Source organism: Bradyrhizobium sp. UFLA05-112 (assembly GCF_053572325.1).
In genome coordinates, this window is record NZ_JBANBK010000032.1 from 1 (window position 1) to 56871 (window position 56871).

Sequence of the window (56871 nt, forward strand, 5' to 3'; positions counted from 1 at the left end):
TTCAGCAACCTCAGTCTGGCCTCAGACCCGGTCGCTATCCACTCCCCATGGAATCTTCGCTGCGCTCGCAATGACGATGTGGAGACGGTGTACTTGCACAACGCAAGGAAAAAGGCCGGGATCGCTCCCGGCCTTCGTCGTTCTCGGATGGCGTGGGCTGGTACGCCTTACTTCACTTCCGCGCGCTTGGGCGGGGAGGCCGGCCACGACTTGATCAGCGTGTCATAGTCGACCGTTTCGCCCTTCGGCTTCTCGTTGGCGAGCTTGCGCTGGGGCGCGATGGTGCCGTCCTTCTCGGCCTTCGCGAACCAGTACTCGGCCGACTCCTTCTTGTGGAGCTTCGGACCGCAGGCGCCCTGCACGCCGGACTTCTCGATGCGTTCCATGACGGCGTCCTGGGCAGCAGCGAGCGAGTCCATCGCGGCCTGCGCGGTCTTGGCACCCGACGACGCGTCGCCGATGTTCTGCCACCAGAGCTGCGCGAGCTTCGGATAGTCAGGCACGTTGTTGCCGGTCGGGGTCCACTGCACGCGCGCGGGCGAGCGGTAGAACTCGATCAGGCCGCCGAGCTTCGGCGCACGCTCGGTGAACGACTTGTCCCAGATGTCGGATTCACGGATGAAGGTGAGACCGACATGGCTCTTCTTCAGCGACACCGACTTGGAGACGATGAACTGGAGATAGAGCCAGGCCGCCTTGCGGCGGTCAGCCGGGGTCGACTTCAACAGCGTGAGCGAGCCCGCGTCCTGGTAGCCGAGCTTCATGCCTTCCTTCCAGTACGAGCCGTGCGGCGAGGGAGCCATACGCCACTTCGGCGTACCGTCCGCGTTCATCACGGCGATGCCCGGCTTCACCATGTCGGCGGTGAAGGCGGTGTACCAGAAGATCTGCTGCGCAATGTTACCCTGCGCCGGGACCGGACCCGACTCGGAGAAGGTCATGCCTTGCGCCTGCGGCGGGGCATACTTCTTCAGCCACTCGAGATACTTCGAGATGGCGTAGACCGAGGCCGGGCCGTTGGTGTCGCCACCACGATCGACGCTGGAGCCGACCGGACGGCAGCCTTCCATGCGGATGCCCCATTCGTCGACCGGCAGACCGTTCGGAATGCCCTTGTCACCATTGCCGGCCATCGAGAGCCAGGCGTCGGTGAAACGCCATCCGAGCGACGGGTCCTTCTTGCCATAGTCCATATGGCCGTAGACCTTGACGCCGTTGATCTCCTTGATGTCGTTGGTGAAGAACTCGGCGATGTCCTCATAGGCGGACCAGTTCACGGGCACGCCGAGCTCGTAGCCATACTTGGCCTTGAACTTGGCCTTGTAGTCGGGGTTGGTGAACCAGTCGTAGCGGAACCAGTAGAGGTTCGCGAACTGCTGGTCGGGAAGCTGATAGAGCTTTCCATCCGGCGCGGTGCCGAAAGACTTGCCGATGAAGTCGTTGACGTCGAGCATCGGGTCGGTGACGTCCTTGCCCTCGCCGGTCATGTAATCCGACAGCACGATGGTCTGGCCGTAGCGGAAGTGCGTGCCGATCAGGTCGGAGTCGTTGATCCAGCCGTCGTACACGTTCTTGCCGGACTGCATCTGCGTCTGCAGCTTCTCGACGACGTCACCTTCCTGGATGATGTCGTGCTTGAGCTTGATGCCGGTGAGCTCGGTGAACGCCTTGGCGAGCGTCTGCGACTCGTATTCGTGAGTCGTGATCGTCTCCGAGACGACGTTGATTTCCATGCCCTTGAAGGGTTCGGCGGCCTTGGCGAACCACTCAAGCTCCTTCTTCTGGTCGTCCTTCGACAGGGTCGAGGGCTGGAATTCCGCGATCCACTTCTGGATCGTGGCGTCATCGGCGGCGCGAACCGGCGCCGAGGTCGCGAATGCAGCCGCAATGATAGCTGCGGCACTGGATACCGTCAGAAAGCTAATCTTGGTCAATGGACCTTTCCTTCTCCTAAACTGTCGCATGTTGTTCCTCCGTTGCAGCGACAAACTCTAACAGGCCCGGGTTGACCCCGGATCTGGTCTTCTTCGCGAGCTTCAGACCGTGCGGAATATGAGCGCGGCCGTGACAAGCGAAATTCCTGATGCGAGCCACAGGCTCGACAGTTCAAACCCCTCCTCGCCGATCGGCAGCGTGCCGATCGTGTCGGTGCCGACGAGGCCGATCCACGCGAGATGGATGACGGCGGCCGCAATCAGCGAGATGAAAAGGCGATCGCCGCGCGTGGTCGGAATGCGCAGGACGCCCACGCGCTCCGCCTCGGGATAGACCGCAGCAAGATATGTCATTACCGCGAGCGTGCAGGCGAGCGCGCCGAAGAAGATCGCGGTCGGTATCGTCCAGGCCATCCATGCGATGGATTCCATGGTCGCCTCCTTAAACCCGGCCCAGCGCGAAGCCGCGCGCGATATAGTTGCGGACGAACCAGATCACGAGCGCGCCCGGAATGATGGTGAGCACGCCAGCGGCAGCGAGCAGCCCCCAGTCCATGCCGGCCGCGGACACCGTGCGGGTCATGATCGCCGCGATGGGCTTGGCCTGCACCGAGGTCAGCGTGCGCGCGAGCAGGAGCTCGACCCACGAGAACATGAAGCAGAAGAAGGCGGCGACGCCGATGCCACTTGCGATCAGCGGGATCAGGATCTTGACGAAGAAGCGCGGGAAGGAATAGCCGTCGAGGAACGCGGTCTCGTCGATTTCGCGCGGCACGCCGGAGACGAAGCCTTCGAGGATCCACACCGCGAGCGGCACGTTGAAGATGCAGTGCGCGAGCGCCACCGCCCACGGCGTATCGAACAGCCCGATCGCCGAATAGAGGTTGAAGAACGGCAGCGCATAGACTGCGGCGGGCGCCATGCGGTTCGACAACAGCCAGAAGAACAGGTGCTTGTCGCCGAGGAACCGATAGCGCGAGAAGGCGTAGGCCGCCGGGAGCGCCACGGTGATCGAGATGAGAGTGTTGAGAACGACGTATTCCAGCGAGTTGATGTAGCCTGAATACCAGCTCTCGTCGGTGAAGATGCGCTTGTAATGCTGCAGCGTCGGCGCATGCGGCCACAGCGTCATCGTCGAGACGATCTCGCTGTTGGTCTTGAAGCTCATGTTGACGAGCCAGTAGATCGGCAACAGCAGGAAGATCAGGAACAGCGCCATGATGACGCGTCGGCCGGGGATCGAGTGCATCAGGCCACTCCTTCCTTGGGCTGAAGCGCATGCGCGGGCTGGAGCGCGCCGGCGGGCTTGAGCTCCGCCGCGGGCTCTTTCTCGGCCTGCGTCTTGCGCTCGACGCCGGCATTGGTCATCACGGTGTAGAACACCCAGCAGACGATCAGGATGATCAGATTGTAGACCAGCGACAGGGCCGCGGCCTTGCCGAGGTCGAACTGGCCGAGCGCGATCTTGACGAGCTCGATCGAGACGAAGGTCGTGGAGTTGCCCGGACCGCCGCCGGTGACGACGAACGGCTCGGTGTAGATCATGAAGCTGTCCATGAAGCGCAGCAGCACCGCGATCAGCAGCACGCGATTCATCTTCGGGAGCTGGATCGCGGTGAACACTGCCCAGCGCGAGGCACCGTCGATCTGCGCCGCCTGGTAATAGGCATCGGGAATCGACTTCAGGCCGGCGTAGCACAGAAGCGCAACCAGGCTGGTCCAGTGCCAGACGTCCATCACGATGACGGTCAGCCAGGCATCGATCTCGTTCGACACGTAGTTGTAGTTGATGCCGAGACTGTTGAGCGTGTAGCCGAGCAGGCCGATGTCGGGACGGCCGAAAATCTGCCAGATCGTTCCGACCACGTTCCACGGAATCAACAGCGGCAACGCGAGGATCACGAGGCAGGCGGCCACCGTCCAGCCCTCCCGCGGCATCGACAGCGCAATGACGATGCCGAGCGGCACCTCGATGGCGAGGATGACGAGCGAGAAGAACAGGTTGCGGCCGAGCGAAGCCAGGAAGCGGCCGCCCAGATCGGTCGAGGGGTCGAGCAGCTCCTTGAACCAGCCGACGCCGTTCCAGAAGAACTGGTTGTTGCCGAAGGTGTCCTGCATCGAATAGTTCACCACCGTCATCAGCGGAATCACCGCGGAAAAGGCGACGACCAGGAACACCGGCAGAACCAGGAACCAGGCTTTTTGATTGATGGTCTTGTCCATCAGACGGCTCCCTCTACCAGAAGGCTGTCCGCATAGACGTGGACATGCGACGGGTCGAACTTCAGCCCGGCGGAGCCGTCGGAGCTGGTGAAGCCGCCCGGCGCGCGGGCAGCGAGCTTGGCATCGCCGACGCGCACGCGGGCGAAGCGAATGCGACCGAGATCGTCGATCCGGTCGATCTTCGAGGTGAGCAGCCCCGGCGCCGGCGCGACCACGTCGACGAATTCCGGACGCACGCCGATCTCGATCTTGGCCCCCGTGGGCAGATTGTCGTAGCTGCGGTTGAGCGCGATGACGTGGCCGTCGATCCGCGCCTCGCGGCCCCTCACCTCCGCCGGCAGGATGTTCATGCCGGGCGAGCCGATGAAGTAGCCGACGAAGGTATGCGCGGGCTTGTCGAACAGCTCGGCCGGCGTGCCGCTCTGCACCACGCGGCCGTCATGCATCACGACCACCGTGTCGGCGAAGGTCAGCGCCTCGGTCTGATCGTGGGTGACGTAGATCATCGTGAGGTCGAGCTCGCGATGCAGCGCCTTCAGCTTCGAGCGGAGCTGCCACTTCAGCTCGGGATCGATCACCGTCAGCGGCTCGTCGAACAGTACGGCGGCAACGTCGTTGCGCACGAGGCCCCGGCCGAGCGAGATCTTCTGCTTGGCGTCGGCCGTGAGCCGCGTCGCCTTGCGGTTCAGATACGGCTCGAGATCGAGCAGGCGGCCGATCTGGGTCACGCGCTTGTCGATATCGGCCTTCGGCACGCCGCGGTTCTTCAGCGGAAAGGCCAGGTTCTCCCCCACCGTCATGGTGTCGTAGATCACCGGAAACTGGAACACCTGGGCGATGTTGCGCTTCTGGGTTGACAGCGGTGTGATGTCCTTGCCGTCGAACAGGATTTTTCCGCGCGAGGGCGTGATGATGCCTGAGATGACGTTGAGCAGCGTGGTCTTGCCGCAGCCAGAAGGCCCGAGCAGCGCATAGGCGCCGCCCTGCCGCCAGGTCATGGTCACCGGCTTCAGCGCAAAGCTCTCGGGGGCGGCATCATTGCCGCCGTAGGAATGCGCGAGATCGACGAGGTCAATGCGGGCCATGGCGCACCTCCCTCACGTATTTATGGAGCTGGGCGCGGCGACCAGGCGGTCGGCCGCGTCGAACACGAAGACATCCTGCGGATCGAGCACGGCGTCGAGCGTCTGGCCGGGCTCGAACTCGTGCACGCCGTGCAACACCGCAACCCAGTTCGATCCGTCGCGGGTCAAATGCACGAAACTCTCCGAACCGGTGATCTCGGTCACCGTCACTGTGGCGTGGAAGGCGTGGCGATCGGCCTGGCCATTGGCGATCCCGAGCTGGTGGGCGCGAAAGCCGACGCGATAGGGTCCGTCGGCGAGCCCGGCGTAAAGGCCGGAGGCCGGCGCCGAGCTGCCGCCGGCATAAGCGACCTGCCCGTTCTTCTTCTCGATACCGACCAGATTGAGCGGCGGGTCCGAAAATACCTGCGCAACGCGGAGCGTCTGCGGACGGCGGTAGACGTTGGAGGTCTCGCCCATCTGGAGCGCGCGGCCCTCCCACATGCAGACGGTGTTGCCACCGAGCAGCAGCGCTTCGGACGGCTCGGTCGTCGCATAGACGAAGATCGCGCCGGAGGCCTCGAAGATGCGCGGCAGCTCGGCGCGCAGCTCCTCGCGGAGCTTGTAGTCGAGATTGGCGAGAGGCTCGTCGAGCAGCACGAGATCGGCGCCCTTCACCAGCGCACGCGCGATCGCGGTGCGCTGCTGCTGGCCGCCGGAAAGCTGAAGAGGCGTGCGCTTCAGGAACGGCTCGAGCCGCAGCAACTTTGCGGCCTCCGCGACACGCTTCTCGATCTCCTCGCGCGGCTTGCCCTGGACACGCAGCGGCGAGGCAATGTTCTCGTAGACCGTGAGCGAGGGGTAGTTGATGAACTGCTGGTAGACCATCGCGACCGAGCGCTGGCGCACGTCGATGCCGGTGACGTCCTTGCCGTTGACCAGCACCCTGCCCGTGGTTGGCTTGTCGAGGCCCGCGAGCAGCCGCATGATCGAGGTCTTGCCCGACAGCGTCGGCCCGAGCAGCACGTTGAGCGTGCCGCCGTCGAGCATCAGCGAGACGTCGCGGATGTGCGGAACGCCGTCCACAGAACGGCTGACGTGATCCAGTGTGACGGTCATGAGCGTCCTCCTGCTTCGAGCAGGGGACTTTGCGGCACGGCATGGCTGGCGATCCAGTCGTCAAGTGCCGCGATCTGATCGGCACTTAGTCGCAGGCCAAGCTTGGAGCGCCGCCAGACGATATCCTCGGCGGTCACCGCCCATTCGTTGTTCATGAGATAGCGCACCTCACGTTCCGTCAGCGTGGCGCCGAAGGACTGGCCGAGATCGGCCAGCGACTTGGCATCGCCCAGGAGCTTGATGGCACGGGTTCCATAGGCCCGCGCCAGACGGCGGGCATGCTCGACGGAGAGGAACGGATAGCCGTGCTGGAGGTCCGCGATCAGGGCATCGACGGCCGACACGTCCATGTCGCCACCGGGCAGCGGCCATTTGCCGGTCCAGCCCTCGCGCGCCTTGGCGCTGCGCAAATAGGGCGCGAGACGCTCGAGCGCCTCTTCGGCGAGACGGCGGTAGGTCGTGATCTTGCCGCCATAGATCGAGAGCAGCGGCGCGCCACCGGGCGTGTCGAGCTCGAACACATAGTCACGGGTCGCGGCCTTCGCCTCGCTGGCACCGTCGTCATAGAGCGGGCGGACGCCGGAATAGGTCCAGACGACGTCCTCGGGCTTCACGGCCATCGCGAGATATTCGCTCGCGGCGGTGCAGAGGTATTGGATCTCTTCGGCCGTCGCCTTCACCTTGGCGGGATCGCCGTCATAGTCGCGATCGGTGGTACCGATCAGCGTGAAATCATCCTGGTAGGGAATGACGAAGATGATCCGGCCATCCGCATTCTGGAACATGTAGGCGCGGTCGTGGTCGTAGAGCTTTTTGACCACGATGTGCGAGCCCTGCACCAGGCGGACTTTTGCCTTGGCGTTCACTCCGGCGCCGCGGCCGAGCACGTCCTCGACCCAGGGACCGCCGGCATTGACCAGCGCGCGGGCGCGGATTGTCGAGCGCGCGCCGGTGATGGTGTCGACCATGCCGACGGTCCAGACGCCGTCGGACTGACGGATTTCGGTGGCACGGGTGCGGGTGCGGATCTCCGCCCCCTTGTCGGCGGCATCGCGCGCGTTGAGCACGACGAGGCGGGCGTCGTCGACGAAGCAGTCGGAATATTCGAAGGCGCGTGGATAGCGGTTCGGAATCAGGGGACGGCCGACTTCATCCTTGGTCAGATCAACCGAACGGGTCGCCGGCAACAGGTGACGGCCGCCAATATGGTCGTAGAGGAAAAGGCCAAGGCGAAGCAGCCAGGCCGGGCGCAGGCCGGCGTGATGCGGCAAAACGAAACGCAAGGGACGAATGATGTGGGGTGCGACGCCCCAGAGGATCTCGCGCTCGATCAGCGCCTCGCGGACCAGGCGGAACTCGTAATATTCGAGATAGCGCAGGCCGCCATGCACGAGCTTGGTCGACCAGGACGACGTCCCGCTCGCCAGGTCATTCATTTCACACAGGAAAACCGTGTTGCCTCGGCCGACCGCATCGCGCGCGATGCCGCAACCGTTAACACCGCCTCCAATGATGGCGAGGTCGAAAATACGCTCCAACAGACGCATCCCCCGGCGACCGCCCGTTCGCTTGGGCGATTTTGCTTTCGGTTTCGATTAGATCAGAACCAAAAACGAAAGCAAGACGAAAGAAAGCGAAGATGGAACTTTTTTCGTGGGCAATTGGGGGGTTTTTGGTGGGCAATTGGATGAAAGGGTAGGCACTCGCGCGCACCCTCTGGAAGGCGGCTCACATGGAGCGCAACCGAATGTGGGCCGAGGCTGCGGCGATTACCTCAGCCGCACCACCGGCGTGGCTTCTGGCGCGGAATCCTGTGTTGGTTCCGCCGCCGCGTCGTCGTCGGGCGAGCCTTTCGGCATTGCCTCGACCACCTCGATGCCCTTGCTGTGGCAGATGGTGGCGAGGCGCTCGGGCAATTCCTGGTCGGTGACGAAGGTCTGGATCTGGCTGATATGGGCGATGCGCACCGGCGCGCTGCGCCTCAGCTTCGTGGAGTCGGCGACCAGCATGACGCTGCGCGCATTGGCAATGATAGCCTGCGCCACCTGCACCTCGCGATAGTCGAAGTCGAGCAGCGCGCCTTCTTCATCGATCGCGGACGCACCGATGATGGCATAGTCGACCTTGAATTGGCCGATGAGTTGCGTCGCGGTCGAGCCGACCACCGCGCCGTCGGCGCGCCGCACCGTGCCGCCGGCGACCACCACCTCGATGCGGGGATGGCGATAGAGCAGCATCGCGACGTTGAGATTGTTGGTGATGACGAGCAGGTCCTCGTGCGAGGTCAGCGCGCTTGCGACCTCTTCCGTCGTGGTGCCGATGTTGATGAAGAGCGAGCAGCCGTTCGGAATCAGCGAGGCGGCCGCGGCGCCGATTGCCTTCTTCTCGTCGGCGGCGACGAAGCGCCGCGCTTCATAGGCGAGGTTCTCGACGCCAGAGGCGATGATGGCGCCACCATGGATGCGGGTCAGCGAGCGGCGCTCACAGAGATCGTTGAGATCTTTCCGGATGGTCTGCGCCGAAACCTCGAAACGGCGCGCGAGCTCCTCGACCATCACCCGGCCCGAAGCGCGGGCGATGTTGAGGATTTCGGCTTGGCGATGGGTTAGTCCGGTCACGGCAGCCACCTCAGATCAGAGTTTTGCATGGTGCGGCGGTTCGCCGCCGCGGTCAACGAGAGAGCGGAGCAAGGTTAACGGCGGCGCGAGCGCCTCTCCCCTGCCCTCACCACTTCATGGCGGCCGCGACCAGCTTCATCAGGGTGTCATCATCGTAAGCAAAGGCCGAGGCGACGGCGCCGGCAGCGACCAGATCGTCGTGACTGAGCGAGGTCCGCATTCCGATCGTTGGTATGCCCGCGGCCGAGGCCGATTGAATTCCGGAACGGGAATCCTCGAACGCGATCGAGGCATGGGCAGCAGCGCCGGCGAAGCGCAGCCCTTCCAGATAAGGCAGCGGATGCGGCTTGCCGTGCGGCAGTTCGTCGCCGATCACGATCGCCTTGAAACGATCCATGATGCCGAGACCCGACAGCAGCATCTCCGCATTCAGCCGCGGCGCGTTGGTGACGGCGACCATCGGAATGCCCGTCGCGTCCGCCTTGTCGAGCAGCGCCATGAGACCCGGCACGGGTTTGATCTGCCCGGCCACCAGCGTGCGGAAGATGTGCTCCTTCTCGTCCATGATGGCTGCGCGGGCTTCGAGGGATTCGCGCGGCAGGAACCGCTCGCCGATCGAGGCATTGGAGAAGCCCTGCAACTCCTTCGAAAAACGGGCGTGATCGAACACATGACCGCGCGGGCCGAAGATCCGGTTGAACGCCTCGCGATGCAGCGCGTCGGTATCGGCGAGCGTGCCGTCGATGTCGAACAGCAGCGCATGGCCCGTGGCTTGCGACATTTCAAATGATTCCTTTTCGTCGGGACGCACCAATAGCCGAGAAAAACTCGTTCGTCATTCCGGGGCGCGGCGTAAGGCGCGGGCCCGGTATCCATTCATCAGCAGTCTGCAGCGGCTCAATGGATTCTCAGATGCGCAATTGCGCCTCATAGCTCGCGCTTCGCGGGCCCCGGAATGACAAAAGTGGGTGCTCGACAAAATCGAGCGTGACTGCAACACTACCTGCAAGAGCAAAAGGAGCAAACGATGACCATCAATCGGCGCGAACTGGCCGTCTCGGCCCTTGTACTGACAGCAGTCGGCGCGGCCCCCGCGCTCGCCGCCTCGGTTGACGAAGAGGCGGTCGCGAAAAAAGTCGAGGCTTTTCGTCTTGCCCAGATCGCAGCGGATCCCAAGGCGCTCGGCGCGCTCTGCTGGGACGATCTCAGCTACAGCCATTCCAGCGGCAAGGTCGAGGACAAGGCGACCTTCATCGCCAACGCCACCGATGGAAAGTCGAAATTCCTGTCGATCGAGTACAAGGACCCGACCATCAAGGTGGTCGGCCCCGCCGCGATCGTGCGTTTCCACTGGATCGCCGAGCAGGAGATGGTGGCTGATGGGAAAAAAGTGCCGACCAACCTTCACATCCTGATGAACTGGCAGAAGCAGGGCGACGACTGGAAGCTGCTGTCGCGCGCCGCGACGAAGCTTTAGCGCGAAACTTTCACCGATACGTCATTCCGGGGATACGTCATTCCGGGGCGCGCCGTGAGGCGCGAACCCGGAATCCATTCATCAGCAGACTTTTCATCAGCAGCCTTTGCGGCCCGATGGATTCTCGGATGCGCAATTGCGCATCATGGCTCGCGCTACGCGCGCCCCGGGATCACGAGGCAACGATCTGCAAGTTTGGCCCCTCACGCCGCTTCCTTCAAATCGCCATTCGCGAGGCGTCGCGCTGCGCGTTCCGCTTCGCGGGCGTTGCGGAAGATCTGGCCTTCGAGGCGGTTGAAGCGGTGGGAGGAAGCGAAGAAGCGGTATCCTTCCGGGTTGCGTACGACGATACCTGCGGTCTGCGAATTGACTTCGATGATGTAGCTGTCCGGCATTGCCCGTGATTCCTCGAGTGCGGGCAAATAACGGTGCTCTTGCCCAAAGGTTCCTATGGGCATTGCCGCCGTTTCCACCCCGAATCGACACGCAATGGAGTACGCTGCGACCTCATCCGTTTTATGACTTGTTCTTGGCGAAGCCGCGACATCCGCGGCGCACGATCACCACATGCGTTAAGGCAACGCATGCGTTGAGGCTCCGCGCGCCTACGTCGCGATCGGCGGCTCGGTGCGGCTGACGGTCTGCGGGCGGCCATGTTCGTCGATCGAGACATAGGTGAAGTTGCCGTCGGTGACGAGGAACGGATGCTCTTCGCCGCGACGCAGCGCCCAGGCTTCGAGATTCACGGTGAGCGAGGTACGCCCCACGCGCACGAGATTGGCGTAGACCGAGACGAGATCGCCGACATAGACCGCCTTGCGAAAATTCATCGCCTCGATCGCGACCGTCACGGTGCGCGACTTCGCGACTTTCGAGGCGAACACGCCGCCGCCGACGTCCATCTGGCTGAGCAGCCAGCCGCCGAAGATGTCGCCATTCGCGTTGGTGTCGGCCGGCATCGCGAGCGTGCGGATGCAGAGATCGCCGCGCGGTCCGGTGTGGGTCTGTTCGGTCATGCGTCTCTCGTTTGAAAATATTTTCGTAGCCCAGATGGAGCGAAGCGCAATCCGGGGAGCCGCGCAAGAATATCCCGGATTTCGCTGCGCTCCATCCGGGGTACCCATCGACGAGAGAGAGGCAAGATCAATCCGGCCTGAGCATCTCAAACATGTTTTCCGGCTTGATCTCGAAATAGTCACCGCGCCGTCCCGCACGGACGATCGGACGGGGCGCAGCCGTCTGGTAGACGCCATCCTTGATGAAGGCCTTGTCGATGTGGACGGCGACGACCTCGCCGAGCGTCAGCCAGGCGTCGGCCTGCCGGCCGTCGGCGCCCTTGAGGCGCACGATGTCGGACACCCTGCACTCGAAGGCGACCGGGCTTTCGCCGACGCGCGGCACGTTGACGAGCCGGCCGGGCACCGCGGTGAGCCCCGCAATCCTGAATTCGTCGACCTCGGGGCCGACGTGGGCGGCGGTCGCGTTCATCTGTTTCGCCAAATCCATGGTGGCGAGATTCCACACGAACTCCTTTGTGGCTTCGATATTGCCGACGGTGTCCTTCCAGTTGGTGGAGGAGAAGCCGATGATCGGCGGGGTGTAGCAGAAGGCATTGAAGAAGCTGTAGGGCGCAAGGTTGACGTGGCCGTTGGCGTCACGCGAGGAGATCCAGCCGATCGGCCGCGGCGCGATGATGGCGTTGAAGGGATCGTGCTTGAGGCCATGGCCCTTGGCGGGCTCATAGAAGTGCAGGTCTTTTTCGGTCACGCGCTGCTTCCTTTTCGCCACTGCGAGCGAAGCGAAGCAATCCAGACTGCCTCCGCGGCAAGGATTCTGGATTGCTTCGCTAGGCTCGCAATGACGGAGTGTGTCGATCCGTCCTGACCTGCCATCAGGCGGTCAGTCCGCGGCGGTCGACCCATTTATAGGAGAAATTCCTGCCCCGTCAGTGACGCGGCGACAGTCCTGCGATGACGAAATCGATCATCTGGTCAATCGTGGGCCCCGGCTTGGTGGCGCATTGGGCGATCATCTGGGGATGAAAGAAGCGCATCATCGCGGTGCAGGCGCAGAGCGAGGCCAGTTGCAGGTCCGGAGCCTCGAATTCGCCGGAGGCAGCACCTTGCGCGATCACCTGGCCGATGATCGAGGCGATGCACTCCATATGGGCTACGCAGACGTCCCAGTCCTCCTGCATCGCGATCTCGACCATCTCATGCAGCTTGGAATCACCGACATAGCGCTCGGTGTTCATGCGATGGATGGTCGTCAGAAGCTGCCGGAAGCGGTCGCGCACCGGACCGGGCTGGGCCACGATCCGCTGCGCCTCGAGTTCGACCTCGCCCATCAGCGCCCGGGCGACGGACTGATGGATCGCCTTCTTCGATTCGAAGAACCGATAGACGTTGGCCGGGCTCATCCGGAGCTCTTTGGCGATGTCGCCGACAGTGGTCTTCTGGTAGCCGATCTGGCGGAACAGCCGCTCGGCCACCTCGAGAATGCGCTCCCGGGTGTCGCTTTCGATATGTTCCGAAACCAGTGTCATCTGTCAGGACTCGTCAGTAGTCACTCTTCATCTATTCAGCGGCCTCAGCAAGCGGAAATGCTGGCTCGGCATCGCTGCCATGCTGCGGTGCCGCTTCCGGATGCTCGGCCGAACCGGCCTCGTCGAGGCTCTTGCGGAACCACAGGGCATAGAGGCCCGGCAGATACAGGAGCGTCAGGAAGGTCGCAACGAACAAGCCGCCCATGATGGTGATCGCCATCGGTCCCCAGAACGCCGAGCGCGACAGCGGGATCATGGCGAGGATCGCGGCAAGTGCGGTCAGCACGACCGGGCGGGCGCGGCGGACGGTCGCCTCCACGATCGCCTCGCGCCGGGTCAGGCCATGGGAGACGTCGGTCTCGATCTGGTCGACCAGGATGACCGTGTTGCGCATGATCATACCGGCGAGCGCGATCAGGCCGAGCAGTGCCACGAAGCCGAACGGCTGGTTGGCGACGTTGAGCCCGAGGGACGCACCGACGATGCCGAGCGGTGCGGTGAGGAACACCAGGATCAGGCGCGAGAAGCTCTGGAGCTGGATCATCAACAGCGTCAGCATCACCATGACCATCACCGGGAAGAGAATGAAGATCGAGGCATTGCCCTTGGCGGATTCCTCAAACGCGCCGCCCGGCTCGATTCGGTAGGCCGGCTCAAGGTAGTCCTTGATCTGTTGCAGCTTCGGCGTGATCTGGCTGGTGACGTCGGGCGCCTGCACGCCATCGACGACGTCGGAGCGCACGGTGATCGCCATGTCGCGGTTGCGCCGCCACAGGATCGGCTCCTCGTGGGAATACTCGATCTTGGCAATCTGCTGGAGCGGCACGGCGACGCCGTTGCGCGAAGTGATGGTGAGATCGCCGACATGGGCGAGGTCGAGCCGCTCGGACGGGATCGCACGGGCGACCACGCCGACCTTTTCGATGCCGTCACGAACGGTCGTCACCTGCGCACCGGAGATCAGCATCGCGAGCGACTGCGATACCTCCTGCGGGGTAAGGCCCATCGCGCGCGCGCGGTCCTGGTCGACGACGAGCTTGAGATAGGGCGACTGCTCGTTCCAGTCGAGCTGGACGTCCTTGACGTTCTTGTTCTGCCGCATGACGTCGCGGACCTGGTAGGCGATCTCGCGCACCTTGTTGGGATCGGGGCCGATCACGCGGAACTGAACGGGGAAGCCGACGGGCGGACCGAAATTGAAGCGGTCGACGCGGACGCGGGCTTCGTTGAGCGCGCCGTCGGCGACGGCGTTCTCGAGCTTGGCCTTGATGCGCTCGCGCGCTTCGACACCCTTGGCAACGATAACGATCTCGGCAAAGGCCTCGTTCGGCAGCTGCGGATTGAGGCCGAGCCAGAAGCGCGGCGAGCCCTGCCCGACATAGGCCGTGTAGGTCGCGATGTCCTGGTCATCCTTCAGCAGCTTCTCGGCATCCTTCACCGCCTTTTCGGTGACGTTGAAGGCGGTGCCTTCCGGCAGGCGGAGCTGGAGGAACAGCTCGGGCCGCTCGGACAGCGGGAAGAACTGCTGCTGCACATGGCCGAAGCCGACGATCGAGGCGGCGAAGACGCCCACGGTCGCCACCACCACCGTGATACGGTGGTTGACGCACCACTGCACGATGGCGCGAAGGCCGCGGTACATCCGCGTCTCATAGACTGCGTGCGGATCGTGGCTGTGATGCACCTTCATGTTGGGCAACAGCTTGACGCCGATATAGGGCGTGAAGATCACCGCGACGAACCAGGAGGCGACCAACGCGATCGCCACGATCCAGAAGATGCTGCCGGCATATTCGCCGACCGCCGAGTTGGCAAAGCCGATGGGGAGGAAGCCAGCGGCCGTGACCAGCGTTCCCGTAAGCATCGGAAAGGCGGTGGATTCCCAGGCAAAGGACGCGGCACGGATGCGGTCCCAGCCCTGCTCCATCTTCACCACCATCATCTCGACTGCGATGATGGCATCGTCGACCAAAAGACCGAGCGCGATGATCAGCGCGCCAAGCGAGATGCGGTGCAGGTCGAGCGACATCGAGTTCATGACGATGAAGACGATGCCGAGCACCAACGGCACCGACAGCGCGACCACGATGCCGGTGCGCCAGCCGAGTGCAACGAAAGAGACAAACAGGACGATCGCGAGCGCCTCGACGAAGGAGTGCACGAACTCGCCGACCGCATGCTCGACCACGTTGGGCTGGTCGGCAATCAACTCGACGTCGATGCCCTGCGGCACCGCCTTCATGAATTCGCCGGTTGCCTTCTCGACCTCCTTGCCGAGTTCGAGGATGTTGGCGCCCTTGGCGGTGACGACGCCGATGCCGATCGCGGGCTTGCCTTCCTGGCGCACGACGAAGCTGGGCGGATCGACATAGCCATGCGTGACGGTCGCGATGTCTCCGAGACGGAACACGCGGCCGTTGCTTTCCACGGGCGTTTCGGCAACGGCCTTGGCCCCGTCGAGCGCGCCGGTGACGCGCAGCGGCACGCGCTGCGAGGACGTCTCGACTGTGCCGGCCGGGGTCACGTTGTTCTGCTTGGCCAGCGAATCGAACAGCGCCTGCGGCGTGATGCCGAGGGTTGCGAGCTTGGCGTGGCTGAACTCGACATAGATGCGCTCATCCTGCGTGCCGTAGACGTCGACCTTGGTCACGCCGGGAACTTTAAGGAGGCGCTGGCGGAAACCTTCGGCAGTCTTCTTGAGCTGCGCATAGTCCGCGCCATCGCCGGTCATCATGTAGAGAATGGAATCGACGTCGGAGAACTCGTCGTTGACGACGGGCCCGAGAATGCCGGCGGGCAACTGCCCCTGGACGTCAACGAGCTTCTTGCGCAGGAGATAGAAGAGATACGGCACGTCCTTCGGCGGCGTGTTGTCGCGGAAGGTCACCTGCATCGCGGTGAAAGCGGGTTTCGAGTAGGTCTGCACCTTCTCGAAATAGGGCAGCTCCTGGAGCTTCTTCTCGATGGGATCGGCGACCTGGGTCTGCATCTCCTGGGCGGTTGCGCCCGGCCATATCACGGAGACGTTGACCACCTTCACGGTGAAGAACGGATCTTCGGCGCGGCCGAGCTTCTGATAGGAGAAGAAGCCAGCGGCGCCGAGCACGATCATCAGGAACAGCACCAGCGTCGGATGGCTGACGGCCCAGGCGGAAAGGTTGAAGCGCTTCATCGCACTCTCTCCAGAGATGACCCAATTGCCAAGAACAAAACAACCACCCCTGTTGAAACCCGTCATTGCGAGGTAGCGAAGCGATCCAGGGGGCTGGGCAGGATCTGGATCACTTCGCCGCTTCTTCCGTCGCATTCGCGCGACGGCCGAAACTCACCTCGCAATGACGGAACTCTTTATTGTTTGAGCATGATCTTTCTCGGAAAACCGCTGCACACTTTTCCGGATCATGCTCGGTAACTAGAACGACAGCGAGGATACGATCCGGACCTTCATGTTCGGATCGAGCTTTTGCACGCCGAGCGCGACGATCTTCGCGCCCTCTTCCACGCCACTGGTGATGACCACGTCGTTGCTTTCGTAGGATTTGACCGTGACCGGCCTCAGCGCGACGGCGCCGTTGTCGTCGACGACATAGAAGGAGGGCTTGCCACCTTCGTTGAACAGCGCCGACAGCGGCAGCCGCGCGACGCGTTCGGTCGCGGCATCGGACAGCGTCAGCGTCGCCGTCATGCCGAGCGCGACCTTGTCGTCGGCTTCCGGCAGCGAGAACTTTGCAAGATAGGTGCGCGTGGCAGCATCGGCGGCAGGCGCGATCTCGCGCAGCTTCGCGGCGTACTTCTTGTTGGGTTCCGACCAAAGGGTGACGCTGGCGGTGCCCGACTTGGCGCGTCCGACCAGCGTCTCAGGGATCGCGACGACCGCTTCCTTCTCGGCAAAGCGGGCGACGCGGATCGAAGCCTGGCCCGCGGCGACCACCTGGCCGGGCTCGATCAGCGTTGCAGTGACGACGCCGCGGGCGTCGGCGTTGAGCGTCGCGTAGGAAAGGGAATTCTTGGTCAGCTCGACCGAGCGCTCGGCGCGATTCAACCGCGCGCGGGCCTCGTCGGCGGCGGCGCGGCTTGAATCCATCTGCGCGTCGGTGGTCCAGCCCTTGGCCTTGAGATCCTTGGCGCGTTGCTCGGCGGCGGCGGCCTGGGCCAGCACACCGGTCGCGGCGGTCTGCTCGGCCACGGCCTGCTCGGCCTGGAGCTTCAGATCAACTTCATCAAGGGTCGCGAGTGGCTGGCCCTCCTCGACGGTCTGCCCGACCTCGACCAGGCGCTTGGCCACCTTGCCGGCGACGCGAAAGCCGAGGTCGCTCTCGATCCGGGGCCTGATGGTGCCGACAAAGCTGCGCTCCGGCGTCTCGGCCTCGTAATGGGCGGTAGCGACCAGAACCGGCCGCGGCGGCTCGGCCTTTTGCGCCACGGTGTCATTACACCCGGCCAGCGCGATTGCCATCAGGGCCAGCGAAGCACCTGCCAAGAGCCTGGAATAGCTCGACAAAATCGACCGGACGAACATCGGACACTCCTGCGGCTGTGTTCCGGAGAAATGTCGACTAATCACTGATAAAAGTCAATAATCGTCAGTCATCAGAAAAACGTGAGCGTTAAGGGCTCGTAAGGGGCCCCTGTTCGGAGAGGTGGCATAGCAGGGTGGGCAAAGCCACCAGGTCGCGCGAACGCGCGCCCGATGACAGGCTCCGCGTGCCCACCGCGTCTGTCGCCATCGAGCAAAGATGGTGGGCACGGCGCGCGAAGCGCGCGCCTCTGCCCGCCCTAGGAAGCCGCTACCGGCCCTCCTCCGCGAACTCGTGCTCGCTCTCGTGGCCGCCGACGAAGACCAGGATGCCGGCGATCAGAGGCAGAACCGCCAGGACCAGGAGGCCGGTCGAGGTCTGGCCGGTGGCTTCCTTGACCCAGCCAATCAGATAGGGCCCGGCGAAGCCGGCGAGGTTGCCGATCGAGTTGATCAGAGCGATGGCGCCGGCGGCCGCCATGCCGGACAGCCAGGCGGTCGGCAGGGTCCAGAACACGCCGAAGCAGCAGAATACGCCGATCGCGGCCACCGTCAGCGCCACCATCGTCAGGATGGGATCGGTCAGATAGGAGGAGACGCCGAGCGCAGCGGCCGTGAGAAGGAGCGGCGCGCCGACATGCATCACGCGTTCGCGCGTGGCATCGGAATGACGCGCCCACAGAATCATCGCGATGGTGCCGAACAGGTACGGGATCGCGGTGACGAAGCCAGTCTGCGCGTTGGTGAGGCCAAACGCCTTCACGATCTGCGGCAGCCAGAACTGCATGCCGTAAAGTGCACCAACGAAGCCGAAATAGATCAGGCTCAGCGCAATCACCTTCGGCGACGACAAGGCTTCGCCGAGCGAGAGGTGCTTCACCGCCTGCTTGGCCGCGACCTCCGTATCAAGCCTGGCCTTGAGCCAGGCCTTCTGCTCGGCCGACAGCCAGTCCGCCTTCTCCGGCTTGTCCGTGAGATAGAACCAGGTGACGATGCCGAGCAACACCGACGGCACGCCCTCGATAATGAACAGCCACTGCCAACCCTGCAAGCCCAGCACACCATCGAGCCCGAGCAGCAGGCCCGAGATCGGCGCGCCGATCACGGTCGAGACCGGCACCGCGATGGCAAAGGCCGCGAGGAAGCGCGCGCGATATTCGGCCGGGTACCAATAGGTGAGATAAAGGATGATGCCGGGGAAGAAGCCGGCCTCGGCGACACCGAGCAGGAAGCGGAGGACGTAGAAGCTCGTGACGCCGTTCACAGTCGCCATCAGCGCCGAGATGATGCCCCAGGTCACCATGATGCGGGCGATCCAGCGGCTTGCGCCGAACCTCTCCAGCGCCAGGTTGCTCGGCACCTCGAAGATGAAATAGCCGATGAAGAAGATACCGGCGCCCCAGGAGAAAATCAGCGGCGTGAACTTCAATTCCGCATTCATGGTCAGCGCGGCGAAGCCGAGATTGACGCGGTCGAGATAGGAAAAGAAATAGGCCAGCACCAGGAACGGAATCAGGCGCCAGGAGATGGCGCGGATGGTCGAAGTCTCGATCGCGCTTTTGTTGGGGTTCTTGGCAGTGCCTGCAGAACCGGCGAAGGTTGTGGTCTGGCTCATGGCGTCCCCCTTGGTTTTGCTTTTTCTCGGGCTAGGGGCGGTTTTGAGCATCGCGGCGAAAGAGTCAATGGAGCAAGCAATGCACGGAACGCAATCGACCACCCCCGTTGCGCCGTTGCAGGTGTCGCTTACCCGCGCTGCCCTCGCCCTCGTCGTGATCGCCTGCGGCCTTTCCCTGCGCTGGTATGGCTTTCCGCTTGGGCTGCCCGCCTTCATAGTGAAATATGGCGGCTCGCTGCTCTGGGCGACCATGGTGTTTTTCCTGGTCGGAGCCGTGCTGCCACACCTGACGCGGACGCAGATTGCGGCCATTGCGGCAGCGATTGCGGTTCTGGTCGAGCTCTCCCGGCTGGTGCATACGCCCTGGCTCGATGCGTTCCGCCTCACGACCGCAGGCGCGCTGCTGCTGGGGCGAATCTTCTCGCCGTGGAATATCTTGGCCTATGCGATCGGTATCGTGTTCGGCACCTGGATCGACTGCTTCGTAGGGTGGGCAAAGGCGCCCTAGCGCCGTGCCCACCATCTTGCCTCAAAGAAACAGAAGTGGTGGGCACGCTTCCGCCTTCGCTCTTCGAGCTACGGCGGACAAGTCGCTTTGCCCACCCTACGAAGCCTAACCCACCCGACGCGGGCTACGAAGCCGCATCCTGCTCCGCCAATTGAAAGCGCTCGAAACGATCGAGCTCGTCCTCGATCCTGCGCTTCAACTCCTTGCGGCCGGCCGTCTTCCTGCCGTTGCCGACCCAGGTCCATTTCTGCATCAGGAGTTTTCTGTTCTGCCGGTCGGTCTTCAAATCGAGCGCGGCGGCGATCTCGTCGCCGACGAGCACCGGTAGCGCAAAATAGCCGAGCTTGCGCCTGGCCTTCGGCACATAGGCTTCAAAGAGGTGATTGTAGCCGAAGATCAGGTTGGTGCGCTTGCGCTGGATGATCAGGGGATCGAAGGGCGAGAGGATGTGCACGAGATTCGGCGGCGCGCCCTCGCCCGGCTCCAGCGCTGACGGCGCCGCCCAATGCTCCTGCTTGCCGGCGCCCTCGAGCGCGATCGGCACGAGATCGCCGCGACGGACCCGCGATGCGATCAGGCGCGCCACCGCCTTCTTGCTGGGCGCGTCGAGATGGCAGATCGAATCGAGGCTCACGAGCCCTTGCGACCGGAGCGCGCGGTCGAGCAGGTAGTTCGTACTGTCCTTCGCGGAGGCCGGCTTCGGCAGCTTGTCCCAGCCGAAATGGCGCGTCATCAGCTCATAGGTCTTGAGCATGCCCTGCCGTTCGCTGATCGTAACGGCGCCGGTGTAGAAGGCGAGTTGCAGCGCCCGCTTCGAGGGCTTGCGGCTCTGCCACAGATGCTCCTTCTCGGTGAGGACGTCATCATCGATGTCGCGGATCGTCAGTGGACCGGCCCGCACCAGCCGCATCACCTTGCGCATGTCGGCCGGGGTCACCGATGCGAACCATTTGTGCCCCTCACGGCGGTGCTCGCGCATCGCCGGCAGAAAAAAGCGGAAGTCGCTCGACGGGACGTACGACAGCGCATGCGTCCAGTATTCGAACACGCTTCTGTCGACGCTCTGGGCGTGGTGCAGATCGGCACGGCGATAGGACGGAATGCGGCTGTAGAGAATGTGGTGATGGCAGCGCTCGATGACGTTGATGGTGTCGATCTGCACGTAACCCAGATGGGCGATGGCATCGGCGACCGCTTGCGCGCCCGTGCCAAAGGGCTCGCACCTATCGAGCCGCTGCGCGCGCAGCCAGATCTGCCGTGCTTGCGACGTATGCAGCGGGAGTGGTTTGGGCGTTCGGGACATTGCGAGCGGCAATGTAGCGGGATTCGCAGGGAGTCAAACAAACAACGGCAAAGAAAAAGCCGCGCTGCCACCTGCTGACAGCGCGGCCGTAACAGGCACGAACGTCTGTGCTACTTTATCATCTGCGCCTTCATGTAGTGTTTGCAGGCGCTGGGCATCTTGCCGTTGCTCATGTCAGTGTTGGCCATCGCCATTTCCTTGCTCATGCCCATCTTGGTCGTGCTGTCGGGCATGGCAGCCACCGTCGTGAGCGTGGCGCCCATATTGGCGCCCGTGCAAGCCATCATCTTCGCCGAAGCGGGCGAAAGCGCGAGTGCGACAAAGGCGGTGGCCGTCAGCAAAGTTTTCATCGAAAAGCCTCCTCCATAAAACGAAACCGGCGTCATGCCGGCCTTCGCAATTACGTATTGTCTGCGAGGAGCGTTTCGCGGAGAAGACAATTTCATTGCTGCAATGCAAAGGGCCGGCCGGCTCAAGGGCTGCGCTTCGATCCCTTGGCGCGGTCGCCAACACTGCCAGTCGCGATATCAGGCTCGCAGGCGGCCTTGCCGCGGTCGGTCGCCTGGCAGCGATAGACGCTGCCGGTCAGGCGGTCGACCAGCCACATATTGTCCTCGGTCGCGCCTTCGAGGCCGACATAGCGATTGGTGAGACCCGTGACCAATGTCGATAGCAGGATCGCGACCGCGATCATCGCCGCGCCGATATAGACGGGCATTGAACTTTGCGAAGTCGTCCGATCCGGCGGGCCCCCACGATAGGACTGATACTCACTCGGCCTTGGCACTGTTCGGAACCGGCTCTCTTCGCGTGGCTAGCGCTTCTTCTGGGGTGAAGGGTTTTGCTAGGCGCCCATCTGGCCGATTTCTTGTTCGCAGCCGGGCCGCGCGACGACCGCTTTGCGGCCATCGTCGAGCAAGGTTGCCAAAACGAAGAGGCGGCCCGGATCGGGCCGCCGTTGCTTCGCCTGTTTGCTTATCAGCGGCGGCCGAACAATCCGCCCATCATGCCGCCGAAGAGGCCGCCGGGGCCGCCCATTGGGCCGCCACCGCCGCCACCACCACTATTATAATAGCGTCGGCCGCCACCACCGGAGGAGCGCCGGCGCGTTGGCTCGTCGTCAGCAGATTCTGAGGAGGCAGAGCGCGTCGAGATAATCTCCGACTGCAGAGCCTTGTGCTGAAGCTTGTTGAGGTAGCCGGTGGCGGGATAGCCACGTGCCGCCTGCCAGCGCTTGACCACTGAGCGCGTCTCGTCGTCGAACTTGCCGGTCGCCTTGACGTCAAAGCCGAGCCCGGTGAGGCGGCGCTGCACGTCGCGGCGCTGACCTTTGTCGAGACCGATCTGGTCCTCAGCGACCTGGCTGGCTTCCTCGGTAAAAGTGGCGGGATCGACCCCGGCGGTCAGATTGCGCGTGGTGTTCGACGGACCGTCCTGCAATGCCGCAATGCGAGCGAGAGCAATCGCCTTGAACGTGCCGTTCGGATAATTGGTGAGATAGGCGTTGAGCTCTTCCACCTTGTTGGAATCCTTGATCGAGCGCCAGAACTCGAGCTCGACGTCGGTGCCCGGCTTGGCCGAAGCCGATGCCGACGCACTCGAGGCATCGCTCGCGGCGGCATCCGGCGCCCCAACCGGATTGAGATAGACGTTACCAGTGAGGTTGGTATGGCCCCAGGGCAATTGACTCTTGTTGGTCTCGTCGTTGACCTGGGCACGGACCTTGGTCATCGCCTGCTGGATCTCGAGGCCGGGCTGGGCAATGTTGGCCACGAGCGCGCGGGTGAACGGGCTGTTGGTGCCGGCCTCGCCATCGAGAGCGGTCTGGCCAGGGCCGGTGGCAAACGCGATCAGCGTACCCTCGCCCGATTTCATCTCGGCAAGGCCGGTCTGCACGTTGACCGAGCGCGTGGCCTTGGCTGAACGAATCTTTGCCGCGAACGGATTATCACGGCAGGCGTCCAGAAACACGAGCTTCACCTTGGCGTCCGCCATGGTCTGATCGAGCGTGAGGTCCACGTTGATTGCCGCGCCCAGCTTGACGTCCATCTCGGATTTCAGGTCGGCATCGATCGGCAACAGGTAGTTGACGCCGTTCACGGCGATGCCGTGGCCGGCATAGAAGAACACGGCGACATCGGCGCCTTCACTCTTCTTGCCGAACTCCAGGAGCTTTGCCGTCATGGCGTCGCGGGTGAGGTTGGATCCCTCGACGACATCGAAGCCGACGTTGCGCAGCACCCTGGCCATCGCCTTGGAATCGATCGCCGGGTTGGGAAGCTGCGGGACATTCTTGTAGGCGGAGTTGCCGACCACGAAGGCGACACGCTTGTCGGCCAAGGCTGCGTTGCCGCTGATGAGAAATGTGGCGATTGAAATTGCTGCTAACAAGAAGCGCATGATCATTCTCCCCTGATCCAAACTTCCTGGCTGCCCTCGGATCGACCAAAGCCGATCCGATGTTAGCAATCTGATCCAGTCCACGAGAAAGCAATGTGATCTGGATCACTCGGGGATTTCTGCTGCTCGAACCGAGCTGGACGACGCTGCGACGTCTACTTTTCGGGCTGCTGACACAGCGGCAATAACGGCGGGTGACGAGCAATAAGAAGAGAATGTACCCGTTGGTGCGAGGAGTCCAGCGAGCCCGATGCCTGGCGACACCAACGGTTTGAAAAAGTCGACGATCGACGCCGCGCCCATTCGAAGCGCGAAAGAGACAGGCGTGCTTCCCGACCAACGCAAACGTCCCTGTCTTGTCGTGGTGAGGTGCTGCGCCAACCAACAGGCGATTGGATGCCGGCCGGCTCCGGCGCTAGAATAAGCATCGAGATCAATCCATTTCTGAATGTGATATGTATCACATCAGGGTGTTTGAACCTGACCTAGACTCGCAGCATCAAATCGCTATCAGGCGTCACAGCGAGGATTTGAGACAATGCCCCATTTCAACAAGCTTTTCGGATTGAAGGCGATTACCCTTTCGGCCGCGCTGTCGCTGACGGCAGGCCTGGCGTTCGGCGGCGACAACAACATCACCGCCAACCAGATCCTGAATGCGCTGAAGCCAAAGCCCCTGACCCGCGGCCTGTCCGTCGGTCCGCAGGCTGAGACTGCGGATCAGGCCAAGGAGGCGAGCTTCCTGAATACCGTGCGCAACCGGCAGACCCGTTCGCTCTCGATGGGCGAGCGCGATCAGATCGCCGACCTCGCGGCGAGCAAGCCGAAGATCGATCTGGAGATCCAGTTCGACTACAACTCGGCCAACATCGCCACGACTTCGGTGGGCTCGGTGCAGGCGCTCGGCAAGGCGCTGTCGGATCCGGCGCTGAAGGGCTCGACCTTCGTGGTCGCCGGCCACACCGACGCGATCGGCAGCGATCCGTTCAACCAGGATCTGTCCGAGAGGCGCGCCGACACCATCAAGAAGTACCTGGTGCAGAACTATGGCCTCAACGGCAGCGATCTCGTCACCGTCGGCTATGGCAAGACCAAGCTGAAGGACACCGCGAACGGTGCCGACCCGATCAACCGTCGCGTCCAGGTCGTGAACATGGAAACCAAGTCGACCGCCTCGAAGTGATGGCGGCATCCCATTCGAACACTCGCCCGCCGCGCCCGCGGCGGGCGAGTTTCATATCCAGTTCTGGAAGATCATCAACCGGTTGAAGGTCTGCATCGAGGTGCCGACGAAGGCCGCGGAGATCGGCAGCATGACGGCGAAGCCGATGGCTGCGACCGCGACATAGGTCCACAGCACCCAAGGTGGGAGCTTCTCACGTCGCAGCACATAGACCAGTGCCAGCGAGGACGCGGTTGCAGCCGGCAGATAATAGTAAATAAAGCCGAGCGTGCGCGGCAGCAGTGCCCATGCGAGATATGGGCCGAAATAAAATGCCGAGATCAGGAACACATCCCAGCGCCGCGTGACGATGAAGTCGCGCAACACGACGGCCAGCGCGAGCAGCGCCGGCCACAACACGAGGGGATTGCCGAGGAAGACGACCGCGGAGATGCTGTCGTCGCCGACCTTGTCGAACAGGAACCATACCGGGCGCACGAGAAACGGCCAGGACGGCCATGAGCTCATGTAGGTATGCCCGGCGATCGCAGTCGTGGTGTTGTCGGCAAAGATGCGCCGCTGCGCCTCGATCAGATCGGATGGCGACAGCCCATACAGCGGCACGAAGGTCGCAAGATAGAACACCGCCGGCAAGGCGACGAAGCAAAGTGCAAAATGCTGCGCCCTGAAATCGGGCCAGAGGTCGGGGCGATACCAGTCGGTCGGCTTCGCGTCGGCAAACAGCGTGCGCCAGCTCTGCATCAGACGGATCGCCGCGACGATGACGATGCAGACCGCGAGCGGAAACAGCCCGCTCCATTTGCAGGCGGCGGCAAGACCGAACAATCCGCCGGCCAGCGCAAACAACCGGTGCGGCCGCTCTCTCCGAAAGCCATGCATGAAGGCCGCTGACGCCAGCAGGCCGAAGGCAAGCGAAAAGACGTCGAGCATGGCGATGCGCGACTGCACGAACAGCATCTGGTTGAAGAAGGCGATCAGCGCCGCCGCGATCGCGGGCCCTTCCGCCGAAAACAGCACAACGCCGCAAAGATAGACCGCGACGACCGCGAGCGCGCCGAACAGCGTCGCCGGATAGCGCCAGCCCAGCGAATTGTCGCCGAAGATCGCTATCGACAGCGAGATCAGCTCCTTTGCGAGCGGCGGATGCATCGGATTGAGCACGGGCTTGGGCATCACCGGCTCGAGCATCTGCCGCGCCGCCGGCACGTAGTGCACCTCGTCGAACACGAACTTATCCGGCGTGGAGACACCGATCAGAAGCACGAGATGTGTGATCAGGAAAATCACGACAGCGATCACTGCTCTCCGCGACATAGGCGACGCAGGATTCACTTCGTGCTGTCGTTGTGGGGATGCTTTGCGTGGCAAATCTGCTTCACCGCGAAGAAAAATATCTTTGGTCGACGCATTGAACGCATTCTGCCGCTACTGTCACTAACCATGACGCTCGTGCTGCGCTACTAGTGATAATTATACCACATCGCAAGCGAGCGCGATCCGGTACGATACGGGACACATCGATCGGCGACGAAATGAATTTGCGACTTCGCGTTCTTCTTTCCTTCTTGCTCGGGGCTCTCTCTTGCGCGGCATCCGCCGCACAAGCACAGACGCGCGTCGGCGAAGCCGTGGTAATCCAGAACGAAGTGGTTCGCGTCGCGGCGACGGCGACGCAGATCAACGTCGGCGACGGCATGCTGCGCGACGAGACCGTGCGCACCGGCGCCGACGCCGCGGCACGCTTCGTGATGGCCGACAGCACCAATCTATCGCTCGGGCCGGGCGCCACGCTCAAGCTCGACCGCACCGTCTTCAACGACGAGCACAGCTATCGCGACGTTGCGATCCGCATGACCACGGGCGCGTTCCGCTTCGTGACCGGACATTCGGAGAAGGCCGCCTACAAGATCACGACGCCGCTCGCGACCATCGGCGTGCGCGGCACCACGCTGGACATCCTCTCGCAACGCGGCCGCTCCGTGGTCGTCTTGCAGGAGGGTGCGGCCAGCGTCTGCACGCTGGGCTTCCAGTGCGTGCAGCTCACCCAGCCCGGCGACACCGCGATCATCACCTCGACGGGCGGTCGGACCACGATCACCAAAACCAACTCGCCACCCTGGACCTTTGCCGCGACCTGCACGGCTGCGGCCGGGTTGTGCTCGGTCAACCAATATGCCGACGCCGCGCCGACCATCACGCCCGCCGTCCATGACGACGGCATGCTGTGCGGGCGGTGACCATGGCGAAGCTCGGAGTTCGCAGCATCGTCCTCTCGGCCGCCTTGATCGCGGTGACCACGCTCGTGCTGCTCGCGGTACAGTTGCAGCCGGCTGCCGCCCAGAGCTGCACCGAGTGCTCGCCGACGCCGACACCCACTCCGACGTACAGTCCCTCGCCGACCCCTACGCCCACGCCCTCACCCAGTCCTTCGCCGTCGCCTGCTCCCTCACCGACGCCCGGGGCGAACCCGACCACGTCGGGAGCCGACACCAGCGCCGGCTCGATCGGCGACCTCGCCAACCAGCGCTTCAACCAGATGATCACGAACCGGGTGCTCGGCTCGGTGCTGCTCGGCGTCAACGAGCAGGTCAATTGCAGCGACTGCATCAGCGCGTTCGGCTCGGCCGGCTCGTTCTCCGCCGGCGTCCATGGTCGCAAGGAGCTCACCAGCAATCTGTCCCTGCTCGCGGGCCTCGCCTACACGCAATACAATGAGGGCGGCTATCACGTCACCAGTGCGCCGATCGGCGCCTTTGCACTGCGCTACGATTTCACCGACTGGGGCTCGTCACGCCCGTTCTTCGACATAGGAACGGTGCTCACGCCCTGGGAGAAGGTGCGCTATACCCGCAATTATCAGACGAGCCTTGGCGCGGTCACCGTCACTGGCTCGGCCGACAGCTCGAATTACGCCGTCTACGGCCGGGCCGGCTGGATCAGCCGGATGTCGCCGCGCGACGAGGTCGCGGCCTCGGTCGAGTTCTGGCAGCTCTGGCAGCGAGTGTCCGGCTATAGCGACCCGACCGTCGCGTTCAACCCGTTCGATGCAACGATCGCCGGCGGCACCGATCGCACCAGCCTCGTCAAGCTCGGCGGGCAATGGACGCATCTGTTCGGCAGCACGGTGGAGGCCAACGTCAACGGCGGCTGGGTGCAATCGTTCGGCACGCATTCAGGCATCGTCGCTACCGTCACCGGCAACGGCACGGTGGTGCCGACCATCGGCAATCAAGGCTGGTTCGAATATGGCAGCCGACTCGGCTTCCGCTTCGCGCAAGGGTGGATCGTCGACCTCTTCGCCAACGGCACGCTCGGCCCGCAGCCCGTCGGCAACACCATCCACGGCGGCGTGGGCTTGCGTATCAATTATTGATGTATTGTAGGGTGGGAAAGCGAAGCGTGCCCACCGCTTCTATCGCAATTGGGGGAAGATGGTGGGCACGGCGCTTCGCGCCTTTGCCCACCCTACGATCCGTAGTCGTGGCGCGAGCGCGCCGTCATGCCGCGGACTTCCCCTCGAATGCGCGGCGCAAGATGTCGACATCCAGCTTGACCATCTTCATCATCGCCTGCATCGCGCGTGCAGCGGCGGCCTTGTCCGGACTCGACAGAAATTCGAACATCACCTTCGGCACCACCTGCCAGGACACGCCGTAGCGATCCCTGAGCCAGCCGCACTGCCCTTCACTGCCGCCATGAGCGAGGAACGCACTCCAGACGCTGTCGACCTCGGCCTGGTCGTCGCAATGGATCATCAGCGAGAGCGCGTGGGTGTACTCCATCTTCATGCCGCCGTTGAGCGCGACCAGGGGCTGACCGGCCACCGTGAACTCGACGACAAGCACGGAGCCTTCCTTGCCGGACGGATTGTCGGAAACGTTGCGCTGGACGTGCGTGATCGCCGAATTCGGAACGAGCGAGACATAGAACTTGGCGGCTTCCTCGGCATCGCCGTTGAACCACATGCAGGGCACGAGCTTGGACATCGTGAAGGCTCCTCTTCGATCCTCTGGGCTTCGATCAGGCGTTCGCCATGCCGGGCCGGTTCGGCGCCGCCGCCATGTCCAGCCAGTTCACACCCCACATATGACCATCGGGATCCTCGAAGCTGCGGCCGTACATGAAGCTGTATTCGTCCTTCGGGCTGGGATCGGCCACCCCGCCCGCAGCCTCGGCCCTGCCGACGATATCGTCGACCTCGCTCCGACTGTCGGCGGACAAGCAGAACAGCGCCTGGTTCGAGATCTTTGCATCTGCAATCGGCTTCGGCGTGAACTGGCGGAATTTGTCGTGGGTCGTCAGCATCGCGTAGATGGTCTCGGAAATGACCATGCAGGACGCCGTGTCGTCACTGAATTGCGGGTTCCTGGTCGCGCCTATTGCCTCGTAAAAGGCGGTTGCGCGCTTGAGATCGGTCACCGGCAAATTGACGAAAATCATCCTTGGCATCGGAAGCTCCTTGGGCGGGGTTTCTGCCCAAGGACGGATGGCCCGCCGGCCATCCGACACGGCTTCCAAATATTTTTCGGACTGTCACACTGCTGGGTTCTGTCGCCCGCGCGCAATTTTTGCGGTCAGGTCGCGATCGGCGTCGGCATCGTCAGGAATGCCCGCGTGGCGTGCCAGAACAGCGCCCGATTGATCGCCAGCACCACCGAATGCGCGGTTCCCGGCAGGATGGCGAACTGCCGATCGCCGTTCGGCAGCTTGTTGTAGAACGCCTCGAGGTCGGCAACGGTCGCGATGCCGTCGAACTCCCCGCGCACCAGGAGCACCGGCGCGAGCACCTTCTCCGGGTCCACCACGGGCAGGTTGGTCGTCATGTCGAGGTAAGTGCCGGTCGGGATCTGGTCGCCGAACTGAAGCTCGACGTCGGCGAGCACGTCCATCACGGCGGGATCGCTGGTGCCGGGTTTGTCGCGGGTCGCGATCGAGCGGATCATCTCGCGATCGCGCTTGCGCATGTTGTGGGTGCGGTAATAGTCGACCTGCTCGGCGCGCTTCGTCAGCGTCGGCGAGCCCTCGCCCTTGTAGGTGAAGGCGGCGAACACCAGCCGGTCGATGCTTTCAGGGGCAACCATCGCGTAAGCGCCGGCCCGCAACGCACCTGAGGACTCTCCGACGAAATGGAATTTCCTCTGCCCGGTTTCGCGCGTGATCACCTCGACCGCGGCTTTCAGATCGGCAACGCCGCTTGCGATGTCGGAATTGCCGGAAGTGCGCCCCGACTTGCCGTAGTTCTCGTGGTCCAGCGTCCAGCAGTCGAAGCCGTAGCGAGCGAACTCGTTCATGGTCGAGTATTCGCCCTTGCCGGGCACGCTGAGATCGAACACTCGCGAGGTGACGGAGGAGCCGTGCACGAACACCACGACCGGCCGCGCCGCCTCACCCACTCTGGGCGCACCGAGCCGTTTGCGGAACATCCACAAGGGCACGTCGCCCTTCTTGGCCCAGTATTCGCTGGACCAGACGTCGGCGGGTTGATCGGCGGCGCGGGCCTGCGGCAGAGCGCCAGCCAGCGTGGCCCCGAGCGCTCCGGCTCCCTTGATCAGAGCACGCCGCGGCAGCAAATGATTGGACTCCGCCATAGAGACCTCCCTCGCCTTGTCTTGATGCAGGCTCTGGCGAAGCCTAGCAGACATGGGCGAAAGCGTCAGCCACAACCTCCGTCATTCCCCGCGAAGGCGGGGAATCCAGTACACAGCGGCTTCTCCGTATCCTCGCACTATCTCTGGAATACTGGATCGCCCGCCTGCGCAGGCGATGACATCGAGAATGTAGGACGAACCTGCCGCAAGCTCGCTATTGCGAGCGCGACGCCTAACTCAGACCGTTCACTTCGCTTCGTTCGGATCACGGTGCACCGGGTCGATCCACAGCACGGTCTGGGGCTTCTCGACCGGCTCGATGTCGAGATTGATCGCGACCGCCTCGCCGTCGCTGCGCACCAGCACGCATTCGAGAACCTCGTCGGGGCTGGCGTTGATCTCCTGGTGCGGCACGTAAGGCGGCACGTAGATGAAATCGCCGGGGCCAGCCTCTGCCGTGAACTGGAGATGATCGCCCCAGCGCATGCGAGCCTTGCCTTTCACCACATAGATGATGCTCTCGAGATGGCCATGATGATGCGCGCCGGTCTTGGCGTCCGGCTTGATGCTGACCGTGCCTGCCCATAATTTCTGCGCGCCGACGCGCGCGAAATTGATCGCGGCCTTGCGATCCATGCCGGGCGTCGAGGGAACATTGGGATCGAGCTGGTTGCCGGGAATCACCCGCACGCCGTCATGTTTCCAGCGATCGTCATGATCGTGATGGGAGTGCGTGTGGTCATGGCCGCTCATGTGTCTGCTTTCCGTTGGTTCCGTGCACGGCAGGCTAACCAAAGCCGCGGCATCAAGCCATACCAAAAACGGAACGCTCTTAGGCGCCCAACGTTGTCTTCCTAAGAAAACCGGAAGGAGATTTTCATGGGAAGCACGAGCGACAAGATCAAGGGCGCCACCAACGAGGCGATCGGCAAAGCCAAGCAAGGCATAGGCGAGGCCACAGGTTCCGACCGCATGAAGGGCGAAGGCACCGTGCAGGAGATCAAGGGCAAGGGCCAGCAGGCCATGGGCGACGCCAAGGATGCCGCGAAGGAAGCGATCGATCGCGCGGCGGCGAACGCCAAGCGCACCGCAGAGTAAAGCGCGCGCGACTGAATACGAAAAGACCGGCCTTGCGGCCGGTCTTTTTGTTTGCGCTTGGTACCCGGCGTCACTTCACCCCGAGCAATTCCACGTCGAACATCAAGGTCGCATTCGGCGGGATCACGCCGCCGGCGCCGCGTGCGCCGTAGCCAAGTTGCGGCGGGATGATCAGCGTACGCTTGCCGCCGATCTTCATTGTGGCGACGCCTTCGTCCCAGCCGGCGATCACGCGGCCCTTGCCGATCGGAAACTCGAACGGCTCGTTGCGGTCGACGGAGCTATCGAATTTCTTGCCCTTCTTGCCGTTCTCATAGAGCCAGCCGGTGTAGTGCATCACGCAGATCTGGCCGGGCTTTGGCGAGGCGCCGGTGCCGACGACGCTGTCGATGATCTCGAGGCCTGAAGCTGTGGTCATGGTTTTTCCTGCGGTCTGGGCCGATGCCGGGGTGGAAACGAATGTCGACACTGCGCCGATTACGGTAATCGCGAGCGCCGACATGAGGGTGAGGAGTGCACGCTGGACACGCTGCATAAGACACCTTCCGTTTGGAGCGGGAGGTGTCTAGCGCAACGCGACAGGCGTGACCAGCCTTATCAGGCCTCGATGTTCTCCAGCCGCACCGGCAGCTTGCGGACGCGCTGGCCGGTAGCGTGATAGACCGCATTGCAGATCGCGGCATTGGTGCCGACATTGGCGAGTTCGCCAAGTCCCTTCACACCTGCGGGATTGATGCGGTCATCCTGCTCGGAGAGCATGATCACCTCGACATCGGGCACATCCGCGTTCACCGGCACGAGATAGTCGGCGAAGTTGTCGTTGACGTAGCGCGCGGTGCGCTCGTCGATCTCGGTGGCCTCCAGCAGCGCCGAGGACATGCCCCAGATCATCCCGCCCATCAGCTGGCTGCGCGCCGTACGTGGATTCATGATGCGGCCAGCGGCAAAGGCACCGACCAGGCGCGGCGTGCGGATCTCATGCGTGAAGCGATTGATCCTGACCTCGACAAATTCGGCACCGAAAGCGTAGGCGATCCCGTCCTTCAAGCTGGGTCCGCCGACCAGCCGCACGTGGCCGCTGTGCATGGCCTCGAAGGCATCCGGCGGCGCGCCCTCCGGCTTCCACTCGCCATACTCCTCGACCACGCTGATGCCGAGTGCGTCGAACGCCTTTTCCCGGTCGAGCGGCTGGTCGCTCCGCGCAGCCTGGGTCGCCGGCGTCTGCCCCATGCCCACGGTCTCCTTGGCCCTGTCAGTGAGGCCTTCGTTCGGCATCAGCGCGCGGAACAAGCGCTGGCGCACCTTGTCGCACACCATCATCACGGCAGAGCACGTGCTGGCCGTCGAATTCGAGCCGCCCGCAACCGGGGCCGGCGGCAGGTCGCTGTCGCCGATATAGACCGCGACCTTCTCCAGGGGCACACCGAGGCGTTCGGCCGCAGCCTGTGCGATCACCGTGTAGGCGCCGGTGCCGATCTCATGGCCGGCCAGCTCGACGCGGGTGCGGCCGTCACGTTGCAGGCGCACCCGCGCCGCCGACGGTCCCATCTGGGTCGGATAGCACGTGGCCGCGCAGCCATAGCCGATCAGCCAGTCGCCATCCGCCATCGATTTCGGCTGGGCTGAACGCTGCGACCAGGCGAACGCCTTTGCACCCTCGTCGAAACAGGCCATCAGCGATCGCGACGTGTAGGGCTTGCCCCCGATCGGCTCGGTCGCGGTGTCGTTGACGCGACGCAGCTCGATCGGGTCCATGTCGAGCTTGACGGCGAGCTCGTCCATCGCGCTCTCCAGCGCGAACATATAAGGCACCTCCGGCGGCGAGCGCATGAAACCGGGCGTGTTGCGGTCGGCGCGCACGATGGACACGAGGCTGTCGACATTCGGGCAGGCGTAGAGCCGCGTCGTGGTCTTGGTGCCGCCGACGCAATAGGAATCGGGGCGCGAGGAGATCTCGGCTCCCTCATGGCGGAGCGCGACGAGCTTGCCGTCCCTGCTCGCGCCGAGCTGGATCTGATGCCGCGTCTCGGCGCGGTAAGTCGCAATGGTAAAGCCCTGGTCGCGCGGTGGCACCAGTTTGACCGGACGGTTCAGACGGCGCGCGATGCTGGCGATGATCGCGGTCCGCGGCGTCATCGAGCCGCGCGAGCCGAAGCCGCCGCCGACGTAAGGATTGACCACCCGGACGTTGTCGGCGTCGATGCCGAGCTGTTCGGCGACGCCGTTCTTCAGGCCATAGACATATTGGCTCGGTTCATAGACGAGCAGATTGTCGCCCATCCAGACGCAGCTCGTCGTGAACAGCTCCATCGGATTGTGGTGCTGTGTCGGCGTCTCATAGGACGCGGTGAGCTTGACCTCGGCCTCGTCGAACGCCTTCGCGAAGTCGCCGACCTTCGGGTCCTCCTTGAACATCGCGTTCTGGCCCTTCGCGGCGGCCGACGTCGTGCCCTGCGAATCGAACGTCGCCGCCGGCATCAGCGCGGTGGTGTTGACCTTGACGCGATTGGCGGCTTCGCGTGCCGCTTCGTAGCTCTCGGCAACGACCACCGCGACGATTTGGCCGTCATGGGCGATATCGGCCGATTTCATCGGTTGGATCGTGGTCCCGGCATAACCGCCGTTGGAGAACAGCTTTGACTCCTTCAGCTTCGGCCCATTCTCGTGCGTGAAGATGTCGATCACTCCGCGCACCCGCTTCGCATCATCGAGCTCAAAACTGTCGATGCGGCCCTTGGCGATCGCGCTGGTCACCAGGAAGGCATAGGCAGGATTGGCGAGCGGCATGTCAGACGCATAGGCCGCCTTCCCCGTCACTTTCGCGGCGGCATCGTAACGCGGCACCGGCTGGCCCATATTGGCCTTCGGCTCGGGAGCAGCAGTGGTCATGGTCAGATCTCCATCGTTACGGCCTGCTGGAGCGCGCGAGCCACCACGCGCCTGCCGAGCGCGATCTTGAACGTGTTGTAGCGCCGGCTCCTGGCGTCGGCGAAGGCCGCCTCCGCGGCACGCTGAGCGAGGCCATCGTCGAACCGCTGGCCCTTCACCAGCGCCTCCGCCTCGCGCGCGCGCCACGGCACGGTGGCAACGCCGCCGAGCGCGATCCGGGCGTTACGGATCACGCCGTCCTGCACGTCGAGCGCAATCGCGGCCGACGACAGCGCGAACTCGTAGGACTGCCGGTCGCGCGCCTTTAAGTAGACCGAGCGCGGCCAGCGCCCGGGAATCGCGAAAGCCGAGATCAGCTCGCCCGCCTGCAACGTCGTCTCGATCTCCGGCGAATTGCCGGGCGGCTTGTGCAATTGCGCAAACGGCAGGCTACGCGTCCCGGATTTTCCAGTGATCTCGACCATCGCGTCGAGCGCGATCAGAGCTTGTGCGAAATCACCGGGATAGGTCGCGATGCATTGATCGGAGGTGCCAAGCACGGCATGCATTCGGTTGAAGCCATCCATCGCCGCACAGCCGGAGCCCGGATTGCGCTTGTTGCAATTCTCATAGGAAATGTCGCGGAAATAGCTGCAGCGGGTGCGCTGCATGACATTGCCGCCGAGGGTGGCCATGTTGCGCAGCTGCGGGCTTGCGGCCAGCTTCAGCGAATTGGCGATGACGGGATAGTTGCGCTGAATTTCAGGGTTCGCGGCAATATCGGACATCTTTGCGAGCGCGCCGAGCCGCAGATTGCCGCCACCGAGATCAACCGCCGACCAGCTCCGCGCCAGCGGATTGATGTCGACGACCGTGACAGGCCGCATCACGTCGAGCTTCATCAGGTCGATCAGCGTCGTGCCGCCGGCGAGCGGCTGTGCGGACGCCTGCGGCAGCGGGTTGTTGTCTTGCGCCGACGAGGCGAGAGCCGAAACGGCGGCGCCGGCATCGGTGGCTCTCTGATAGGAGAACGATCGCATGCGCCTAGCCTTTCATGATGTCGGGCGCAGCCTGCTTCACGGCCGCGACGATGTTGGGATAGGCGGCGCAGCGGCAGATGTTGCCACTCATATATTCGCGGATGTCCTCGTCACTGCCGGCGTGCCCTTCCTTCACACAGGCGACCGCGGACATGATCTGCCCGGGCGTGCAGTAGCCGCACTGGAAGGCGTCGTTGTCGATAAACGCCTGCTGCATCGGATGCAGCCGGTTGCCGCTTGCGAGCCCTTCGATGGTGGTGATGTCCTGGCCTTGCGCCGCGAGCGCCAGTGTCAGGCATGACACCACGCGCCGGTCGCCGATCAGCACTGTGCACGCGCCGCACTGGCCGTGATCGCAACCCTTCTTGCTGCCGGTGAGACCGAGATGCTCACGCAGCGCGTCGAGCACGGTGGTGCGCGCATCGATGCGAAGATGCTTGTCCTCGCCATTGACGCGCAATGTCACATCGACCGGCAGCGTCGGGTCCTGCGCAGCCGCAGCGCTCGATCCTTGCGTGGCTGCACGTGCGGTCAGCGGAACGAGCGTGCTTGCGGCCGTGCCCGCCATGAAGGCGCGACGATCGAAACCGGAACCTGAATTGTCGGACATGTCGGCCTCCGCCGCCTTCTAAAGAAAGCAGCGCACGCCTGCGCCGCTCATCGCCCGTTAACCGGGGGCGATGAGCTCCGTTCCTCCGTCAACTTTTCCTGATCGCGCGAGGAACCCCGCCTCGCGCATCGAGCTCAATAGCCGAGCGCGCAGCCGTCCTTGCGCGGATCGGAGCCGCCGGTCAGCGTGCCCTTGTCCCAGTCGATCCAGATCGCCTGGCCGCCGCCGAGGGGGCCGACCACGCTCGTGGTCTTGTGGCCGAGCTTCTTCAGGCCGTCGACGACCGCGGCCGGCACGCTATCCTCCAGCTGATAGACACCCTCGTAATGCAGTCCGCGCGGCATATCGATCGCCTCCTGCACGTCGCAGCCATAATCGAGGATGTTGGTCAGCACATGCGTCTGGCCGACCGGCTGATACTGCCCGCCCATCACACCGAACGGCATGACCGCGCGGCCCGCCTTGGTGAGCAGCGCCGGAATGATCGTGTGCAGCGGACGCTTGCCGCCGGCGATGCAATTGGGGTGACCCGGCTGGATACGGAAGCCGCCGGCGCGATTTTGCAGCAACACGCCGGTCTTGTTCGACACGATCGCCGAACCGAAGGAATGCGCGATCGAGTTGATGAAGGAACAGACGTTGCGATCCTTGTCGACCACCGTGATGTAGATGGTCGAAGGATTCATCGGCGGCGCGACATTGGGCAGGTCGAGCAACCCGTCCATGCGGATTTTTGCGATGTACTCGTCGGCGAATTCCTTGGCGAGGATTTTTGCGACATCGATCTTCATGTGGGCGGGATCGGCGACATGCATCTCGCGGATCATGTAGGCGATGCGCGCGGCTTCCGCCTCGAGATGGAAGCGCTCGACGCTGAGCGGCGCGAACTTCTTGAGGTCGAACCGGGAGAGGATGTTCAGCATGACCAGCATGGTGATGCCGGGCCCGTTGGGCGGGCACTGCCAGACGTCGTAGTCCTTGTACGTCGTGCCGATCGGTGTCGTCACCTCGGTCGTATGATCTGCGAAATCGTCGAGCGTGTGCAGGCCGCCAATTCCGCGCAGCGTCTCGACCATGTCCTGTGCGATCGCGCCCCTGTAGAAGGCGTCGCGGCCATCCTTGGCGATCGCGCGCAGCGTCTTGCCAAGCTCGGGCTGGCGGATGACGTCGCCGGCAACCGCCGGCTTGCCGTGCGGCAGCAGATAGCGCTCGGTGTTGGTGCCGTTCTTCAGCTTCTCGAACTGGTTCTTCCAGTCGAAGGCGATACGGGGGGCGACGACATAGCCCTCCTCCGCCGCCTTGATCGCCGGCTGCGCCAGACGGTCGAAACCGAACTTGCCGTGGTCGCGCAGCACGGCCGCAAAGGCATCGACCGCGCCGGGGATCGAGACCGCGTGCGCCGAGGTCAACGGCACGGAGTTGATCTTGCGCTCCAGATACCACTCGACATTGGCGGCCTTCGGCGCCCGGCCCGAGCCGTTATAGGCCGTAATCTTGCCCTCGCCGCGTGGCTGGATCAGCGCGAAGCAGTCGCCGCCGATGCCGGTCGATTGCGGCTCGATCACCCCGAGCAGCAGGCTGCCCGCGACCGCCGCGTCCGCGGCAGTGCCACCCTCGCGCAGCACCTCGACGGCCGCGAGCGCGGCCAGCGGGTGCGAGGTCGCCACCATCGCGTTCTGGGCGTGGACCGTGGACCTGCCGGGGAAATGGAAGCTTCTCATTGGCTGTTCTGCTCTCTTGCCGCGGGCACGCGTAGGTCGCGCCCTCTCGAAAATCCGGGTTTACATGGCACATCCGGACCCTGCGGGGCAATGCTGGCATACCACGGAAATGGCTGCCATCCGCTGCGCGAATGGGGCGCATTTCTGCGGGTTTTCCGGGCGGCTGCCGCCTGCTAAACGAACCGCCATGACTTCTGAGAACACCGCGTACAAGGTCGCCGCCTTCTACCAGTTCGCGCGGCTCGCAGATTACCGCGAGCTGCGTGAGCCGCTGGGCGCGTTCTGCGCCGGCCTCGGCATCAAGGGCAGCGTGCTGCTGGCGCGGGAAGGCATCAACGGCACGGTCGCCGGCTCCGCGGAGGCGATCGATGCCTTCGCGCATGAACTCGCCCACGGCGACATGTTCGGCGGACGGCTCGACAATCTTGAACTGAAATTCTCGACCAGCGAGGCGATGCCGTTCGGCCGGCTCAAGGTGCGGCTGAAGAAGGAGATCGTCACGCTCGGCGACGCCGCCGCCGACCCGACGCGGCAGGTCGGCACCTACGTCGATGCCGCAGAATGGAATGCGCTGATCGCCGAGCCGGATACGCTGGTGCTCGACACCCGCAACGCCTTCGAGGTGGCGATGGGCACGTTCGAAGGCGCCGTCGATCCCGGCATCAGGAGTTTTGGCGAGTTCAGGGACTTTGCCGCGCAGCAGCTCGATCCGGCAAAGCATCGCAGGATCGCGATGTTCTGCACCGGTGGCATCCGCTGCGAGAAGGCGAGCGCGCATCTGCTCGCGCGCGGCTTCGCCGAGGTCTATCACCTCAAGGGCGGTATTCTCCGATATCTCGAGAATGTGCCGGAGCAGCAAAGCCGCTGGCGCGGCGAATGCTTCGTATTCGACGAGCGCGTCGCGCTCGGCCATGGCTTGCGCGAGCGGCAGAAGGACGCCTCCGCCGATGAATGAAATCAAGACGCTCAGCGACCGCATCGACACGCTCGAAGCACGGCTCGCCTATCAGGACGACACTATCGAGCAGCTCAACCAGACCATCACGGCGCAGTGGAAACAGATCGATGCGCTGACACGGCAGATGGCAGCGCTGAACGAGCGTCTCCTGGAGGCCGAAGCCAACGCGCCCGGCCCCGCCAACGAACGCCCGCCGCACTACTGACGCGCCTGCTTTAGGTCTTTTGTTTGAGCATGATCTGTTCGGAAAACCGCTTCACACTTTTCCGGATCATGCTCTACTGCCCTGAAGCCATCGGCAGCAGGTTGAAGACCTCGACCGACATCACCAGCCGGTCGCGCCCGTCCTGCTTGGCGCCATAGAGCGCGCGATCGGCGGCCTCGACGAGCGTTCCCGGCCCACCGGTTCGCTCCAGCCACGGGCGGCAGGCGGCGCCGCCGATCGAGGCAGTGACGCAGCCAGCGGATTCATTGGAGCCATGTACGAGCCCCGCGGCACGGATCGCCTGGCGGATCCGCTCGCCGAGCCTGGCGCAGCCGGCCGCATCGATGTTCGGCAGCAGCACGGCAAATTCTTCGCCGCCGTAGCGCGCAGCGAGGTCGCTGACGCGCTGGGTCTCCGCTGCGATGATTTTCGCGACGGTGCGCAGGCACGCATCGCCCGCGGGATGGCCGTACTGATCGTTGTAGGCCTTGAAGTGATCGACATCGATCATCAACAGGCCAAGGCTCGAGCGATCGCGATAGGCCCTCGCCCATTCTTCCTTCAGCCGCTCGTCGAAGCAGCGGCGGTTGGCGAGCCCGGTGAGGCTGTCCTCGATCGCGAGTGCCTCCAAGCGCTCTTCCAACTCCTTCTGCTCCGTGACGTCGCGGGAGATAGCTACCGCACCGTCAATGCTGCCGTCGGCTCTGCGCGTGGCGCGCAGGGTCGATTCGATCCAGATATCGCCCTTCTCGCTGTGACGGGTGCGATAAACTGTGCGAGCCTCGTCGATCTCGCCCTGCTTGAGCCGATCAATGATCGCCTGAGCGGCCGGCAGATCGGCCGGGTTGATTCCGGCAAGTGCCGAATGCCCAACCAGCTGGTTCGGTCGCCAGCCGACCACGCGCCGGGATGACGGCGAGGCGTATCGGATGCGATCGTCGATGCCGATCCGCGTCACCATATCGCTCGATCCCTCTGCGATCAGGCGGAAGTTGGATTCACTGGCCGCAAGCGCCGCCGCCATGCGCTGGCCGCGCTGCAACTGCCGGACAAGCACCGCACCGATGATCGCAATCAGCATCACCAGCGCGAGCACGTACAGCATCCGCGAGATGGCCGCCGCCCGCCAGGGCGCCAGCAATTCCTGGCGATCGACGGTCGCGATCAGGAGAAGCGGAAAGCGCCCGCTGCGCTTATAGAAGCTGACGCGATCCACGCCGTCCAGCATCGACTTGAACTGATAGGCTCCGCTCGGCTGCAGCTTCGATTCGCGAAACAGCACCCCATCGGCCACGCTGCGTCCGACGAACTTGTCATTGCTGGGATCGCGCGCGATGATGATACCATCGCCATGCACCAGCGTGATGGAGCTGTTTCGACCGATCAGGAACTGCTGGTAGAAATGCGACAAATAGTTCGCACTGATGGTCGCGAGCACGACGCCGCCAAAGCTGCCGTCGAGCTTGTTGAAGCGGCGCGACAGGGTGATCACCCACTCACCGTCGACCAGGCTCTTGATCGGCCGGCCGACATAGGGCTCCCGCTTCGGCGAGAACTGGTGATGCCTGAAGAACTCGTCGTCGCTGAGCGTGGAAGTGACGGCGCCGGCGGACGTCAGCCAATTGCCCTTGTCGTCGATGATAGCGAGGCTGTGAATGCGCTCGATCGCCTTCTTGCGGATTTCGAGGAGGTTGCGCAGTTTCGCGATCGTGGCTGCATCGGTCCCGTCCATCTCCAATCGGCTGACGACGCCAACGACGCCGGAATCGAGCAGGTCGAGGCTGTCCTCGGCGTGCTGGGTCAGCGATCGCGCGAGGTTCGCCATTTCCGTCTCGGTGCCGCGCAGCAAGGCCTCGCGCGAGCTCCATTCACGCCAGCCGCTGATGCCGAGGATGGCCGTGCAGGTGAGCACGACGAATGCCGCCGCCCGCAACGGCAGGCGGCTCAAGCCGGCTCTATAGCTCATGACGTTCATGCGAACAGGATTCTCCGATGCCCGGAAAATCCGCTGCTTCTGTTATCGAAACCTGAAAAGCACGGCGCAATTCGCCTCAAACTGCGCCGATTTACGTAGTCCTACGGTGCTCGCGATCGTCTGATCGCTAACGGCAGGTTAGCGCGTCGAAGGGGAATCTGCCCTCGCGGGGCCTCAGCTGAAGATCGCCTTAACCTTGTCCCATAGCGAGGGACTGTCCGCCTCCGCATTGGCCTTCGATGGCGTCGGCTGGGCGGCGCTCACGGGATCAGAGGCCGGGAAGGTGTCGACCAAGCCGGCATCGAGCCTGGCATGGGTCTCGCGATCGGCGGCGAGCGCCTCGCGCAGATCGTCGGCGTGCTTGTCGTGGGGCGCAGGGTTGAATTTCTCAGCCATGATCTCCTCCATTGGCCGGTCAACGTCGCCGCCTGCCGCGTAGTTCCGCTGTTCCGCTTGGCCCGGCGGGAGCGGCGGTGTATCAGGAACCGCAACATGTCCCGGGGATCATTCGTGCCACGCTCCTCCGCAAAGCCTTTTATCGACGTGCTCTCAGGCCAGCGGCAGACCATTCCGCCGGCCTGGATGATGCGGCAGGCCGGTCGCTATCTGCCCGAATATCGCGAAGTACGCGCCAAGGCTGGTGGCTTCCTCGATCTCTGCTTTACGCCGGAACTCGCCGCCGAGGTGACGATGCAGCCGATCCGCCGCTTCGGCTTCGATGCGGCGATCATCTTCTCCGACATTCTGGTGATCCCCTATGCGCTCGGCCGTTCCGTGCGCTTCGAGGTCGGCGAGGGGCCGCGGCTGGAACCGCTGGATGATCCCGACAAGGTCCGCACGCTGTCGCCGCGCGCCGATTTCGGCAAGCTCGAGCCGGTGTTCGAGGCGCTGCGGATCGTGCGGCGCGCCCTCGATCCGAAGACCGCGCTGATCGGCTTCTGCGGCGCGCCCTGGACGGTCGCGACCTACATGGTTGCGGGCCAGGGCACGCCGGACCAGGCGCCGGCGCGGATGATGGCTTACCGGCATCCGGAGGCGTTCGGAAAAATCATCGACAGGCTGGTCGACAACTCCGTCGACTATCTGCTTGGGCAGCTCGCCGCCGGCGCAGATGTGCTGCAGATTTTCGACACCTGGGCGGGCGTCTTGCCGCCGGCAGAGTTCGCGCGCTGGTCGGTCGAGCCGACGCGGCGCATCGTCGATGGCGTTCGGGCCAAGGTGCCGGATGCGAAGATCATCGGCTTTCCCCGCGGCGCCGGTGCGCTGCTGCCCGGTTATGTGGAGGCGACCGGCGTCAATGCGGTCAGCATCGACTGGACGGCGGAGCCGACCTTCATCCGCGAGCGCGTGCAGTCACGTGTCGCCGTCCAGGGCAATCTCGATCCGCTGGTGCTGATCACCGGCGGCGATGCCCTGAACCGCGCCATCGACGAGGTGCTGGCGAATTTCGCCAAGGGGCGGCTGATCTTCAATCTCGGCCACGGCATCCAGCCGGAGACGCCGATCGCCCATGTCGAGCAGATGCTGAAGCGCGTGCGCGGCTGACGCGTCACAAAAAACTCGAAAACAACCCCATGCAAAGTAGAACGGCACCCCGCCGGGCGTCCCCGGCTGCGCCCAAGGCATTTGACGCGTCGGGCAAATCAGGAGCGCGGAGGCTTACCGCGGCCTGCTGCGCTCGATGATCTCAGCCGCGCCCTTGGCCAAGAGATCGAGCCCGACCGCGCGGCCAAGCTCGCGCGGGCGGTTCGCGGGGCCTGCGCGCGAAGCTTCGATGATGGTGTTGCCGGAGAGATCGAGCACCGATGCGGTCAGCGACATCTGGTCGCCATCGATCGTCGAGAACCCCGCCACCGGCGAATTGCAGTGGCCGTTAAGCACCCACAGCACCTCGCGTTCGGCATCAGCGCAGGCATGCGCGGCGGGATCGTCGATCGACGCGAGGATACGGCGCGTCTGCCAGTCCTGCGCGGCACATTCCACGGCGACGATGCCCTGCCCCGCCGCAGGCAACATCTCCGTTGCCGAGAATTCGTAGGCAATCCGGCTCGCAAGGCCGACGCGGTCAAGCCCCGAGCGCGCCATGATCAGCGCATCGGCAGGACCGACTGCGCCGCCATCGGGCAGCCGCTGCAACTCACGGTTAGCGAGCTTGCGCACGCGGGTGTCGGCGGCGCCGCGGAAGTGGATCACCTCGGCCTGCGGGAACAGCCGCCGCGCATAGGCCGCGCGCCGCACCGCATTGGTGCCGATCTTGAAACCCTTGCCGCGCGACTGCCTGAACGCATCGAGCGAAACACCGTCGCGCAGCACCAGCGCATCGCTGGGCGGATCGCGCGACAGCGTGGCGCCGATCACGAGGCCAGGGGTGTCCTCGTTGCCCGGCATGTCCTTGAGCGAATGCATCGCCGCCTGCAACTCGCCTGACAGCACCGCCGCGCGGATCTGTGCGACGAAGGCGCCGCCCTTGCCGCCATGGGGCAACAGCTTGCTGGTCTGGTCGAGATCGCCCGTGGTGTCGAACTTGACGATCTCGACGTCGATCTCGGGCACGGCGGCGGTCAGGCGGCGCGCGATCTCTTCCGTCTGTGCCAGCGCCATCGCGCTCTTGCGCGTGCCGATCCGCAATCGAATAGCCAAGCCCAGTGCTCCCTCTAGAAGCGCGAATTACCGCGCATCCTCCAATATCATGTCGGAGGCCTTTTCGGCGATCATGATGATCGGCGCGTTGGTGTTGCCCGACACGAGATCAGGCATGATCGATCCGTCGACCACGCGCAAGCCCTCGATGCCCCTCACCTTGAGCCGCTGATCGACCACGGCGAGCGCATCATTGCCCATACGGCAGGTCGAGGTCGGATGATAGATGGTGCTGCCGCGCTGGCGGCAGAACTCCAGCAGCTCCGCATCGGTCGCGACCTTGGGCCCGGGATCGACCTCCTCCACCACAAAGGGCTTTAGCGCCGGCGCGTGCAATATCTTGCGCAGGATCTTCAGGCCCTCGACATTCGTGGTGCGGTCGGTCTCGGTCGACATGTAATTGATGCGGATTTCCGGCGGCACGGTCGGATCAGCACTCTTGATCCGCAAGCTGCCGCGGCTTTCCGGGCGGAGCTGGCACACCGAGGCAGTGAAGCCGGAAAAATCGTGCAGCTTCTCGCCCATCTTGTCGGTCGAGAACGGCAGGAAGTGCACCTGGATGTCGGGCGTCGCGAGCCGTGGACTGGTCTTGAAGAAGGCGGCCGCCGTGCCCGCCGCGATCGTCAGCCAGCCCTGGCGGAACAGTGCGTAGCGAACGCCCGTCAGCGTACGCCGGATCGGATGGTTGATCGCATCGTTGAGCGTGATCGGCTGCGAGCAGCGCATCACGATGCGGACCTGCATGTGATCCTGGAGATCGTGGCCGACGCCCGGCGCGTCGAGCACGACGTCGATGCCATGCTTGCGCAGCAGGTCGGCCGGGCCGACGCCGGAGAGCTGCAACAGTTGCGGCGAGTTGTAGGCGCCGCTCGAGACCAGCACTTCCTTGCGCGCCCGCGCGCGGTGCAAGACTGAAGCTTGGCGATATTCGACTCCGACGGCGCGCCGACCCTCGAACAGGATGCGCTGGCCCAGTGCCGAGGTTTCGATCTTGAGGTTGCCACGTTTCTTCGCGGGACCGAGATAGGCGACAGCCGTGGACGCGCGGCGGCCTTTTCGCGTGGTGGTCTGGAACAGGCCGACACCTTCCTGCGAGGCGCCGTTGAAATCTGGATTGTAGGGCAGGCCTGTCTCGACCCCTGCCTTGATGAAAGCTTTCGACAGGGGATCTGAGAGGATCAGATCGGAGACCGGCAACGGACCTCCGGTGCCGTGAAACCGATCGGCGCCACGCACCTGGTTCTCGGCCTTCTTGAAATAGGGCAGCACGTCGTCATAGCCCCAGCCGGCATTGCCGAGTTGACGCCAGCGGTCGTAATCCTCGTGCTGACCGCGGACGTACAACAACCCGTTGATCGAGCTCGAGCCGCCCAGCGTCTTGCCGCGCGGCTGGAACACCTGACGGCCATTGAGCTCGGGCTCCGGCTCGGTCTGGTACATCCAGTTGACGCTCTTCTCCTTGAACAGCCGGCCGTAGCCGAGCGGCACGTGGATCCAGATGTTGGAATCCTTCGGGCCGGCTTCGAGCAGCAGCACCGAATGCTTGCCGTTCGCCGACAATCGGTTGGCGAGCACGCAGCCGGCCGAGCCGGCGCCGACGATGACGTAGTCGAATTCGGGATCGTTTGAATGGGCGGATTGCTGCTGGGCGGTCATGCTTTTTCGAATTCTTATTGTTGTTGTCTGCGTTTCGGATCGAAGGTCCATAGCATACTCGTTGCCGCGGACGCAGCGCCTCGATCAGCGACGCCCGGGCATATTCCGCACCCGCCTTGGCGAGGTCGGCGCGCCCGGCGCAGGCCACCGCGGCCTCCGTCACCGCGCCCAGCGGCAATGGCGCCAGCGGCTCGATCGGCTGCCGTATGATCAGGCCCGCCTTCATCGCGCAATTGGCGCGGTGATATCGCACGCGGGAACCGAAGGACGCGGGCATTTATATCGATTTGTTACCGATATCGGCGGTTCCGTATGCACATCGTGCCGCAGCGCTACCGACGCGGGCGATAATTCATAGTTCGTCAAAGGTTTGCAGCGAATTCTCGGGCCAGAGCCGAATATGAACGGCCAATGCTGCGGGCTCTGGAATGCGGTCCCAACTGACGTCCTATCTGACCAAGCTGTTCGCCGGCGATCTCGCCGCGTTCGGCGGACCGGCAACCGACGACGCCGTCGCCGGCCACATCCGCGCGGAGCAGATGGCTCTCGTGCTCGGCTATTCCGTCGGCATCATGCTGGCCAATGCCTGCAATGCGGCCGTGCTTGCCATCGCGCTCTGGCATTCGCCGGACTGGAAATCCGCCGTAGCCTGGGCGGTTACGGTCGCGGGCGCTGCGATCCTGTTTGGCGTGCAATCCCACAGCGCGCGCCGGATCACGAAGCCGCAATTCGTATCCCGTCGCGCCATGCACCGCCTGGTGCGCAACGCGTTCATCCTCGGCTCCGCCTGGGGCATCGTGCCGATGGCGTTCTTCGCCAACGCCTCCACCGGCGGACAGCTCGTCATCACTTGTCTGTGCGCCGGAATGCTGGCCGGCGGCGCGCTCGCCTTCGCCACCATTCCGATTGCGGCCATCGCGTTCACGACTCCTCTCTTCCTCGGCATCGGCATCTGTCTCGGCAGCGGCGGCGATCCCGCCTATCTGCTGATGGCGGTCCTGGTCGTGGTCTACGGATCCGTGCTGCTGCGTGGCGTGTTCGTCAATTCCTTTACCTTCATGCGACGCGTGATGCGGCAGCTCGAAGCGGAACGGTCGGTTCGCCAGGATCCACTGACGCTCCTGCCAAACCGTGTCGCGTTCAACGAGACACTCGATGCCGCCTTGAAGCGACTGGCCCTGTCCGGGGAGGAGTTCGCCGTGCTGCTGCTCGACCTCGACCGCTTCAAGGAGGTGAACGACAAGCTCGGCCATCCGGCCGGCGACGAATTCCTGGTCCAGGTCGCCAGCCGCCTGCAACGCTGCACGCGGGCGGCCGAGCATGTCGCGCGCATCGGCGGCGACGAGTTCGCGCTGGTCATGACCAATCTCACCCGGGCCGAGGACGCCTTGGAAATCGCGGAGCGATTCGTCGCTGCCTTCGCCGAACCGTTCCTGATCGAGGGCCGCGAGATCATCGGCGGCACCAGCGTCGGCATCGTGCTGGCGCCGCGGGACGGCGATATGCAGCTTGACCTGCTCAAGCATGCCGACGCCGCGCTCTACCGCGCCAAGAAGGCCGGCCCCGGCACGATCTCATTCTTCGAGGCCGCCGACGACAAGTCGGCGCGCGACCGCAAGGCGCTGCAATCGGATCTGGAGCTCGCCGTCGCACGGGACGAGCTGTTCCTGGTCTTTCAGCCGTTCCTCAATCTCAGGGAGAACCGGATCACCGGCTTCGAGGCTCTTCTGCGCTGGAAGCATCCGGTGCGCGGACTGGTGCCGCCGAGCGAGTTCATTCCGATCGCCGAGGAAACCGGCCTCATTCACGAGATCGGCGAGTGGGTCATCCGGCGCGCCTGCGCAACGCTGGCACAGTAGCCCGACGATATCAGGGTCGCGGTGAATTTCTCCGCTGCGCAATTCCACAACACGGGCATTCTCCAGACCATCGTCCAGGCGCTGGCCGATGCCAACGTCACGCCTAGCCGACTGGAGATCGAGATCACCGAATCGATGCTGCTGTCGAAATACGGCTCGGCCGCATCGACCTTGAACGCGCTGCTGCAACTCGGCGTCACGGTGGCGCTCGACGATTTCGGCACCGGATTCTCGTCGCTGACCTATTTGCGCAAGCTGCCGTTCAGCCGCATCAAGATCGATCAGTCCTTCATCAGCGACATGCTGGCGCAGCCGGACTGCGCCGCGATCGTGAAGTCGGTGATCGCACTCGCGCGTGACTTGAACATCGGCGTGGTCGCCGAAGGCGTCGAGACGGCCGATCAGCTCGAATATCTGCGCCAGACCAATTGCGACGAAGTCCAGGGCTATCTCATCAGCCGCCCCGCCTCGGCCGAGCAGGTCTTTGCGCTGCTCGACCCGAAGAAACAGCGAGCGACCTACGCGGCGTAGGCCAACCTCTCGTTTTCAATCTCACACGCCGTAGTCAGACAACCGCATGTGTGAAAGAGATCACATTTGTGGATTTGATATTCGGCTTACATTTATCTTTCCGAGAGCCTACTCTCGCCGGACAATCGCTGCCGCGCTCTCGGGAGATAGAGGGCAAGCCTGGGGAATGGTGCCATGCGCTATTTCTTTGAGGACTATGCGTTAGATACCGACCGGCGCGAGTTGCGGCGCGGGCCCGATGTCGTGCCTACGACGCCACAGGTTCTCGATCTGCTCGAGTATTTGATCCGCAGCAGGGATCGCGTCGTCAGCAAGGACGATCTCATAAACGCGATCTGGAACGGTCGGATCGTATCCGACTCGGCGCTGACGACCCGGCTGAACGCCGTCCGACGCGCGATCGGCGACTCCGGCGAGCAACAACGTCTTATCAAAACATTTCCACGAAAGGGTTTTCGTTTCATAGCCGCCGTACGCGATGAGGATCGGTGCCCGGGAACAGCAATGGTCTCCCTCGCAGAACCGGTAAAGCTCGCCGGTGCGGCCGGGAGCGCAACGGTTTCGGTCCCAGATCCCTCTGAAAAAGGAGTTGGCCAACGGCGATCCCATCATTGGCTGGGTCACCTCAGAGGTCGTTTGAAGCTCGTCGGCGGGGCGCTGGCGTCGGTTGCCACCATCGGCGCAATTGCCGGCGGCCTTATCGGCTATTGGAATGTCTGGAAGACGATCCGTACCGACGTAGTTCGGGAAGCTCAAACAATCCAAGGACAACCGACAGTCAGGCCCGAGATCGCGCCTCGTCTCTCGCTCGTCGTGTTGCCCTTCGCCAACCTCAACAACGATCCAGAGCAGGACCACCTTGCCGACGCCATCACGACAGATTTGACGACCGATCTCGCGCGAACGCCCGCCACTTTCGTTATTGGACGCGAGACTGCCTTTACCTACAAGAGCAAGTCAATCGATCTGAAGCAGCTCGGGACGGATCTCGGCATCCGCTGGGCCGTACACGGCGCGGTGAGACGCAACGGGGACCAGGTGCGGATCAACGTCACGCTAACCGACCTTCAGACCGCCCGCGACATCTGGTCAGATCGGTTCGACGGCGACCGAACGAACCTGGCCGTCTTGCAGGACAACATCACGGCACGGCTTCTCTGCATTGCGCACCTGCACCTCCGTCAATATGAAGAAGCCATCGAACAGTGCAGCCGCTCGTTGAATATCGGCGCGAACTTTCAAGCTTACGTAAGCTGATCTAGATCGCATCCGCCCGTTGCAGCGTGTCCACCGTGATGGTGCCCCGTGCCCGCGAGACGCAGGCGCAGATCTTCTGGTTCTCCTGCTTCTGATGGTCGCTGAAGAAGACGTCGCGATGGTCGATCTCGCCATCGACGTCTACGATGTCGATGGCGCAGAGACCGCATTCGCCGCGCTTGCAGTCGTACATCACCTCGTGGCCAGCGGCGTTGAGCACGTCCAGAATGGAGCGTTCGCGCGGGATTTCGAGCTCGACATCCGAGCCTTTCAGGCGAACGCGGAAGGCCTCCGTTGGCAACGTGCCGCTGGAGCCGAAGGTCTCGTAACGCAGATCGGAGAGCGGGCGCCCTGCACCCAGCCAGGCGTGGCGCGCGGCGTCCAGCATGCGCATCGGGCCGCAGAACAGGGCCAGCGCATCCGGCGGCAGCGAGGCGAACAGCGCGTCGAGATCGAGCCGCGCTCCCTCGTCGCTGGCCTGGACGACCAAACGGTCGCCGAGCAGCGCGGCGAGGTGGTCGAGATAGGCGGCGTCGTGACGCGAGCGCACCGCATAATGCAGCGTCACGTTTGCATCGCGCCGGACCAGCGCCTGCGCCGCCCCGACGATCGGCGTGATGCCGATGCCGCCGGCGACCAGGCAATAATGCTTGCGGCTCCAGTCGACCGACAGCAGCGATGATGGCCGGGTGATATCGAGCCGCGCGCCCGGCTGGAGCGACCACATGTAGCGCGAGCCGCCACGGGAATCCTCGGCACGGCGCACAGCGATTCTGAAGCCACGGGGATCGGCCTCGCCGACCAGCGAATAGGACCGCGTCTCCGGCTGGCCGTTGATGGTCACGGCGACGTTGATGTGGCTGCCGACCGGATAGGCGGCGCCGTCGAATTGATCCGGCCTGATCAAGAACTCGCGGATGCTGGGCGCAAGATCGCGCGTCTCGACCAGCGTCGCCGGAGTCCAGGTTTCGATGAATCGCATGGCACTCCCCTATTCGGTTGCGGACTTGATCAGCGCGAGCGCTGGCAGCAGGTCCAGATGCGTCCGGTTGCGCAGGGCAAGCCGCAGGTTTCGCACGGCGAGTCGCGCATGCTCGCGCATGATGGCTTCGGCGCGGGCCCCTTCCCGGTTCTCGATGGCGTCGATCGCGACGCGATGATGCTCCTGCCCGATGATCAAAATCTGCTGCGCCTCAGGCAGCGCCGATTGCGCCATCACGAAGCCGCTGGGCGAAGCGAACGGCAGCGCCGAGGCGCGGTCGATCTGCCGGATCAAGGGCGGACTGCGCGACAGCTCGGTGAGAAGCGCGTGGAAGCGTGCGTTCAGAGTGACATAGGACGAGAACGCATCGACCGATATCGGCACCTGGCTCAGCAACCGGTCGATCGCGGCGTGGCACTCCCTGAGCGGCTCGAGCTCGCGCGCCGAAACACCGCGCTCGGCGGCAAAGCGCGCGGCGAGCCCTTCCAGCGTGCCCCGCAGCTCGATGGAATCGAGGATGTCGCGCTCGGAAAAGGCCTTCACCATGAAGCCGCCGGAAGGGATCGCCTCCAGCAACCCTTCCTCCTCCAGCCGGACCAGCGCCATGCGCACCGGCGTGCGCGAGGCGCCGGTGGTCTCGACCGCCTGGAGCTCGGAGATGCGCTCGCCGGGACGCAAACTGCCCGACAGGATCTGGTCGCGCAGCGCGAGCTGGGCCTTCACAGTCTGCGAGACGGAGCGATCGACCTCGCGCTCGGCCATGACCTACTCCGCGGCCTGAAGATGTTGCGGGCCGTTTTCCTTCGCGACCATCTTGTCGATCAGCCGCCGCGACCACATCGCGCCGGCGTCGATGTTGAGGTTGTAGAAGACGCGATCGGGGTTCTCGTCCATTGCGCGCTGCTGCGCTTCGAGGATCAGCTCATCCTCGCGGAAGATTCCGGAGACGCCATCGCGGATTTCGGTCGTGATCCGCTGATCACCCAGACGATAGTTGCGCGCGAAGGCCCAGAAGTAGTGGCAGGTCTTCTCGGTCTCGGGCGTGATGGTGTTGAGCACGAAGCCGTTGACGCCCTGCGAGCGATCGCCCTCCGGCGCGCCAGTCCCGGCCGGCGCCACGCCGACGTCGATGGCGACCGTGCACGGCGCCTCGAAGCGGATGATCTGCCAGCGGTCGACCGGGCCGGACTTGCCGAGCTGCTTGGCCCAGAACGGCGGCGACTCGATGTTCCGCATCCAGCGCGTCACCGTGACCGTCTTCTCGCCATGGGTGACATCGAACGGCGCTTCGGCCACCGCGTCATTGCCGATCGAGGAGCCGTGCACGAAGGTCTCGTGCGTGAGGTCCATGAGGTTGTCGACTACGAGGCGGTAGTCGCATTTCGCGTAGATGGTCTTGCCGTCGCCGGCCCATGCCGGATCGTCGTTCCAGTGCAAGTCCGGCACCAGCGCAGGGTCAGCCAACGCGGGATCGCCCATCCACAGCCAGATGAAGCGATGGCGCTCGACGGCGGGATAGGCACGGACGCAGGCCGACGGATTGATGGTCTCCTGCGAGGGCATGAAGGTGCAGCGGCCTTGTGCGTTGTATTTGAGGCCGTGATAGCCGCAGACGACGGTGTCGCCTTCCAGCCGCCCCTTCGAGAGCGGCACCAGGCGGTGCCAGCAGGCATCTTCCAGCGCCGTCACGGCGCCGTCGGCCTTCCGATACATCACGACGTGCTTGCCGCAGATCGTCCGCGGCAATAGCGCCTGCTTCACCTCGGCGTCCCAGGCGGCTGCGTACCAGGCATTCATCGGGAATGGTTTTGTCACGGTCTCTCTCCCACGGGCTTATGAATACGTTATGTATACAATAACAGATGGGTCCATGACATTGGAGGTTATTTGATACCTTCAAACCAATTTTTGTATACAGGGTTGCGAGGTCTGGTCGCCGGGGCGGTGTGTTAACCTCTCCCGCTTGCGGGAGAGGTCGGCGCGAAGCGCCGGGTGAGGGCTCTCTCCACCCCCGGATTTTCTCCGCAAACCTCAGACAATCCTGATGCGGAGACACCCTCACCCCAGCCCTCTCCCGCAAGCGGAGAGGGAGCAGGCCGTCGCCATGGAGGTCGAGAGGCTCGCCCTCTCAGAAGAATTACGCCCCGAAGACTTTCTTCAGGCCGGCCTGGGCTTCCTGCTGGATGCGGTGGAGGTGATCGGCGCTGCGGAAGCTCTCGGCGTAGATCTTGTATACATCCTCGGTGCCGGAGGGCCGCGCGGCGAACCAGCCGTAGTCGGTCTCGACCTTGATGCCGCCGAAGGGCTGGCCGTTGCCGGGCGCCTTACTCAGCGTGGCCCGGACGGGGTCGCCGGCGAGGTCTTTCAGGCCGAGCTGCTCGGGCGTCACCGACTTCAGCACGCCCTTCTGGGCCGAGGTGGCGGCGACGTCGATGCGCTCATAATGGGGCACGCCGAGCTCGGCGGTGAGATCGGCAAAGAGCTGGCTCGGGTCGCGGCCGGTCTTCGCCAGGATTTCGGCCGCAAGCAGGCCGAGGATGATGCCGTCCTTGTCGGTGGTCCACACCGTGCCGTCGCGCTTGAGGAACGAGGCCCCTGCACTCTCCTCGCCGCCGAATCCGAACGAGCCGGTGACGAGGCCATCGACGAACCATTTGAAGCCGACCGGGGTCTCGACCAGCTTGCGGCCGAGCTTCTTGGCGACGCGATCGATCACCGAGCTCGAGACCACGGTTTTGCCAATCGCGGCATCCCTGCCCCAGTGCGGCCGGTGCGCGAAGAGGTAGGCGATCGCGGTCGCAAGATAATGGTTGGGATTCATCAGTCCGCCGGTCGGCGTCACGATGCCATGGCGATCCGCATCGGTGTCGTTGGCAAAGGCGACGTCAAAGCGATCTTTCATGTGGATCAGGCTCGCCATGGCGTAGGGCGAAGAGCAGTCCATGCGGATCTTGCCGTCCCAATCCACCGTCATGAACCGGAAGGTCGGATCGATCGCCTCGTTCACCACCGTCGCCTTCAGGCCGTAGCGCTCGATGATCGGTTGCCAGTAATGCACGGCAGCGCCGCCGAGCGGATCAATGCCGATGTTGACGCCGGCCGATTTGACCAGCGCGAGATCGACGACATTGCCGAGATCGGCAACGTAAGGCGTGACGAAATCGAAAGCGTGGACAGAGGACGACTTGCGCGCCTTCGCGTAATCCATCCGCGCGACGCCCTTCAGCCCATCGGCGAGCAAGGCGTTGGCGCGCTTCTCGACGACGCCAGTGACGTCGGTGTCGGCGGGACCGCCATGCGGCGGATTGTATTTGTAGCCGCCGTCCTCAGGGGGATTATGCGACGGCGTGATGACGACGCCGTCGGCGAGGCCACTCGTCCGGCCCCTATTATGGGACAGGATCGCATGCGAGATCACCGGCGTCGGCGTATAGCCGCCGGCCTGGTCAACCATGACGTCGACGCCGTTGGCGGCGAACACCTCGATCGCACTGACGAGCGCGGGCTCGGCGAGCGCGTGGGTGTCGATGCCGATGAACAAGGGACCGGTCAGCCCCTTCTCGCGCCGGTAGTCGCAGATCGCCTGCGTCGTGGCGAGAATATGGCCCTCGTTGAACGAATTCTTCAGCGAGGTGCCACGATGGCCTGACGTTCCGAATGCCACCCGTTGAGCCGGATCGGCCGGATCCGGCTTGTTGGCGAAATAGGCCGTGACAAGCCTTGGAACATTGGCAAGCGCGCTCGGCGCAACCGGCTTACCCGCCGCGGGATCGACTTTTGCCACTGCAACTCCTCGCACCTTCAAACGACTGCCTCGAACACCATACCATCGGTCCGGCCGTCGCCAAGCCGATTACCGGACCGGCAAAAGCCACGCGCCAGCCTACGATCAGCCGACAACGCCCATCCACCACGGGACGATCCATCGGCAATCGTCCATGGGCGATCTCGTACTTTGGTGCCGGATGTCGGTTGATGCAGGACAAAGACGTTGCCGCGCCGCACCGGCAGGTTGCTTCCCGTTTGATCACTGAAGTGCCGGGAGTTGCAGCACTTTCACCGGCAGGTCCCAAGGGGAGCAGACTCGAGATGATTGGACGTCAGATTTTTGCGCTGATGCTGGCAAGCCTCGCCTCGTCAGCTCTCGCCGCGGAGGGCGATCCGGCCGCCGGCAAGACCGTTTTCGAGCGAACCTGTGCAAACTGCCACGCGAGTGTGATCGGGGTGAACAAGGTTGGCCCGAGCCTCTGGAATGTCGTCGGCCGCAAGCCAGCCGCCGTCCCCGACTTCGCCTATTCGGAGGCGATGAAGGCCAACAAGGAGGTCTGGACACCGGACGCCCTGGACACCTATCTCGCCGATCCCAGAGGCGACGTCCATGGCGTCAAGATGTTCTTCAAGGGGCTGCCGGACCCCACAGAGCGCAGCAACGTCATCGCCTACCTTCAGACGCTGAAGTAAGCGATTGAAGCTGGCCGGCCGCTGGCAAAACCGGTGAACGTCCGTTCGCCGGATCGTGCGGCTCTGCTATGGTCACGCGCGGTCACGGAGAATCATCCCGCCTATGGACTTCGCGCGCCGGCTTTTGCCCGTGCTCTGCCTGCTCGTCATCGCGGGCCTAGCCGCTCACGCGAATGCTGCCGAGTTCTACGCCGAGGATCTCCGCATCCGATGGCGGCGGCCGGGCCGCAGGGGCTCGAGGCCTTCCTGGTGCGGCCCGCAGCGCCCAAGCGCTATCCGCTCGCGCTGCTGAGCCATGGCACACCGCGAGACTTCGACGACCGCGCGACCATGTCGGCGCACAAATATTACGCCATCGCGCTGGAGTTTGCCCGGCGCGGATTTGCCGCGCTGATCGTGCTGCGGCGCGGCTATGGCACCTCGCCGGGCGACCGGGTCGACAGCCTGGGCCCCTGCGCTCGTGCCGCCTATCTGCCGGCCACCGCCATTGCGGTTGCGGACCTGCGCGCTGCGATCGATGCGATGGCGCGGCGGAGCGACGTCACGACGACCGGCATGATCGCCGTCGGTCATTCCGCGGGTGGGCTTGCCACCGTGGCGCTGACTGCGCAGGCCCCACCAGGGCTCGTCGCCGCGGTCAGCTTTGCCGGCGGCCGCGGCTCCTCCAGCGACAATTTCGTCTGCAATGCGGATGACCTCGTGCAGGCCTTCGCGACCTTCGGCAAGACCTCGCGCCTGCCAATGCTGTGGGTCTATGCCGCAAACGATCTGTTCTTCGCGCCAGTGCTGGCGCATCGCTTCTACGATGCGTTCCGCAGCGCTGGCGGCAACGCGAAGTTCATCGATGCGCCCGCCTATGGCGATGACGGCCACTATCTCTATTCCACCGTGACGCGCCCACTTTGGACACCGCTGGTCGATGCCTTCTTGCGCGAGCGCGGGCTGGGCAGCAGCGAGACGTTGAGTCCGCCGGATCCGCTGCCGGCGCCCGGACAGCTCTCGGGCTCGGGCAAGGACGAGTTTGCGCGCTATCTCGCCAGCATCAATCCACACAAGGCGTTCGCGGTCGCACCCAGAGGCGCCTTCGGCTGGCGTTCCGGCCGCGCCACGACCGACGACGCGCAGCGCGATGCGCTCGCGGCCTGCGGCAAATGGGCAGCCGATTGCAGCCTTTATGCCGTCGACGACCGGCTCGCGGGCGGCCGGGCGGCATCCGCGCGTTGACGCTCTAATCTAAAGCGCGATGAGATTAGGCTTGATTGTTGTCCTCGAGGAAGGTGCGCTCCCTCCCCCGCCTGCGGGGGAGGGCCGGGGAGAGGGTGTCTCCGCAGTGGGCAATCCCCAAGCGGTGAGAGCCCTCACCCGGCGCTTCGCGCCGACCTCTCCCGCAAGCGGGAGAGGTTGAGCAAGCCCGTGGCCATATCAATTCAACTAAAACCCATCTCGCTCTAGCGTCCGCCGACGAGCGCACCGAGCCGGCCTAAGAATTCGGCGACCTGGGCGCATAGCGTCGTGTTGGCCATGCCGTGGGTGACGGCGAGACGAAGCAGATCGGCCATCTCGGCGGCATCGCTCCGGCGGCTCGCCTGCATCAGCGCGACGTCGAGCAGGAAGGGAGCGAGCGCGGCCTGCTCGTTCGCCTCGAGGCGCTCGAACACCTCTTCCCAATGCGCGCCTGTCTTCGGAATGCGCGCGTGGAGGTCTGCCGCGAGCGTGTCCGGATAGCACGGGCCAGCGATCGCGAACGGCGAGGCCACGCCCACCTTGAGCGCAACCGCGCAGAGCATGCCCATGACGTAGGCCGTGTGATAGGACGTCGCGAGCGCGCATTTCGTCTTGTCGTAACCGCTCAGGCGCAAAAGCTGGCTCGCCGCCGACCGACCCGCCGGCAGGAAGCCGACCTTGTCCTCGAGCGAAGCCACGACACGGAAGCCGAACGCGGCGGCAGGGCTCCAGGCGGAGGCGAGCAGCGGCCAGGCCATCAGCGCTTCGGCCGCAAGATCATAGTCCTCGATTACCAGCGCGCGGGCGAGCACGGTCGCCGATTCATCGAGGAATTCTTCGCGCGGCCGCGGCAGCCTTGGCCGCCAATTGCCGAAATCGGTGAAATACATCACCGCGTGGGTGTGCGCGTAGGCATCCTCGCGCGTGCCGTTGAGCAGATCGATCGGGTTGCCGAGCGCGGTCTTGCGCGCGATTTGCGCGAAGTCGGGCCCGGGCGGATCGTCGAGCCAAAGCGACAACAGCCAGCCGATCTCGAGCTCGCGATAGGGCACCACCTCATGGCCGGGGCGCGCGGACGCCGACCAGCTTTGCGCGAGCAGCGCGTCGAAGGCGTCGTCGGGATGACCGAACGTGCTCAGGATGATATGCGGGGTCGCGAGCTGAAGGCAGACCGACGGATAGCGCGCGACGTCCCAGTGCATCTGCTGCGACCGGGCGTAGGGCAAGAGTTCGCCAAGCAACGCGTCGATCGCGTGGTGAATGCCGGGATGCGAGGCGTGCCGGCCGGCGACGTGGAGCAGCATGGCCGTTTCCGCGAGCGGCTTCTCTGCGGCGAAGTTGCCCTCCGGCAGATCCGAGCCGTCAAAGCCTTCCTCGCCGAGGAACTGGACGGTGCGCGCGGCAATTCGGATCGCCAGCCGCAAACGTCGCCGGAGGTCCTGGCGAAATTCCAGATCCTGCGTAAGGTCGACGTCGCGTTTGTGATCCAGCACGACCTTGCCTTCCTGTGGGTGCTGCATGTCCGTCTCACATACGGTTTCCCTTCTCCCCTTGTGGAAGAGGGCGGCATCGGCGGCCAACGGATGGACGAAACACATCGCCTTCGCGCCGACCACCGCCTGCCTCAGCGGCCCGTGACCTCATTACGGACAACGGACGGATCGATCTCTTCGGTCACCTCCACCTGAGGCGG

The 56871-nt window shown here is 64.0% G+C and carries 52 protein-coding genes and 1 pseudogene (1 of these 53 only partly in view); 13 read left to right on the top strand and 40 right to left on the bottom strand.

Annotated features, from left to right (window positions below; all coding sequences use genetic code 11):
- Positions 1–167: 167 nt before the first annotated feature.
- The 9 genes from SO180_RS19690 to SO180_RS19730 all read right to left on the bottom strand — a co-directional run bounded on the left by SO180_RS19690 (position 168) and on the right by SO180_RS19730 (position 9739).
- Positions 168–1964, bottom strand: a complete 1797-nt coding sequence (locus tag SO180_RS19690; protein ID WP_449380496.1) for an ABC transporter substrate-binding protein — start codon at positions 1962–1964, stop codon at positions 168–170.
- A 72-nt stretch (positions 1965–2036) separates the two neighbouring features.
- Positions 2037–2366, bottom strand: a complete 330-nt coding sequence (locus SO180_RS19695; protein WP_449380497.1) for a DUF2160 domain-containing protein — start codon at positions 2364–2366, stop codon at positions 2037–2039.
- Between the two features lie 10 nt (positions 2367–2376).
- Positions 2377–3183: a carbohydrate ABC transporter permease gene (locus tag SO180_RS19700; RefSeq protein WP_449380498.1), complete on the bottom strand. Its 807-nt coding sequence runs from the start codon at positions 3181–3183 to the stop codon at positions 2377–2379.
- The gene (locus SO180_RS19705) at positions 3183–4157 is read right to left on the bottom strand and encodes a carbohydrate ABC transporter permease (protein WP_449380499.1); all 975 of its coding nucleotides are present in this window, start codon (positions 4155–4157) and stop codon (positions 3183–3185) included. Before SO180_RS19705 ends, SO180_RS19700 begins: the two co-directional genes overlap by 1 nt.
- The gene (locus tag SO180_RS19710; RefSeq protein ID WP_449380500.1) at positions 4157–5242 is read right to left on the bottom strand and encodes an ABC transporter ATP-binding protein; all 1086 of its coding nucleotides are present in this window, start codon (positions 5240–5242) and stop codon (positions 4157–4159) included. The genes SO180_RS19705 and SO180_RS19710 overlap by 1 nt, the downstream gene beginning before the upstream one ends.
- 12 nt (positions 5243–5254) lie before the next feature.
- Positions 5255–6340, bottom strand: a complete 1086-nt coding sequence (locus SO180_RS19715; RefSeq protein ID WP_449380501.1) for an ABC transporter ATP-binding protein — start codon at positions 6338–6340, stop codon at positions 5255–5257.
- Positions 6337–7887, bottom strand: coding sequence for a glycerol-3-phosphate dehydrogenase (glpD, locus tag SO180_RS19720; protein WP_449380502.1), 1551 nt, complete (start codon positions 7885–7887; stop codon positions 6337–6339). Before glpD ends, SO180_RS19715 begins: the two co-directional genes overlap by 4 nt.
- 222 nt (positions 7888–8109) lie before the next feature.
- Positions 8110–8958: a DeoR/GlpR family DNA-binding transcription regulator gene (locus tag SO180_RS19725; RefSeq protein WP_449380503.1), complete on the bottom strand. Its 849-nt coding sequence runs from the start codon at positions 8956–8958 to the stop codon at positions 8110–8112.
- A 106-nt stretch (positions 8959–9064) separates the two neighbouring features.
- Positions 9065–9739, bottom strand: coding sequence for an HAD family hydrolase (locus SO180_RS19730; protein ID WP_449380504.1), 675 nt, complete (start codon positions 9737–9739; stop codon positions 9065–9067).
- 246 nt (positions 9740–9985) lie between these two features.
- Between SO180_RS19730 and SO180_RS19735 the strand changes: the two genes are divergently transcribed.
- The gene (locus SO180_RS19735; RefSeq protein WP_449380505.1) at positions 9986–10435 is read left to right on the top strand and encodes a nuclear transport factor 2 family protein; all 450 of its coding nucleotides are present in this window, start codon (positions 9986–9988) and stop codon (positions 10433–10435) included.
- Between the two features lie 203 nt (positions 10436–10638).
- Here SO180_RS19735 and SO180_RS19740 read toward each other — a convergent pair whose 3' ends face one another.
- The 7 genes from SO180_RS19740 to SO180_RS19770 form a co-directional block, all read right to left on the bottom strand.
- Positions 10639–10830 (bottom strand): hypothetical protein, encoded by a 192-nt coding sequence (locus SO180_RS19740; RefSeq protein WP_449380506.1) that lies wholly within the window; start codon positions 10828–10830, stop codon positions 10639–10641.
- Between the two features lie 210 nt (positions 10831–11040).
- On the bottom strand, positions 11041–11451 hold the full coding sequence (locus tag SO180_RS19745; RefSeq protein ID WP_449380507.1) for an acyl-CoA thioesterase: 411 nt from the start codon (positions 11449–11451) through the stop codon (positions 11041–11043).
- 127 nt (positions 11452–11578) lie between these two features.
- Complete coding sequence (locus SO180_RS19750) at positions 11579–12202, bottom strand: flavin reductase family protein (RefSeq protein WP_449380508.1); 624 nt, start codon at positions 12200–12202, stop codon at positions 11579–11581.
- Between the two features lie 178 nt (positions 12203–12380).
- Positions 12381–12980 carry a TetR/AcrR family transcriptional regulator gene (locus SO180_RS19755; protein ID WP_449380509.1) on the bottom strand — a complete coding sequence of 200 codons (600 nt, stop codon included), beginning with the start codon at positions 12978–12980 and terminating at the stop codon, positions 12381–12383.
- Between the two features lie 31 nt (positions 12981–13011).
- Positions 13012–16152: an efflux RND transporter permease subunit gene (locus SO180_RS19760; RefSeq protein ID WP_449380510.1), complete on the bottom strand. Its 3141-nt coding sequence runs from the start codon at positions 16150–16152 to the stop codon at positions 13012–13014.
- A gap of 240 nt (positions 16153–16392) precedes the next feature.
- Complete coding sequence (locus SO180_RS19765) at positions 16393–17499, bottom strand: efflux RND transporter periplasmic adaptor subunit (RefSeq protein WP_449380511.1); 1107 nt, start codon at positions 17497–17499, stop codon at positions 16393–16395.
- A 268-nt stretch (positions 17500–17767) separates the two neighbouring features.
- Positions 17768–19111: an MFS transporter gene (locus tag SO180_RS19770; RefSeq protein ID WP_449380512.1), complete on the bottom strand. Its 1344-nt coding sequence runs from the start codon at positions 19109–19111 to the stop codon at positions 17768–17770.
- 79 nt (positions 19112–19190) lie between these two features.
- Between SO180_RS19770 and SO180_RS19775 the strand changes: the two genes are divergently transcribed.
- Positions 19191–19619: a ribosomal maturation YjgA family protein gene (locus SO180_RS19775; RefSeq protein WP_449380513.1), complete on the top strand. Its 429-nt coding sequence runs from the start codon at positions 19191–19193 to the stop codon at positions 19617–19619.
- A gap of 124 nt (positions 19620–19743) precedes the next feature.
- On the opposite strand, the gene SO180_RS19780 is transcribed toward SO180_RS19775, so the two are convergent.
- The 4 genes from SO180_RS19780 to SO180_RS19795 form a co-directional block, all read right to left on the bottom strand.
- Positions 19744–20922: a winged helix-turn-helix domain-containing protein gene (locus tag SO180_RS19780; protein WP_449380514.1), complete on the bottom strand. Its 1179-nt coding sequence runs from the start codon at positions 20920–20922 to the stop codon at positions 19744–19746.
- A 110-nt stretch (positions 20923–21032) separates the two neighbouring features.
- The gene (locus tag SO180_RS19785) at positions 21033–21272 is read right to left on the bottom strand and encodes a hypothetical protein (RefSeq protein WP_449380515.1); all 240 of its coding nucleotides are present in this window, start codon (positions 21270–21272) and stop codon (positions 21033–21035) included.
- 122 nt (positions 21273–21394) lie between these two features.
- Entirely contained in the window at positions 21395–21640 is a 246-nt protein-coding gene (locus tag SO180_RS19790) for a hypothetical protein (RefSeq protein ID WP_449380516.1), read from the bottom strand.
- A 260-nt stretch (positions 21641–21900) separates the two neighbouring features.
- The gene (locus tag SO180_RS19795; RefSeq protein WP_449380517.1) at positions 21901–23322 is read right to left on the bottom strand and encodes a caspase family protein; all 1422 of its coding nucleotides are present in this window, start codon (positions 23320–23322) and stop codon (positions 21901–21903) included.
- A gap of 538 nt (positions 23323–23860) precedes the next feature.
- Between SO180_RS19795 and SO180_RS19800 the strand changes: the two genes are divergently transcribed.
- Entirely contained in the window at positions 23861–24505 is a 645-nt protein-coding gene (locus tag SO180_RS19800) for an OmpA family protein (RefSeq protein WP_449380518.1), read from the top strand.
- A gap of 51 nt (positions 24506–24556) precedes the next feature.
- On the opposite strand, the gene SO180_RS19805 is transcribed toward SO180_RS19800, so the two are convergent.
- Positions 24557–25819 carry a phospholipid carrier-dependent glycosyltransferase gene (locus SO180_RS19805; protein WP_449380519.1) on the bottom strand — a complete coding sequence of 421 codons (1263 nt, stop codon included), beginning with the start codon at positions 25817–25819 and terminating at the stop codon, positions 24557–24559.
- Positions 25820–26037: 218 nt separating this feature from the next.
- Between SO180_RS19805 and SO180_RS19810 the strand changes: the two genes are divergently transcribed.
- Positions 26038–26742: a FecR family protein gene (locus SO180_RS19810; protein ID WP_449380520.1), complete on the top strand. Its 705-nt coding sequence runs from the start codon at positions 26038–26040 to the stop codon at positions 26740–26742.
- A gap of 2 nt (positions 26743–26744) precedes the next feature.
- Positions 26745–27878 carry a hypothetical protein gene (locus tag SO180_RS19815; protein ID WP_449380521.1) on the top strand — a complete coding sequence of 378 codons (1134 nt, stop codon included), beginning with the start codon at positions 26745–26747 and terminating at the stop codon, positions 27876–27878.
- Positions 27879–28002: 124 nt separating this feature from the next.
- Here the strand turns inward: SO180_RS19815 and SO180_RS19820 are convergent, their stop codons facing one another.
- From SO180_RS19820 to SO180_RS19835, 4 genes are all read right to left on the bottom strand, one after another.
- The gene (locus tag SO180_RS19820) at positions 28003–28491 is read right to left on the bottom strand and encodes a VOC family protein (protein WP_449380522.1); all 489 of its coding nucleotides are present in this window, start codon (positions 28489–28491) and stop codon (positions 28003–28005) included.
- Between the two features lie 34 nt (positions 28492–28525).
- Positions 28526–28954 (bottom strand): VOC family protein, encoded by a 429-nt coding sequence (locus SO180_RS19825; RefSeq protein WP_449380523.1) that lies wholly within the window; start codon positions 28952–28954, stop codon positions 28526–28528.
- A gap of 125 nt (positions 28955–29079) precedes the next feature.
- A complete protein-coding gene (locus SO180_RS19830; RefSeq protein WP_449380524.1) occupies positions 29080–30093 on the bottom strand; it encodes an alpha/beta hydrolase in 1014 nt (337 codons plus the stop codon).
- Positions 30094–30339: 246 nt separating this feature from the next.
- Positions 30340–30846 carry a cupin domain-containing protein gene (locus SO180_RS19835; RefSeq protein WP_449380525.1) on the bottom strand — a complete coding sequence of 169 codons (507 nt, stop codon included), beginning with the start codon at positions 30844–30846 and terminating at the stop codon, positions 30340–30342.
- Between the two features lie 126 nt (positions 30847–30972).
- Here SO180_RS19835 and SO180_RS19840 point away from each other — a divergent pair, with 126 nt between their 5' ends.
- Positions 30973–31191, top strand: coding sequence for a CsbD family protein (locus SO180_RS19840; protein WP_449380526.1), 219 nt, complete (start codon positions 30973–30975; stop codon positions 31189–31191).
- A 70-nt stretch (positions 31192–31261) separates the two neighbouring features.
- On the opposite strand, the gene SO180_RS19845 is transcribed toward SO180_RS19840, so the two are convergent.
- The 5 genes from SO180_RS19845 to ggt form a co-directional block, all read right to left on the bottom strand.
- Complete coding sequence (locus SO180_RS19845; protein WP_449380527.1) at positions 31262–31726, bottom strand: FKBP-type peptidyl-prolyl cis-trans isomerase; 465 nt, start codon at positions 31724–31726, stop codon at positions 31262–31264.
- A 62-nt stretch (positions 31727–31788) separates the two neighbouring features.
- The gene (locus SO180_RS19850) at positions 31789–34080 is read right to left on the bottom strand and encodes a xanthine dehydrogenase family protein molybdopterin-binding subunit (RefSeq protein ID WP_449380528.1); all 2292 of its coding nucleotides are present in this window, start codon (positions 34078–34080) and stop codon (positions 31789–31791) included.
- Positions 34081–34082: 2 nt separating this feature from the next.
- Positions 34083–35099, bottom strand: a complete 1017-nt coding sequence (locus tag SO180_RS19855; protein WP_449380529.1) for an FAD binding domain-containing protein — start codon at positions 35097–35099, stop codon at positions 34083–34085.
- A gap of 4 nt (positions 35100–35103) precedes the next feature.
- Positions 35104–35709 (bottom strand): (2Fe-2S)-binding protein, encoded by a 606-nt coding sequence (locus tag SO180_RS19860; RefSeq protein ID WP_449380530.1) that lies wholly within the window; start codon positions 35707–35709, stop codon positions 35104–35106.
- A gap of 134 nt (positions 35710–35843) precedes the next feature.
- Complete coding sequence (gene ggt, locus SO180_RS19865) at positions 35844–37430, bottom strand: gamma-glutamyltransferase (RefSeq protein ID WP_449380531.1); 1587 nt, start codon at positions 37428–37430, stop codon at positions 35844–35846.
- A 187-nt stretch (positions 37431–37617) separates the two neighbouring features.
- Between ggt and trhO the strand changes: the two genes are divergently transcribed.
- On the top strand, positions 37618–38385 hold the full coding sequence (trhO, locus tag SO180_RS19870; protein WP_449380532.1) for an oxygen-dependent tRNA uridine(34) hydroxylase TrhO: 768 nt from the start codon (positions 37618–37620) through the stop codon (positions 38383–38385).
- Complete coding sequence (locus SO180_RS19875) at positions 38378–38593, top strand: SlyX family protein (protein WP_449380533.1); 216 nt, start codon at positions 38378–38380, stop codon at positions 38591–38593. The genes trhO and SO180_RS19875 overlap by 8 nt, the downstream gene beginning before the upstream one ends.
- Before the next feature lie 73 nt (positions 38594–38666).
- On the opposite strand, the gene SO180_RS19880 is transcribed toward SO180_RS19875, so the two are convergent.
- Positions 38667–40568 (bottom strand): diguanylate cyclase, encoded by a 1902-nt coding sequence (locus tag SO180_RS19880; RefSeq protein WP_449380534.1) that lies wholly within the window; start codon positions 40566–40568, stop codon positions 38667–38669.
- A gap of 174 nt (positions 40569–40742) precedes the next feature.
- Entirely contained in the window at positions 40743–40964 is a 222-nt protein-coding gene (locus tag SO180_RS19885) for a hypothetical protein (RefSeq protein WP_449380535.1), read from the bottom strand.
- 114 nt (positions 40965–41078) lie between these two features.
- Between SO180_RS19885 and hemE the strand changes: the two genes are divergently transcribed.
- On the top strand, positions 41079–42113 hold the full coding sequence (gene hemE / locus SO180_RS19890; RefSeq protein ID WP_449380566.1) for a uroporphyrinogen decarboxylase: 1035 nt from the start codon (positions 41079–41081) through the stop codon (positions 42111–42113).
- A gap of 114 nt (positions 42114–42227) precedes the next feature.
- On the opposite strand, the gene hemC is transcribed toward hemE, so the two are convergent.
- Entirely contained in the window at positions 42228–43208 is a 981-nt protein-coding gene (gene hemC / locus SO180_RS19895) for a hydroxymethylbilane synthase (protein ID WP_449380536.1), read from the bottom strand.
- Positions 43209–43235: 27 nt separating this feature from the next.
- A complete protein-coding gene (locus tag SO180_RS19900; protein WP_449380537.1) occupies positions 43236–44864 on the bottom strand; it encodes a GMC family oxidoreductase in 1629 nt (542 codons plus the stop codon).
- Positions 44865–45292: 428 nt separating this feature from the next.
- Between SO180_RS19900 and SO180_RS19905 the strand changes: the two are divergent.
- Positions 45293–47254: pseudogene (locus SO180_RS19905) on the top strand (putative bifunctional diguanylate cyclase/phosphodiesterase).
- 174 nt (positions 47255–47428) lie between these two features.
- Positions 47429–48511 carry a winged helix-turn-helix domain-containing protein gene (locus SO180_RS19910; protein ID WP_449380538.1) on the top strand — a complete coding sequence of 361 codons (1083 nt, stop codon included), beginning with the start codon at positions 47429–47431 and terminating at the stop codon, positions 48509–48511.
- Between the two features lies 1 nt (position 48512).
- Here SO180_RS19910 and SO180_RS19915 read toward each other — a convergent pair whose 3' ends face one another.
- The 4 genes from SO180_RS19915 to pgm form a co-directional block, all read right to left on the bottom strand.
- The gene (locus tag SO180_RS19915; protein WP_449380539.1) at positions 48513–49493 is read right to left on the bottom strand and encodes a PDR/VanB family oxidoreductase; all 981 of its coding nucleotides are present in this window, start codon (positions 49491–49493) and stop codon (positions 48513–48515) included.
- Between the two features lie 9 nt (positions 49494–49502).
- Positions 49503–50255: a GntR family transcriptional regulator gene (locus SO180_RS19920; protein WP_449380540.1), complete on the bottom strand. Its 753-nt coding sequence runs from the start codon at positions 50253–50255 to the stop codon at positions 49503–49505.
- Between the two features lie 3 nt (positions 50256–50258).
- Positions 50259–51308, bottom strand: coding sequence for an aromatic ring-hydroxylating dioxygenase subunit alpha (locus SO180_RS19925; RefSeq protein ID WP_449380541.1), 1050 nt, complete (start codon positions 51306–51308; stop codon positions 50259–50261).
- Positions 51309–51630: 322 nt separating this feature from the next.
- Positions 51631–53277, bottom strand: a complete 1647-nt coding sequence (gene pgm, locus SO180_RS19930) for a phosphoglucomutase (alpha-D-glucose-1,6-bisphosphate-dependent) (RefSeq protein WP_449380542.1) — start codon at positions 53275–53277, stop codon at positions 51631–51633.
- Between the two features lie 305 nt (positions 53278–53582).
- Here pgm and SO180_RS19935 point away from each other — a divergent pair, with 305 nt between their 5' ends.
- On the top strand, positions 53583–53954 hold the full coding sequence (locus tag SO180_RS19935; protein ID WP_449380543.1) for a c-type cytochrome: 372 nt from the start codon (positions 53583–53585) through the stop codon (positions 53952–53954).
- Between the two features lie 210 nt (positions 53955–54164).
- Positions 54165–55178 (top strand): alpha/beta hydrolase family protein, encoded by a 1014-nt coding sequence (locus SO180_RS19940; RefSeq protein WP_449380544.1) that lies wholly within the window; start codon positions 54165–54167, stop codon positions 55176–55178.
- Positions 55179–55402: 224 nt separating this feature from the next.
- On the opposite strand, the gene SO180_RS19945 is transcribed toward SO180_RS19940, so the two are convergent.
- Together SO180_RS19945 and SO180_RS19950 are read right to left on the bottom strand one after the other, a co-directional pair.
- Positions 55403–56698, bottom strand: coding sequence for a DUF6895 family protein (locus SO180_RS19945; RefSeq protein ID WP_449380545.1), 1296 nt, complete (start codon positions 56696–56698; stop codon positions 55403–55405).
- A gap of 104 nt (positions 56699–56802) precedes the next feature.
- Positions 56803–56871, bottom strand: partial view of a hypothetical protein gene (locus tag SO180_RS19950; protein WP_449380546.1) — the 3' end only. 171 nt of this gene lie beyond the right edge of the window; the window shows 69 of its 240 coding nt (coding positions 172–240); the start codon falls outside the window, past its right edge — the gene reads right to left on this strand; the stop codon is at positions 56803–56805.

Coding starts and splice junctions, on each gene's coding strand:
- SO180_RS19690 (WP_449380496.1), bottom strand. CDS start 1,964: ATGCGACAGTTTAGGAGAAGGAAAGGTCCATTGACCAAGATTAGCTTT.
- SO180_RS19695 (WP_449380497.1), bottom strand. CDS start 2,366: ATGGAATCCATCGCATGGATGGCCTGGACGATACCGACCGCGATCTTC.
- SO180_RS19700 (WP_449380498.1), bottom strand. CDS start 3,183: ATGCACTCGATCCCCGGCCGACGCGTCATCATGGCGCTGTTCCTGATC.
- SO180_RS19705 (WP_449380499.1), bottom strand. CDS start 4,157: ATGGACAAGACCATCAATCAAAAAGCCTGGTTCCTGGTTCTGCCGGTG.
- SO180_RS19710 (WP_449380500.1), bottom strand. CDS start 5,242: ATGGCCCGCATTGACCTCGTCGATCTCGCGCATTCCTACGGCGGCAAT.
- SO180_RS19715 (WP_449380501.1), bottom strand. CDS start 6,340: ATGACCGTCACACTGGATCACGTCAGCCGTTCTGTGGACGGCGTTCCG.
- glpD (WP_449380502.1), bottom strand. CDS start 7,887: ATGCGTCTGTTGGAGCGTATTTTCGACCTCGCCATCATTGGAGGCGGT.
- SO180_RS19730 (WP_449380504.1), bottom strand. CDS start 9,739: ATGTCGCAAGCCACGGGCCATGCGCTGCTGTTCGACATCGACGGCACG.
- SO180_RS19735 (WP_449380505.1), top strand. CDS start 9,986: ATGACCATCAATCGGCGCGAACTGGCCGTCTCGGCCCTTGTACTGACA.
- SO180_RS19740 (WP_449380506.1), bottom strand. CDS start 10,830: ATGCCGGACAGCTACATCATCGAAGTCAATTCGCAGACCGCAGGTATC.
- SO180_RS19745 (WP_449380507.1), bottom strand. CDS start 11,451: ATGACCGAACAGACCCACACCGGACCGCGCGGCGATCTCTGCATCCGC.
- SO180_RS19755 (WP_449380509.1), bottom strand. CDS start 12,980: ATGACACTGGTTTCGGAACATATCGAAAGCGACACCCGGGAGCGCATT.
- SO180_RS19760 (WP_449380510.1), bottom strand. CDS start 16,152: ATGAAGCGCTTCAACCTTTCCGCCTGGGCCGTCAGCCATCCGACGCTG.
- SO180_RS19765 (WP_449380511.1), bottom strand. CDS start 17,499: ATGTTCGTCCGGTCGATTTTGTCGAGCTATTCCAGGCTCTTGGCAGGT.
- SO180_RS19770 (WP_449380512.1), bottom strand. CDS start 19,111: ATGAGCCAGACCACAACCTTCGCCGGTTCTGCAGGCACTGCCAAGAAC.
- SO180_RS19775 (WP_449380513.1), top strand. CDS start 19,191: ATGCACGGAACGCAATCGACCACCCCCGTTGCGCCGTTGCAGGTGTCG.
- SO180_RS19780 (WP_449380514.1), bottom strand. CDS start 20,922: ATGTCCCGAACGCCCAAACCACTCCCGCTGCATACGTCGCAAGCACGG.
- SO180_RS19785 (WP_449380515.1), bottom strand. CDS start 21,272: ATGAAAACTTTGCTGACGGCCACCGCCTTTGTCGCACTCGCGCTTTCG.
- SO180_RS19790 (WP_449380516.1), bottom strand. CDS start 21,640: ATGCCCGTCTATATCGGCGCGGCGATGATCGCGGTCGCGATCCTGCTA.
- SO180_RS19795 (WP_449380517.1), bottom strand. CDS start 23,322: ATGCGCTTCTTGTTAGCAGCAATTTCAATCGCCACATTTCTCATCAGC.
- SO180_RS19800 (WP_449380518.1), top strand. CDS start 23,861: ATGCCCCATTTCAACAAGCTTTTCGGATTGAAGGCGATTACCCTTTCG.
- SO180_RS19805 (WP_449380519.1), bottom strand. CDS start 25,819: ATGTCGCGGAGAGCAGTGATCGCTGTCGTGATTTTCCTGATCACACAT.
- SO180_RS19810 (WP_449380520.1), top strand. CDS start 26,038: ATGAATTTGCGACTTCGCGTTCTTCTTTCCTTCTTGCTCGGGGCTCTC.
- SO180_RS19815 (WP_449380521.1), top strand. CDS start 26,745: ATGGCGAAGCTCGGAGTTCGCAGCATCGTCCTCTCGGCCGCCTTGATC.
- SO180_RS19820 (WP_449380522.1), bottom strand. CDS start 28,491: ATGTCCAAGCTCGTGCCCTGCATGTGGTTCAACGGCGATGCCGAGGAA.
- SO180_RS19825 (WP_449380523.1), bottom strand. CDS start 28,954: ATGCCAAGGATGATTTTCGTCAATTTGCCGGTGACCGATCTCAAGCGC.
- SO180_RS19830 (WP_449380524.1), bottom strand. CDS start 30,093: ATGGCGGAGTCCAATCATTTGCTGCCGCGGCGTGCTCTGATCAAGGGA.
- SO180_RS19835 (WP_449380525.1), bottom strand. CDS start 30,846: ATGAGCGGCCATGACCACACGCACTCCCATCACGATCATGACGATCGC.
- SO180_RS19840 (WP_449380526.1), top strand. CDS start 30,973: ATGGGAAGCACGAGCGACAAGATCAAGGGCGCCACCAACGAGGCGATC.
- SO180_RS19845 (WP_449380527.1), bottom strand. CDS start 31,726: ATGCAGCGTGTCCAGCGTGCACTCCTCACCCTCATGTCGGCGCTCGCG.
- SO180_RS19850 (WP_449380528.1), bottom strand. CDS start 34,080: ATGACCACTGCTGCTCCCGAGCCGAAGGCCAATATGGGCCAGCCGGTG.
- SO180_RS19855 (WP_449380529.1), bottom strand. CDS start 35,099: ATGCGATCGTTCTCCTATCAGAGAGCCACCGATGCCGGCGCCGCCGTT.
- SO180_RS19860 (WP_449380530.1), bottom strand. CDS start 35,709: ATGTCCGACAATTCAGGTTCCGGTTTCGATCGTCGCGCCTTCATGGCG.
- ggt (WP_449380531.1), bottom strand. CDS start 37,430: ATGAGAAGCTTCCATTTCCCCGGCAGGTCCACGGTCCACGCCCAGAAC.
- trhO (WP_449380532.1), top strand. CDS start 37,618: ATGACTTCTGAGAACACCGCGTACAAGGTCGCCGCCTTCTACCAGTTC.
- SO180_RS19875 (WP_449380533.1), top strand. CDS start 38,378: ATGAATGAAATCAAGACGCTCAGCGACCGCATCGACACGCTCGAAGCA.
- SO180_RS19880 (WP_449380534.1), bottom strand. CDS start 40,568: ATGAACGTCATGAGCTATAGAGCCGGCTTGAGCCGCCTGCCGTTGCGG.
- SO180_RS19885 (WP_449380535.1), bottom strand. CDS start 40,964: ATGGCTGAGAAATTCAACCCTGCGCCCCACGACAAGCACGCCGACGAT.
- SO180_RS19900 (WP_449380537.1), bottom strand. CDS start 44,864: ATGACCGCCCAGCAGCAATCCGCCCATTCAAACGATCCCGAATTCGAC.
- SO180_RS19910 (WP_449380538.1), top strand. CDS start 47,429: ATGCGCTATTTCTTTGAGGACTATGCGTTAGATACCGACCGGCGCGAG.
- SO180_RS19915 (WP_449380539.1), bottom strand. CDS start 49,493: ATGCGATTCATCGAAACCTGGACTCCGGCGACGCTGGTCGAGACGCGC.
- SO180_RS19920 (WP_449380540.1), bottom strand. CDS start 50,255: ATGGCCGAGCGCGAGGTCGATCGCTCCGTCTCGCAGACTGTGAAGGCC.
- SO180_RS19935 (WP_449380543.1), top strand. CDS start 53,583: ATGATTGGACGTCAGATTTTTGCGCTGATGCTGGCAAGCCTCGCCTCG.
- SO180_RS19940 (WP_449380544.1), top strand. CDS start 54,165: ATGGCGGCGGCCGGGCCGCAGGGGCTCGAGGCCTTCCTGGTGCGGCCC.
- SO180_RS19945 (WP_449380545.1), bottom strand. CDS start 56,698: ATGCAGCACCCACAGGAAGGCAAGGTCGTGCTGGATCACAAACGCGAC.